This window comes from Geotalea toluenoxydans JCM 15764 (assembly GCF_001311985.1).
Lineage (GTDB): Bacteria > Desulfobacterota > Desulfuromonadia > Geobacterales > Geobacteraceae > Geotalea > Geotalea toluenoxydans.
In genome coordinates this window covers 1-55553 of sequence record NZ_BBCJ01000030.1, presented here as the reverse complement: position 1 = coordinate 55553, position 55553 = coordinate 1, and the positions used below count along the sequence as shown (strand labels likewise).

General features: G+C 48.7%; 51 protein-coding genes, 1 tRNA gene and 11 pseudogenes. 57 read left to right on the top strand and 6 right to left on the bottom strand.

From position 1 onward, the window contains the following. Nucleotides 1-157 precede the first annotated feature (157 nt). From JCM15764_RS17180 to thiD, 3 genes and pseudogenes are all read right to left on the bottom strand, one after another. Nucleotides 158-233: transfer RNA gene (locus tag JCM15764_RS17180), tRNA-Thr, on the bottom strand. A 65-nt stretch (nucleotides 234-298) separates the two neighbouring features. Beyond that, nucleotides 299-1609 carry a phosphomethylpyrimidine synthase ThiC gene (thiC, locus tag JCM15764_RS17175; RefSeq protein WP_054697913.1) on the bottom strand — a complete coding sequence of 437 codons (1311 nt, stop codon included), beginning with the start codon at nucleotides 1607-1609 and terminating at the stop codon, nucleotides 299-301. A 2-nt stretch (nucleotides 1610-1611) separates the two neighbouring features. Then, nucleotides 1612-3103 (bottom strand): annotated as a pseudogene (gene thiD / locus JCM15764_RS17170) (bifunctional hydroxymethylpyrimidine kinase/phosphomethylpyrimidine kinase). 385 nt (nucleotides 3104-3488) lie between these two features. Here thiD and alr point away from each other — a divergent pair. The 22 genes and pseudogenes from alr to JCM15764_RS17070 all read left to right on the top strand — a co-directional run bounded on the left by alr (nucleotide 3489) and on the right by JCM15764_RS17070 (nucleotide 25487). Next, nucleotides 3489-4612, top strand: a pseudogene (alr, locus tag JCM15764_RS17165) (alanine racemase). 22 nt (nucleotides 4613-4634) lie between these two features. Next, nucleotides 4635-5673, top strand: a pseudogene (gene selD, locus JCM15764_RS17160) (selenide, water dikinase SelD). Continuing rightward, nucleotides 5594-6924 (top strand): annotated as a pseudogene (locus JCM15764_RS17155) (ASKHA domain-containing protein). The pseudogenes selD and JCM15764_RS17155 overlap by 80 nt, the downstream one beginning before the upstream one ends. A gap of 109 nt (nucleotides 6925-7033) precedes the next feature. Beyond that, nucleotides 7034-8598 (top strand): annotated as a pseudogene (purH, locus tag JCM15764_RS17150) (bifunctional phosphoribosylaminoimidazolecarboxamide formyltransferase/IMP cyclohydrolase). Nucleotides 8599-8641: 43 nt separating this feature from the next. After that, nucleotides 8642-9911, top strand: a pseudogene (purD, locus tag JCM15764_RS17145) (phosphoribosylamine--glycine ligase). Between the two features lie 505 nt (nucleotides 9912-10416). Further along, nucleotides 10417-10995, top strand: a complete 579-nt coding sequence (locus JCM15764_RS24745) for a hypothetical protein (protein ID WP_243689288.1) — start codon at nucleotides 10417-10419, stop codon at nucleotides 10993-10995. A 330-nt stretch (nucleotides 10996-11325) separates the two neighbouring features. After that, nucleotides 11326-12279 (top strand): hypothetical protein, encoded by a 954-nt coding sequence (locus JCM15764_RS17135; RefSeq protein WP_054697907.1) that lies wholly within the window; start codon nucleotides 11326-11328, stop codon nucleotides 12277-12279. A gap of 59 nt (nucleotides 12280-12338) precedes the next feature. Then, nucleotides 12339-12835: pseudogene (gene purE / locus JCM15764_RS17130) on the top strand (5-(carboxyamino)imidazole ribonucleotide mutase). Between the two features lie 110 nt (nucleotides 12836-12945). Beyond that, the gene (locus JCM15764_RS17125) at nucleotides 12946-13218 is read left to right on the top strand and encodes a cytochrome c7 (protein ID WP_054697904.1); all 273 of its coding nucleotides are present in this window, start codon (nucleotides 12946-12948) and stop codon (nucleotides 13216-13218) included. 179 nt (nucleotides 13219-13397) lie between these two features. Continuing rightward, the gene (resB, locus tag JCM15764_RS17120) at nucleotides 13398-14765 is read left to right on the top strand and encodes a cytochrome c biogenesis protein ResB (protein WP_054697902.1); all 1368 of its coding nucleotides are present in this window, start codon (nucleotides 13398-13400) and stop codon (nucleotides 14763-14765) included. A 54-nt stretch (nucleotides 14766-14819) separates the two neighbouring features. Then, a pseudogene (gene ccsB, locus JCM15764_RS17115) lies at nucleotides 14820-15667 on the top strand (c-type cytochrome biogenesis protein CcsB). A gap of 104 nt (nucleotides 15668-15771) precedes the next feature. Next, the gene (locus JCM15764_RS17110) at nucleotides 15772-16452 is read left to right on the top strand and encodes a cytochrome c3 family protein (RefSeq protein ID WP_243689287.1); all 681 of its coding nucleotides are present in this window, start codon (nucleotides 15772-15774) and stop codon (nucleotides 16450-16452) included. After that, the gene (locus tag JCM15764_RS24740) at nucleotides 16449-16592 is read left to right on the top strand and encodes a hypothetical protein (protein ID WP_243689286.1); all 144 of its coding nucleotides are present in this window, start codon (nucleotides 16449-16451) and stop codon (nucleotides 16590-16592) included. The genes JCM15764_RS17110 and JCM15764_RS24740 overlap by 4 nt, the downstream gene beginning before the upstream one ends. Next, nucleotides 16571-16726 (top strand): annotated as a pseudogene (locus JCM15764_RS28735) (cytochrome c3 family protein); the annotation flags it as partial. The gene JCM15764_RS24740 and the pseudogene JCM15764_RS28735, both read left to right, overlap by 22 nt. A 45-nt stretch (nucleotides 16727-16771) precedes the next feature. Beyond that, nucleotides 16772-17758, top strand: a complete 987-nt coding sequence (locus JCM15764_RS17105) for a cytochrome c3 family protein (RefSeq protein WP_054697896.1) — start codon at nucleotides 16772-16774, stop codon at nucleotides 17756-17758. Nucleotides 17759-17788: 30 nt separating this feature from the next. Continuing rightward, a complete protein-coding gene (locus tag JCM15764_RS17100; RefSeq protein WP_054697892.1) occupies nucleotides 17789-18886 on the top strand; it encodes an SMP-30/gluconolactonase/LRE family protein in 1098 nt (365 codons plus the stop codon). Nucleotides 18887-19187: 301 nt separating this feature from the next. Beyond that, a complete protein-coding gene (locus tag JCM15764_RS17095; protein WP_054697889.1) occupies nucleotides 19188-19877 on the top strand; it encodes a cytochrome c3 family protein in 690 nt (229 codons plus the stop codon). A 373-nt stretch (nucleotides 19878-20250) separates the two neighbouring features. After that, nucleotides 20251-21612, top strand: coding sequence for a hypothetical protein (locus tag JCM15764_RS17090; protein WP_243689285.1), 1362 nt, complete (start codon nucleotides 20251-20253; stop codon nucleotides 21610-21612). Between the two features lie 56 nt (nucleotides 21613-21668). Then, nucleotides 21669-22490, top strand: coding sequence for a hypothetical protein (locus JCM15764_RS17085; protein WP_243689284.1), 822 nt, complete (start codon nucleotides 21669-21671; stop codon nucleotides 22488-22490). Between the two features lie 36 nt (nucleotides 22491-22526). Beyond that, entirely contained in the window at nucleotides 22527-23486 is a 960-nt protein-coding gene (locus JCM15764_RS17080; protein ID WP_054697881.1) for a glycosyltransferase, read from the top strand. A 20-nt stretch (nucleotides 23487-23506) separates the two neighbouring features. Next, nucleotides 23507-24451: a glycosyltransferase family 2 protein gene (locus tag JCM15764_RS17075; RefSeq protein WP_054697925.1), complete on the top strand. Its 945-nt coding sequence runs from the start codon at nucleotides 23507-23509 to the stop codon at nucleotides 24449-24451. Between the two features lie 61 nt (nucleotides 24452-24512). Beyond that, on the top strand, nucleotides 24513-25487 hold the full coding sequence (locus JCM15764_RS17070) for a glycosyltransferase (protein WP_369412362.1): 975 nt from the start codon (nucleotides 24513-24515) through the stop codon (nucleotides 25485-25487). Nucleotides 25488-25705: 218 nt separating this feature from the next. Here the strand turns inward: JCM15764_RS17070 and JCM15764_RS17065 are convergent, their stop codons facing one another. Together JCM15764_RS17065 and JCM15764_RS17060 are read right to left on the bottom strand one after the other, a co-directional pair. After that, nucleotides 25706-26980 (bottom strand): YncE family protein, encoded by a 1275-nt coding sequence (locus tag JCM15764_RS17065; protein ID WP_279384520.1) that lies wholly within the window; start codon nucleotides 26978-26980, stop codon nucleotides 25706-25708. Further along, the gene (locus JCM15764_RS17060; RefSeq protein WP_054697876.1) at nucleotides 26980-27606 is read right to left on the bottom strand and encodes a YncE family protein; all 627 of its coding nucleotides are present in this window, start codon (nucleotides 27604-27606) and stop codon (nucleotides 26980-26982) included. Before JCM15764_RS17060 ends, JCM15764_RS17065 begins: the two co-directional genes overlap by 1 nt. 318 nt (nucleotides 27607-27924) lie before the next feature. Between JCM15764_RS17060 and cysC the strand changes: the two genes are divergently transcribed. From cysC to JCM15764_RS24725, 6 genes are all read left to right on the top strand, one after another. Further along, nucleotides 27925-28539, top strand: a complete 615-nt coding sequence (gene cysC / locus JCM15764_RS17055) for an adenylyl-sulfate kinase (RefSeq protein WP_054697874.1) — start codon at nucleotides 27925-27927, stop codon at nucleotides 28537-28539. A 76-nt stretch (nucleotides 28540-28615) separates the two neighbouring features. Continuing rightward, nucleotides 28616-29188: a sulfate adenylyltransferase subunit CysD gene (gene cysD, locus JCM15764_RS17050; RefSeq protein WP_243689282.1), complete on the top strand. Its 573-nt coding sequence runs from the start codon at nucleotides 28616-28618 to the stop codon at nucleotides 29186-29188. Continuing rightward, nucleotides 29095-29412: a phosphoadenosine phosphosulfate reductase domain-containing protein gene (locus tag JCM15764_RS30175; RefSeq protein ID WP_243689281.1), complete on the top strand. Its 318-nt coding sequence runs from the start codon at nucleotides 29095-29097 to the stop codon at nucleotides 29410-29412. Before cysD ends, JCM15764_RS30175 begins: the two co-directional genes overlap by 94 nt. 36 nt (nucleotides 29413-29448) lie before the next feature. After that, a complete protein-coding gene (locus JCM15764_RS17045; protein ID WP_243689291.1) occupies nucleotides 29449-29874 on the top strand; it encodes a four helix bundle protein in 426 nt (141 codons plus the stop codon). Continuing rightward, entirely contained in the window at nucleotides 29864-30664 is an 801-nt protein-coding gene (locus JCM15764_RS24730) for a GTP-binding protein (protein WP_243689280.1), read from the top strand. The genes JCM15764_RS17045 and JCM15764_RS24730 overlap by 11 nt, the downstream gene beginning before the upstream one ends. After that, complete coding sequence (locus JCM15764_RS24725; protein ID WP_243689279.1) at nucleotides 30580-31698, top strand: elongation factor 1-alpha C-terminal domain-related protein; 1119 nt, start codon at nucleotides 30580-30582, stop codon at nucleotides 31696-31698. The genes JCM15764_RS24730 and JCM15764_RS24725 overlap by 85 nt, the downstream gene beginning before the upstream one ends. A gap of 344 nt (nucleotides 31699-32042) precedes the next feature. On the opposite strand, the gene JCM15764_RS30170 is transcribed toward JCM15764_RS24725, so the two are convergent. Further along, the gene (locus JCM15764_RS30170) at nucleotides 32043-32261 is read right to left on the bottom strand and encodes a hypothetical protein (protein ID WP_439645325.1); all 219 of its coding nucleotides are present in this window, start codon (nucleotides 32259-32261) and stop codon (nucleotides 32043-32045) included. Between JCM15764_RS30170 and JCM15764_RS30165 the strand changes: the two genes are divergently transcribed. From JCM15764_RS30165 to JCM15764_RS16920, 29 genes and pseudogenes are all read left to right on the top strand, one after another. Then, nucleotides 32260-32667 carry an ABC transporter permease gene (locus tag JCM15764_RS30165; protein ID WP_305048966.1) on the top strand — a complete coding sequence of 136 codons (408 nt, stop codon included), beginning with the start codon at nucleotides 32260-32262 and terminating at the stop codon, nucleotides 32665-32667. The genes JCM15764_RS30170 and JCM15764_RS30165 overlap by 2 nt on opposite strands. Before the next feature lie 101 nt (nucleotides 32668-32768). Further along, complete coding sequence (locus JCM15764_RS17030) at nucleotides 32769-33026, top strand: CopG family ribbon-helix-helix protein (RefSeq protein WP_054697871.1); 258 nt, start codon at nucleotides 32769-32771, stop codon at nucleotides 33024-33026. Then, nucleotides 33007-33291 carry a type II toxin-antitoxin system RelE/ParE family toxin gene (locus JCM15764_RS24720; RefSeq protein WP_243689278.1) on the top strand — a complete coding sequence of 95 codons (285 nt, stop codon included), beginning with the start codon at nucleotides 33007-33009 and terminating at the stop codon, nucleotides 33289-33291. The genes JCM15764_RS17030 and JCM15764_RS24720 overlap by 20 nt, the downstream gene beginning before the upstream one ends. Before the next feature lie 461 nt (nucleotides 33292-33752). Next, nucleotides 33753-34367, top strand: coding sequence for a hypothetical protein (locus tag JCM15764_RS17025; RefSeq protein ID WP_054697868.1), 615 nt, complete (start codon nucleotides 33753-33755; stop codon nucleotides 34365-34367). 208 nt (nucleotides 34368-34575) lie between these two features. Continuing rightward, nucleotides 34576-34920 (top strand): group II intron maturase-specific domain-containing protein, encoded by a 345-nt coding sequence (locus JCM15764_RS24715; protein WP_369412363.1) that lies wholly within the window; start codon nucleotides 34576-34578, stop codon nucleotides 34918-34920. Between the two features lie 186 nt (nucleotides 34921-35106). Then, nucleotides 35107-37230, top strand: a complete 2124-nt coding sequence (locus JCM15764_RS17015) for an ATP-binding cassette domain-containing protein (RefSeq protein WP_054697862.1) — start codon at nucleotides 35107-35109, stop codon at nucleotides 37228-37230. Further along, nucleotides 37208-37951: a sulfotransferase domain-containing protein gene (locus JCM15764_RS17010; protein ID WP_054697859.1), complete on the top strand. Its 744-nt coding sequence runs from the start codon at nucleotides 37208-37210 to the stop codon at nucleotides 37949-37951. The genes JCM15764_RS17015 and JCM15764_RS17010 overlap by 23 nt, the downstream gene beginning before the upstream one ends. Beyond that, entirely contained in the window at nucleotides 37914-38810 is an 897-nt protein-coding gene (locus JCM15764_RS24710; protein ID WP_243689277.1) for a class I SAM-dependent methyltransferase, read from the top strand. The genes JCM15764_RS17010 and JCM15764_RS24710 overlap by 38 nt, the downstream gene beginning before the upstream one ends. Continuing rightward, on the top strand, nucleotides 38791-39150 hold the full coding sequence (locus tag JCM15764_RS17005) for a hypothetical protein (RefSeq protein ID WP_054697857.1): 360 nt from the start codon (nucleotides 38791-38793) through the stop codon (nucleotides 39148-39150). The genes JCM15764_RS24710 and JCM15764_RS17005 overlap by 20 nt, the downstream gene beginning before the upstream one ends. Further along, the gene (locus JCM15764_RS17000; RefSeq protein ID WP_054697855.1) at nucleotides 39150-39827 is read left to right on the top strand and encodes a class I SAM-dependent methyltransferase; all 678 of its coding nucleotides are present in this window, start codon (nucleotides 39150-39152) and stop codon (nucleotides 39825-39827) included. Before JCM15764_RS17005 ends, JCM15764_RS17000 begins: the two co-directional genes overlap by 1 nt. A 144-nt stretch (nucleotides 39828-39971) precedes the next feature. Beyond that, nucleotides 39972-40727: a class I SAM-dependent methyltransferase gene (locus JCM15764_RS16995; RefSeq protein WP_243689276.1), complete on the top strand. Its 756-nt coding sequence runs from the start codon at nucleotides 39972-39974 to the stop codon at nucleotides 40725-40727. 12 nt (nucleotides 40728-40739) lie between these two features. Then, a complete protein-coding gene (locus JCM15764_RS16990; protein ID WP_243689275.1) occupies nucleotides 40740-41840 on the top strand; it encodes a radical SAM/SPASM domain-containing protein in 1101 nt (366 codons plus the stop codon). Between the two features lie 216 nt (nucleotides 41841-42056). After that, nucleotides 42057-42506 carry a hypothetical protein gene (locus JCM15764_RS16985; RefSeq protein ID WP_054697844.1) on the top strand — a complete coding sequence of 150 codons (450 nt, stop codon included), beginning with the start codon at nucleotides 42057-42059 and terminating at the stop codon, nucleotides 42504-42506. A 97-nt stretch (nucleotides 42507-42603) separates the two neighbouring features. After that, a pseudogene (locus tag JCM15764_RS28725) lies at nucleotides 42604-42831 on the top strand (glycosyltransferase family 9 protein); the annotation flags it as partial. A gap of 54 nt (nucleotides 42832-42885) precedes the next feature. Beyond that, the gene (locus tag JCM15764_RS16980; RefSeq protein ID WP_054697842.1) at nucleotides 42886-43185 is read left to right on the top strand and encodes a hypothetical protein; all 300 of its coding nucleotides are present in this window, start codon (nucleotides 42886-42888) and stop codon (nucleotides 43183-43185) included. Further along, on the top strand, nucleotides 43161-44198 hold the full coding sequence (locus JCM15764_RS16975; protein ID WP_054697839.1) for a hypothetical protein: 1038 nt from the start codon (nucleotides 43161-43163) through the stop codon (nucleotides 44196-44198). Before JCM15764_RS16980 ends, JCM15764_RS16975 begins: the two co-directional genes overlap by 25 nt. Next, a complete protein-coding gene (locus tag JCM15764_RS16970; protein ID WP_243689274.1) occupies nucleotides 44195-47182 on the top strand; it encodes a glycosyltransferase in 2988 nt (995 codons plus the stop codon). The genes JCM15764_RS16975 and JCM15764_RS16970 overlap by 4 nt, the downstream gene beginning before the upstream one ends. 267 nt (nucleotides 47183-47449) lie before the next feature. After that, nucleotides 47450-47956 (top strand): methyltransferase domain-containing protein, encoded by a 507-nt coding sequence (locus JCM15764_RS16965; RefSeq protein ID WP_243689273.1) that lies wholly within the window; start codon nucleotides 47450-47452, stop codon nucleotides 47954-47956. A 124-nt stretch (nucleotides 47957-48080) separates the two neighbouring features. Beyond that, nucleotides 48081-48464, top strand: a complete 384-nt coding sequence (locus JCM15764_RS27150; protein ID WP_279384518.1) for a glycoside hydrolase family 99-like domain-containing protein — start codon at nucleotides 48081-48083, stop codon at nucleotides 48462-48464. After that, nucleotides 48442-49167 (top strand): glycoside hydrolase family 99-like domain-containing protein, encoded by a 726-nt coding sequence (locus JCM15764_RS16960; RefSeq protein ID WP_279384517.1) that lies wholly within the window; start codon nucleotides 48442-48444, stop codon nucleotides 49165-49167. Before JCM15764_RS27150 ends, JCM15764_RS16960 begins: the two co-directional genes overlap by 23 nt. Before the next feature lie 39 nt (nucleotides 49168-49206). Next, entirely contained in the window at nucleotides 49207-49512 is a 306-nt protein-coding gene (locus JCM15764_RS16955) for a hypothetical protein (RefSeq protein ID WP_243689272.1), read from the top strand. 259 nt (nucleotides 49513-49771) lie between these two features. Continuing rightward, nucleotides 49772-50677, top strand: coding sequence for a glycosyltransferase family 2 protein (locus tag JCM15764_RS16950; RefSeq protein WP_054697833.1), 906 nt, complete (start codon nucleotides 49772-49774; stop codon nucleotides 50675-50677). Between the two features lie 49 nt (nucleotides 50678-50726). Further along, nucleotides 50727-51626 (top strand): glycosyltransferase, encoded by a 900-nt coding sequence (locus tag JCM15764_RS16945; RefSeq protein ID WP_243689271.1) that lies wholly within the window; start codon nucleotides 50727-50729, stop codon nucleotides 51624-51626. Beyond that, entirely contained in the window at nucleotides 51605-51937 is a 333-nt protein-coding gene (locus JCM15764_RS16940) for a glycosyltransferase (protein ID WP_054697829.1), read from the top strand. The genes JCM15764_RS16945 and JCM15764_RS16940 overlap by 22 nt, the downstream gene beginning before the upstream one ends. 293 nt (nucleotides 51938-52230) lie before the next feature. Then, nucleotides 52231-53265 carry a glycosyltransferase gene (locus tag JCM15764_RS16935; protein WP_054697826.1) on the top strand — a complete coding sequence of 345 codons (1035 nt, stop codon included), beginning with the start codon at nucleotides 52231-52233 and terminating at the stop codon, nucleotides 53263-53265. Then, nucleotides 53264-53385: pseudogene (locus JCM15764_RS30160) on the top strand (IS5/IS1182 family transposase); the annotation flags it as partial. The gene JCM15764_RS16935 and the pseudogene JCM15764_RS30160, both read left to right, overlap by 2 nt. A gap of 38 nt (nucleotides 53386-53423) precedes the next feature. Beyond that, the gene (locus JCM15764_RS16930) at nucleotides 53424-54308 is read left to right on the top strand and encodes a dTDP-4-dehydrorhamnose reductase family protein (RefSeq protein ID WP_054697823.1); all 885 of its coding nucleotides are present in this window, start codon (nucleotides 53424-53426) and stop codon (nucleotides 54306-54308) included. A 41-nt stretch (nucleotides 54309-54349) separates the two neighbouring features. Beyond that, the gene (locus tag JCM15764_RS16925; protein WP_054697918.1) at nucleotides 54350-55360 is read left to right on the top strand and encodes a polysaccharide biosynthesis protein; all 1011 of its coding nucleotides are present in this window, start codon (nucleotides 54350-54352) and stop codon (nucleotides 55358-55360) included. Further along, nucleotides 55353-55553, top strand: a 201-nt coding sequence (locus JCM15764_RS16920) for a UDP-N-acetylglucosamine 2-epimerase (RefSeq protein WP_369412361.1), incomplete at its 3' end; no start/stop codon positions are given. The genes JCM15764_RS16925 and JCM15764_RS16920, both read left to right, overlap by 8 nt.

The following is a 55553-nucleotide window of genomic DNA, read 5'->3' as shown; positions in this document are numbered from 1 at the left end:
ACTCCTAACGGTGTTGCATAGTGCAGGAGGCGCCATGGAAAAGACCATTATCGACCTGGCAGCACTAAGGAAACTGCTCCCGTGGGAGGCTTAAACTCGGAACCCCGAGCAAACAAAAAGGGTTTACAGCCTACGCTGTAAACCCCTTGTCTTATTCTGGAGCCATCTAACGGAGTCGAACCGTCGACCTACTGATTACGAATCAGTTGCTCTACCAACTGAGCTAAGATGGCCAATCGAGCTATTCTATTATATCAATTCCTGCGTCAAGTCAACCCATTTGCAGGCATACGGTCATTTACTTGGCCTTGGCCGCCTGTTTTTCCATGGCGTCATCCATAACCTTGTAAGCACAAAACTCACCGCACATGGTGCAGGCGCCATGTTCTGCAACCCCTGATTCGGCGCGGAGGCGCCGGGCTTTTTCCGGATCGATGGCCAAGGCAAACTGCCCTTCCCAGTCGAGCTTCTTCCTGCAGCGGGCCATCTGGATATCCTTCTCCATGGCGCCCTTGACCCCTTTGACGATATCCGCGGCATGGCCGGCGATGCGGGAGGCGATGACTCCCTCGCGGACATCGTCGACGGTGGGTAGGCGGAGGTGCTCGCTCGGCGTGACATAGCAGAGGAAGTCGGCGCCGGCGGCAGCGGCGATGGTGCCGCCGATGGCGCTGGTGATGTGGTCGTAGCCGGGGGCGATATCCGTGACCAGCGGGCCAAGCACATAGAACGGTGCGCCGTGGCAGAGCCGCTTCTGCAACTGGATATTTGCCTCGATCTGACTTAGGGGCATGTGGCCGGGGCCTTCGATCATCACCTGGACGCCGAAATCCTGGGCCCGTTGTGTCAGTTCGCCGAGGAGGATCAGCTCATGGATTTGGGCGCGATCGGTGGCATCAGCCAGACAGCCGGGGCGAAAGCCGTCGCCGAGGGAGAGGGTCATGTCATAGGCCTTGGTGATCTCCAGCAGACGATCGAAGTGCTCGAAGAGCGGGTTTTCCTTTTTGTTGTAGGTCATCCACTCGATGGTGAAGGCGCCGCCGCGGGAGACCACGTCCATGATTCTGCCTTCGTTGCGCATCCTTTCCACAGTGCTTCTGGTGACGCCGCAATGCACGGTGATGAAGTCGACGCCATCTTCGGCGTGCTTGATGATTCCTTCGAAAATATCGTCAACCGTCATGTCGACGATGGCCTTGTTCTTTGTCCGGACAGCATCCAGCGCTGCCTGATAGAGAGGCACCGAGCCGATGCAGGCAGTAGTTTCGGCTATGATGGCGCGCCTTATTTCGTCCACAGGTCCGCCGGTGGAAAGATCCATGATGGCGTCGGCACCGTGTTTGACAGCGACCCTGGCCTTTTCCAGTTCCTTGGCGATATCCAGATCGTCGGCCGAACTGCCGATATTGGCGTTGATCTTGGTGCGGAGCCCTTTGCCTACAGCCAGAGGGCGGCCATTGCCATGTTTTATGTTGTGGCAGATGATGATATTTCCAGCAACCAGCCCGTCACGGATGAATTCCGGGGAAACGCCTTCGGCAAGGGCTGCTTCCTTCATTTCCTTGGTAACGATGCCCTGGCGGGCAGATTCCAGTTGTGTCTTTTCCATAGTTACTCCTGACATGGCACGCCTTGTTGACAGCGGACCTTTTGTGCCGCCATATAATGGTTTACCGGTCCGTGTCCTTTACCTAAAGGGTGGGCCAGTTTTATTGCAGCGGTGATGAATTCCTTGGCGCGGGCAACCGCCTGCGGCAGCGGCTCGCCTTGGGCCAGGAAGGTGGAAATGGCCGAGGCCAACGTGCAGCCGGTGCCATGGGTGTTTTTGGTGAGAATGCGCGGCACCGGAAACTGGCTGAAGTTTTTCCGTCAAAAAGGATGTCCACGGCAGTTCCTTCTGCCAGATGGCCTCCTTTTACGAGTACGTTCCTGGCCCCCATCTGGTGCAGGGTTTTTGCAGCCCGTTGCATGTCATCCTCGCAGCTTACGGTGAAGCCTGTCAGTTTCTCAGCTTCCGGAATGTTCGGTGTCAGCAGGTAGGCGCCCGGGAGAAGTCTCTTCTTGAAGACGGCCAATGCTTCCCGGTCGATGAGTTCTGCTCCACCCTTGGCCAGCATCACCGGATCTATGATGATGATCTTCTTGCCATACTGCTGCAGCTTGTCGGCGATGATGCCGATGTTGTCTGCGGAGAAAAGCATGCCTGTCTTTACCACGTCTACGTGGATATCGGACAGAACGGAATCCAGTTGCTGCGCCAGGAATTCTGCAGGCACACCATGGATGGCTGCGACTCCGCGGGTATTCTGGGCTGTGAGGGCAGTCATTGCCGACGCACCATAGGAGCCGAGAAGGGTGATGGTTTTCAGGTCGGCCTGAATGCCGGCCCCGCCGCCGGAGTCGCTGCCGGCGATGGTAAGGACATTGCCGCGGGGGAATTGTGCTCTGCGGTTGAAAAGAAGTGCAAGTTCGGCAGCTGCCAGGCCCGGCTCCCTGTGCCCCAGGATCGCCGAAATAACCGCCAGGGCGTCTGCGCCGTTATCGACTATCTGACTGCCGTTGTCACGATTGATACCCCCTATGGCAACGACAGGCAGTTTCACCCGTTCCTTTATTGCCGGCAATGCTTCAGGGCCGGCCAAATGGCTGATCTCCTTGCTGTCGGTGGGGAACATGGCGCCCAGACCTATGTAATCGGCACCGTCGGACTGAGCCTTGAGGGCTTCTTCCAGGTTGTGGGTGGATACACCGATGATCTTTCGCGGGCCAAGCTCCCGCCGTGCCTCCAGCGAACTGCCGTCCTCCTGGCCAAGATGAAGCCCGTCTGCGTCAAGGGCCTTGGCCAGCGCCAGATCATCATTGACGAGAAAGGTGACGCCTGCTTCGGCACATTGTTTTTTCAGCTGCAGGCCGATGGACAGTTTTTCGCCAGGCTCACCTGTTTTTTTCCGATATTGAACGACGCTGACACCGCTGTTGATGCTGCCTTCACCCGTTCGGCAAGCCGAGTTCCTTCATCGGTAATCAGATACACCCCTCTGATGGGGGAGTTATTAAAGTCCCGATCGACTACAAGACGGAGAAAATCTTTTCTGTTTTCCATGGACATCCTGCTACGAACGTAAAAGCCGGGGCAAAGCAGGAAAAGCCGCGGCAATAAGGTCGCGGCTTTTCAGAGGTAAATCGGTTATGTCTGGCCACTTTTTCTGCGCCTGAAAATCCGGACAGTACAAATGATTTCAGCGTCAGCCAAACTCATTCTATTGTTTGCTATTTCTGGATGTATACAAAAGTCACATAACCTAAAATATATTTGCTGTTTAGTCAATGATTTATTGCGGGTGTAAGATGGATTGTGCAGGTACAAAAAGAGCCGTTTCCGACGAAAAGCAATTCATCTTTACAGTGTCGGAGATACGTGCTAGAAAATCTTCCATCGCCCCATTAGGCAATTAGTCAATTACGGCAGATGGAGTCTGAAACTGATTATCGACAGTCGCCCTACCATAGCCGAGATCGATTTATCCGCTCTCAGGCACAATTTTCTTGAGGTAAAAAAGGTGGCCAGGCCGGGTTGCGGCCTGCTGGCGGTGGTCAAGGCAGATGCCTATGGCCACGGTTTCATGGATATTTCCCTGGAACTGGAATCCCTTGGAGTTACCGCCTTCGGTGTTGCTTTTCTGGCAGAAGGGATCCAGCTGCGCAAAAGCGGCATCGATCGCCCCATCCTGATCCTCGGAGGAATTTATCCGGGCCAGGAAAAGAAATGCGTGGGCTTTAACATTTCCACGGCGGTTTTCAGCCTGGAGCAGGCCAAGGCTTTGGATGAAACAGCCCGAAAACTTTACCGCAAGGCCAAGGTCCATCTTAAGGTCGACACCGGCATGGGGCGCTCGGCGTAACCATTGCCGAGGCCGCGGCTTTCCTTCGGGAATTGCGGGGGCTGAAAAATATCGAGCTGGAGGGTATTTTTTCCCATTTTGCTTCAGCCGACGAACTGGACGAAAGCGGCGGCCGCTATACTGCACAGCAGGCGGAAAGGTTTGCCCAGGTGCTGCAGGAAGCGAAGAAAGTCGGCTTCTCTCCCACCTATGTGCACATTGCCAACAGTGCCGCTGCCTTCAGCCGGGATTTACCCTTTTGCAACCTGATGCGTCCGGGTATTGTCCTTTACGGAGCCTTGCCTTCAGCCGACTTCAAAGGGAAAATAGATGTGAAACCGGTAATGCGGCTTAAAAGCAGGGTTGCCATGCTGAAATGGGTTGAACCGGATACCTCCATAAGCTATGCCCGTCGCTATGTGAGCAAGTAAAACCCTGGTGGCAAGCGTCCCGGTAGGCTATGCCGATGGGTATGACCGCGGCCTGACCAACAAAGGTGAAGCATTGATCCGCGGCCAGCGGGCAAGGGTGGCTGGCACCGTCTGCATGGACTGGATCATGCTCGATGTGACCACATCCAGGGCATTCAGGTGGGGGACGAGGTAATCCTGTTAGGCTGCGACGGCCAGGGCAACTGCATCCATGCGGAAGAGCTGGCGGAGCTGGCGGGCACCATTCCCTACGAGATATTTTGCGGGATCAGCAAGAGGGTGCCGCGCGTATATATCTAGAAGATCACAAAACAGGCAATCAATGACCAAGCAGAAGATAAAATTGACCAATATGGTGAAAGCGGCAGGTTGAGCGGCCAAACTGGGCCCGGCGGGCCTGGAGAAAGCTTTGGCCGGTCTTCTGCATTCGGATGACCCGGCTCTTCTGGTGGGTGCGGAGACTGCGACGATGCCGGCATTTACCGCATTGCTGATGATCTGGCACTGGTGGAGACCACTGACATCATTACACCACTGGTGGACGATCCATTCACCTTTGGCCGCATAGCCGCCGTCAATGCCCTTTCCGACGTCTACGCCATGGGGGGGCGGCCGGTGACGGCAATGAACCTGGCGTTTTTCCCGGCCTGCGACCTGCCGGGCGAGATTCTTGCGCAGATTCTGGCCGGGGGCAAGGATGCCATGGTAGAGGCTGGGGCATGCCTTGTCGGCGGCCACACGGTGGAAGACGATGAGCTGAAATTCGGCCTGGCTGTCACCGGGCTGATCCATCCTGACCGGGTGATCAGGAACTCCACCTCGCAGCCCGGGGACAAGCTGATCCTGACCAAGCCGCTCGGTACCGGTATCATATCCACGGCAATAAAGGCGGGCATGATCTCTGCGGCAGATGCAGAAGAAGCTGCGGACTGGATGTGCAGGCTGAACAAGGTTGCCGCAGAGCTGATGGCGGAATGCGGCGCCCATGCCGCCACCGACGTTACCGGTTTCGGCCTCGTCGGGCACGCTTGCGAAATGGCCCGTGGCGCAGGGGTAACCATCGGCATCCGACTTTCCAGCGTTCCGGTCCTCTCCCCTGTTGGTGCACTGATTGCTGACGGCCTGGTTCCGGCGGGCTGTTACCGTAACCGCGATTACTACCAGCCTTTTGTCGGCAACGGCAGAAATTTGGGAGACAAGCTTCTGCCGCTCTTTGATCCCCAGACCTCTGGCGGCTCCTGATTTCCCTTGCCTCCACAGCTGCGGAGCATTTTCTAGCCCGTGCCGCCCAGAGCGACTGTTTTGCCGTCTGCATCGGCGAGGTGCTGCCGCGCGGAGAATTCCCCATTGAAATCATCTGAACAATTGGTCCTGGCCTTCGACGTGGGGACGACAACCATTGCCGCGTCCCTTTTGAATCGGGTAACCGGGGAGCGGCTGGCCTCAGCGGGCCGCCTGAACCCGCAGCGCGAATTCGGCGCTGATGTGGTGACCCGTCTGGCTGCAGCGCTGAGTTCCGATGAAGAATCACAGGCAATGACCAGGCTCATCAATGGAGAGCTGGAGTCCCTTGCTACGGAGCTGTGCACCAAAGCCGGTGTCAATGCCGCTGATATAGCCAGCATGGCAGCTGCCGGTAATTCAGTTATCGAACACCTCCTCCTGGGCCTTCCCGTCAATTCACTCGCCTTTCCTCCCTACCGGCCCCTCTTCCCCTCGGGAATGAAGCTGCGCACCACACAGCTGGGGTGGGCACTGGATGTCGACTGTCGTATACTCCCCATGCCGGGGGGGTATGTGGGAGGAGATCTGGTCGCGTTTCTTTTCGGTGCATTAACGGAAGGCGAAACCGATGATAATCCCTGTCTTTATCTCGATCTTGGCACTAATGGCGAGATTGCCCTGGCAGCAGGAGAGAAGATATTTGCCACCTCAGCCGCTGCCGGTCCCGCCTTTGAAGCAGGTAATATTGCCTGTGGCATGGTCGCCTTGCCTGGTGCCATCGACCGCGTCAACTTGGACAAAGGCAGACCGGAAATCAACGTTATCGGTGACTGCAGTCCGGTCGGAATCTGCGGATCAGGGGCCATCGCCGCTCTCGCTGCCATGCTTGAGCAGGGGGTAGTTGATGAGACCGGCCGTCTGTTGGCGCCGGAGGAAATTCCCTCCAATCTGGCAAACCATGTTCAGGAACGGCAAGGGGAGAATATTTTCGTTCTCTATCGTGATGCAAACCGCTGCATCTACCTCAGCCAGAACGATATTCGCCAGATCCAGCTGGCAAAAAGTGCCATCAGTGCAGGAATCGAAGTACTGCTGTCCCATGCAGGCTGAATAAAACGGATCTGAAGCAAGTGATTCTGACCGGCTCCTTTGGGGTGGTGCTTTCCTCTCAAGACCTAAAAAATATTGGAATTTTCAGTGAAAACATGGTAAAAAACTGTCGCTTTGTCCATGAAGGGGCATTGCATGGTGTGGAAACTGCAATCCTTGCCGCAGATGATTTTGCCTCTCTTGATAAACTTGCTGAGGCGATCAAAGTTATCCCCTTGTCTGGTACCCCTGCCTTTGAGAAAAATTTTTTTGAGTACATGAATTTCCCGAAGCAATAAAGTGCAGCTTGTCACGGTTGCTTGTATCTAATATTCAGGTGCGACAGACCGAGCCTGCCGCTTTTTCTTTCTATTTTTAACGCTAAAAATTTTAAAAAAGGAGCATGACATGGCAAAAATTTCCCGCGCGCTGATCAGCGTATCGGACAAAACAGGGATTGTAGATTTCTCTAAAGAGCTGGCAGGGTATGGAGTGGAAATACTCTCCACCGGCGGCACCGCCAAACTCCTTCGCGAAGCCGGGCTTGCAGTCAAGGACGTATCTGAGTTTACCGGCTTTCCTGAAATGTTGGACGGCCGGGTGAAGACCCTGCATCCCAAGGTCCATGGCGGTCTCCTCGGCATGCGTGGCAACGCGGAGCATGTGGCTACCATGAAGGCCCATGGCATAGAGCCTATCGACATGGTGGTGGTGAATCTCTACCCCTTTGAGGCGACTGTTGCCAAGCCGGATTGTACCTTGGAGGACGCCATCGAGAATATAGATATCGGCGGACCGACCATGCTCCGCTCTGCGGCAAAAAACAACGCCGATGTGACTGTGCTGGTGGACCATAACGATTATCGCAAAGTGCTGGACGAGATGAAGCAGAGTGGGGGCGCTGTTTCTTCCGCAACCAACTTCGGGCTGGCAGTGAAGGTTTATCAGCATACGGCAGCCTATGACGGGGCCATTTCCGACTGGTTGGGCGCCAGGACCGGGGAAGGTGTTGCAGAATATCCCGATACCCTGACTCTTCAGTTCAAAAAGGCCCAGGGGATGCGCTATGGCGAGAACCCGCACCAGTCGGCTGCTTTTTATGTGGAGCGCGACGTGAAGGAGGCATCCATAGCCACTGCACTACAGTTGCAGGGAAAGGAACTTTCCTACAACAACATCGGCGATACTGACGCGGCTCTGGAATGCATCAAGCAGTTCAACGAGGGGCCGGCCTGCGTCATCGTCAAACATGCCAATCCCTGCGGCGTTGCCATTGGCGCTAATCTGCTCGACGCCTATGACCGTGCCTACAAGACAGACCCCGAATCGGCCTTCGGAGGCATCATCGCCTTCAACGGCGAGTTGGACGAAGCTGCGGCAAAGGCCATTGTCGATCGCCAGTTTGTCGAGGTGATCATTGCTCCCAAGGTTTCGGCCAAGGCCAGCGAAATCATTGCGGCAAAAAAGAATGTGCGCCTTCTCCAGTGCGGACAGTGGCAGGCCGAATCCCTGGCCCGGCTGGATCTGAAAAGGGTCAACGGCGGACTGCTGGTCCAGCAAACCGACCTTTCCCTCCATGGTGAACTGAAAGTGGTAACGAAGCGTCAGCCGACGGAAAAGGAGATGATCGACCTCCTCTTCACCTGGCGGGTGGCGAAATTCGTCAAGTCAAATGCCATAGTCTATGGCAAGGACGGCATGACCATCGGTGTCGGCGCCGGCCAGATGAGCCGGGTCAACTCTGCCCGCATAGCCGCAATCAAGGCGGAACATGCCGGCCTGCAGGTCGCCGGTGCGTGATGGCCTCAGATGCCTTTTTCCCATTCCGCGATGGGATAGATAACGCAGCCCAGGTTGGGATCACTGCCGTAATTCAGCCGGGTGGCAGCATGCGGGATGAAGAAGTTATCGCTGCAGCCGATGAGCACGGCATGGCCATGGTATTTACTTCCATGCGCCATTTCAGGCACTGATTACCTTCTTCACAGTACTTTGGTCAATTGACGGGAGGCTTAATTGAAAATTCTAGTTATCGGAAGTGGCGGACGTGAACATGCCTTGGTTTGGAAGATAGCCCAATCGCCGCTTGTGGAGAAGGTGTATTGTGCCCCTGGGAATCCGGGAATCGGCACCATTGCAGAGAATGTACAGATCAAGGTCGACGACCTGGCGGGACTCCTTGCTTTTGCCAGGAAGGAGGCAATCGATCTGACCGTGGTCGGACCGGAACTGCCACTTTCACTGGGAGTAGTGGATCTTTTCGAAGAGTACGGGCTGAAAATATTCGGGGCGCGTAAGAATGCCGCCATTATCGAGGCAAGTAAAGCGTTCTCCAAGGATCTGATGAAAAAGTATCATGTGCCAACGGCAGCTTACGAGGTTTTTACAGAGGTCGAGCCTGCCATAGCCTTCATCGATAAAGTAGGTGTTCCCATTGTTGTCAAGGCTGACGGACTGGCTGCCGGGAAAGGGGTGATAATTGCCCAGACACGGATGAAGCTGTATCAGCCGTAACGGATATGCTTTCCGGCAACGCCTTTGGTTCAGCGGGCTCACGAGTTGTCATAGAAGAGTTTCTCAGGGGAGAGGAGGCCTCATTTCTTGCCTTCACCGATGGCGAGAATATCATTCCACTAGCCAGCGCCCAGGACCACAAGGCGGTCTACGATGGCGATACCGGTCCCAATACCGGCGGGATGGGGGCTTATTCGCCGGCTCCCGTGGTTACGCCGGCGATCCATGAAAAGGCCATGGAAGAAGTGATGCGGCGCACTGTGGATGGCATGGCGGCCGAGGGGCGGCCATATCGCGGCGTGCTCTACGCCGGTTTGATGATCGATGGCGATAATGTCAAAACCCTGGAGTTCAATGCCAGGTTCGGCGATCCGGAATGCCAGCCATTGCTGATGCGGATGAAATCGGATATCGTACCGGTACTAATGGCAGTTGCCGAAAAAGACATCAGTAATGTGCAGATCGAGTGGCATGATAAAGCTGCTGTATGTGTGGTAATGGCCGCGCAGAACTATCCGGGTGACTATGCAAAGGGTGACGTGATTACGGGTCTTGACGTTGCCAATGCTGACGATCTCTTTGTTTTTCATGCCGGCACGGCCCTGGACAATGGCAGGTTGATTACCAATGGCGGCAGGGTGCTGGGTGTTACTGCCCTGGGTTCTACGGTAAAAGAGGCTATAGAGCGGCTTATTCAGGGGTTTCGACCATTTCCTGGCGTGGGGTTCACTACCGGAAGGATATCGGAAGAAAGGCACTTATCGGCAGGTAGTTGCATAAGTCTGCTGATCTCGGTGGGAAACATCTGCAACTGTTACAGGTTTCGCTAAGGGTGGTACACTGGAACGCAAAGAAAATGACAACCCAGCCGGCACAGCTACAGATGAGCCCGCCGAAAGCAAAAGCAAGGGAAAGCTGTCAAAATGGCTGACTCCGGGCGCTCTGTTTTTTTTCGCCCTGACAGCATTTTTGCTACGTTCCTTGCCCTGGAAGAACTTTGTCGGCCTGGACGGCCAATATCTGTTCTATGGCCCTGACAGTTATGACCATCTACGGCGTATAACCCTGGGTATGACCAGCTTTCCAGCCGTTCCCAGCTTTGATTCGTATTATGGCTATCCCCTCGGTACCGGCCAGATCTGGTCACCGGTCTTTGATTATCTCATTTCTGCTCTTGTGCTGCTGTTCGGGGGGATGTCCATACGGCTCATACGCTGGGATTCTGGCTTCCTCCGGTTCTTTCCTTTTTCACAATTTTTATGGTTTATGCAGCAGGCGTGCGATTTTTCGGCAGCAGAGCGGGTTTTGTTGCTGCAGGCGTTACTGCTTTGCTGCCGGGCCACATCATCTATTCCCTTGTTTCGGAGCTTGATCACCATGTTGCCGAACCGATGGTCTGCCTGGCAATAGTGATCTCCCTCCTCAAAGCATTTGAACATCTTGACGAGGGGAGCCCGACAAGTATCGATTGTTTGGGCACCGGCGGCTTGATGGTGTTTTCCATCCTGATCTGGCGCGGCTCGGTGATTTTCTGGGGAATTTTTTTTTCTGGCCCTCGCTGTGCAGATCATAGCCGAAAGAGTCTCTGGCCGGGACGCAAAAAAACTGTCCCGATATGGGCGCAATGCCTGCCTTTTTGCGACTCTGCTGCTTTTGCCAGTGTGCTCCTTCGACCTGTGGGGAACTGCACAGGGAGTAAGTTTCGGCATCATTTCGTGGTTCCATGTCATTTTGCTGGCTTCATTTGCTGGGTGTCTCCACCTTTTAGGCAACCTGCAGACAACGAAAATAAAGTTTCATGCGGTCACTGTTATCGCGGTCATTGCCGCTTTTTTAGTACTTGCTCCAGGAGGTAAAAAATTTCTTCTTGAGCTGCTGTCGGGGATTTCGGTCATCGGCGGGGAAGATCCCTGGCTGGATTCCATTTCAGAGCTGCGCCCGATGCTTTTCCCTGCCGGGAAATTTGATCTCCGCCATGCCACTGAAACCATGAGTTTTCTCTATTGGCTTGTCCCTGCTGCTTTAATCCTGTCCTTCATTCGGTGGCGCAACAGCAGCTTCAGGGATTTCCGCTACTCGGTATTCATCGTCTGGGGTGGGGTGCTCTGGTTAATTCCCTTTTTTCGCGAGCGATATATTCACCTGGCTGCACTTGCCACTGCGCTGTCAGCAGGGTTACTTTTCCTTTGCTGGACCGAGAGAGCTTCAACATTTTTGAAAAGGTACTACGCCTATGCTTCAGCATGCCTGTTACTATTGTTACTGATCAGCCTTCTGCAGCTTATATCAAGGACCTTCCCAATATCACCCTGCCCGACCGTGAGAAATCGGACCTTATGGCTTCCCTTGCCTGGCTTCGTGAAAATACACCGGCTACCTCCTTTTTCCTTTCAGCGGAAAAGGTTCCGGAATACGGCGTACTATCTGACTGGAGCCTTGGCGCATACATAGACTACGTTGCAAGACGACCGACAGTCTCGACAAATTTTGGCTGGGAGACCCATGGCCTTTTCGAATCGGCATCTTTCCTGACCAGCACCAGGCCGGAGGATGCAGAAAATATCCTGCGTCTGAACAAGGTTCGCTATCTTTTTCTCAATGAAGTCACCGGAAATCTTCCCTGCCTGAAATCAATTGCTGAATTTGGCATCAAGAAGAGCAATTCAACAATTTCCGGGCAGACTTTTAACCCTTTGGCTACGATGTATTACAGGCTTTACATTCAGAATGGCTCGGCTTACCGGGTGGGAGGGAATACGGAACACGCGCTGGGTAAATACCGTCTGGTATTTGAATCGGCAAATGGTTTTGTGGATCCCTATGCCGGATTTGTCAGCCATTACAAAATATTCGAGCTGGTGCCTGGCGCCGTCATGAAGGGCAGAGCCCAGCCCGGTAAAAACATTTCACTAAAATTGCTGCTCGGTAGTCAGGGGGGCAGACCCTTTACCTACCGCGAAGAAACAATAGCCGGAAGCAATGGTGAGTTTACCTTTATCATCCCTTATGCGACAACGGGTAACGCTGCCGCAGGCGTGGCTCCAGTTGGTAAATACAGCATAACAGCAGGAAATGAAAATTTTCTGGTCCATGTCAACGAGGCAGCCATTCAATTCGGAGAAGTGATTCAAATAAATTGAGCTGAAATCCAGATGGGGAACCTGATCTGATACGTCAATCAACGGGGAGTTTACGAATAATGAGCAAATCTCTTGTTTTAATCGTCATGGGAAGTGAATCTGATCTGCCGGTAATGGAGGAAGCAGCCAAAGTATTGAAAGAGTTCGGCGTGTCCCACGAGATGCGCATCTCATCTGCGCACCGTGCTCCCAAGAAAACCGGCTCATGGCTGCAGAGGCAAGGGGGCGTGGTGTCAGGGTCATTATCGCCGGCGCTGGGATGGCTGCCCATCTGGCCGGTGTGGTGGCTGCAGAGACGACTCTGCCTGTCATAGGTGTGCCGATGCCTGGCGGCGCCCTCAATGGCGTTGATGCATTATATTCAACGGTCCAGATGCCCGGAGGGATACCCGTGGCGACCATGGCCATCGGCAAAGCCGGCGCGAAAAATGCCGGCTTGTTCGCCGTGCAGATACTTGCGCTGGCAGACAATGAACTGGCCGGGAAGCTGGCCGTCTTCCGGCAGAGCATGGCCGATGAAGTGGAGGAAAAGGACGCCAGATTGCTGACGGCGTAACTTGTTGAGACATTACTGCTAATTTTAATGAATGATTTGCCTTGACAATAACCGGTTGGTTGTATTATTTTTCGCATGTTTTTTATTTTAATGTGAAGGAGGTGACTCGAATGAAAAAGATTTTTGTTGCGGTTGCACTGACCCTTACTTGTGCAGTTGCTGCCATGGCAGCAGATACCATTTCTCTGCCTGCAAAGAATGGTAATGTAACCTTCGAGCACAAGAAGCACCAGGAGTCCCTGAAAGACTGCAAGGCCTGCCACGAGAAGGGCCCGGGCAAGATTGAAGGCTTCGGCAAGGATGCCGCTCATAAGCTTTGCAAAGGTTGCCACGAAACAAAGAAGGCCGGCCCGACCAAATGCGGGGAGTGCCACAAGAAGTAGTTGCGCGATTTAAACCGGGTGATCGAGAAGGGGTGACATTTGCTTGTCATCCCTTTTTTTAGTTTCGAGGCGGAGCTTAATCAAATTTTATTTTGCCGCGGTTGATGATTTAGTTTATACTGCCCTGTCGGTTATGGTTTTCCCACCGAAGATGATCATAAATAACTCAGGAGACAGCCTTGACAACAAACAATCGCGGATTTGCACAAACGTTGTGGGATTTTTTCTGTTCACTGAAGCTTTCCATCTTCCTCCTTATCGGCCTTGCCTTAACGTCCATTATCGGCACGGTCATTCCCCAGGCGCCGGTCCCCCAGGAATACCTTCAGACCATCACCCCCTTTAAGATGCAGCTCTATGAGAAGCTTGGATTCTTCGACATGTACCACTCCTGGTGGTTCATTCTGCTTCTCTATCTTTTGACGGTCAACCTCATTGCCTGTTCCATCAAAAGGCTGCCGCGGGTATGGAAGATTGTTTCCGAACCGACGTTGGTCATGGATGAGGGATTCGAAAGATCGCTTTCCCATACCCACGAAATCAAAGCTCCAGGCAGCGCTCCAGCCATGAAGGACAAAATGGCGGCATTTCTCAAAGCCGAATTCGCTGAGCCGACTGTGACCGAGGCTGGCGGCGAATATCACTTATTCGCCCAAAAAAGCCCCTATTGCCGTCTTGGCGTATATGTAGTTCATCTGAGCATTATTATTATATTCATTGGCGCGCTTATCGGCTCCTTTTTCGGGTACAAGGCCTATGTCAACATCGCCGAAGGTACCGGCGTAGATTCTGTTGAGAGCCGGTCAGGCAAGAACATCCCACTGGGATTCTCCGTCAGATGTGAAAAATTTGCCGTTTCGTTTTACGATACCGGTGCGCCAAAGGAATTCAAAAGTATCCTCACGGTTTTTGAAAACGGCAAGCCTGTTCCAGACTATGAAAATGTAAAAGTCATCGTCAACGACCCGCTTACCTACAAAGGCATCACATTCTATCAGTCTTCCTACGGGGCTGCCGGCGATACACTTTATCGTTTCTCTGTCAGAAGCCGAAATGGCGGGCAGCCTGTGCCCCTGATCGCCCACGAGGAAGACCGGGTACCGCTACCTGATGGTGGTTTCATGCAGATCATCGGTGTAGCGCCTGAGGTCGGCAGTGACTTCCCCGGTTGTTCAGGGCCCGGGGCCAAACTGGAGATTACCCGCCCCAACGGCAAAAAAGAATACGCCATAGTGCTGCTTAATCCCGCTTGCCGCGATTTCGATGAAAAACGTGGCAGTGACCTCATCTTCACTTTTGACGGCAAAGACGAAAAGTTCTATACCGGACTACAGGTTGCCAAGGATCCAGGGGTATGGGTGGTCTGGCTTGGTTGCTCTCTGATGGTGGTAGGCATTTGCATGGCGTTCTTCATGTCACATAAACGCATCTGGATCAGAGTCGCCAATGGTCGTGTTACGTTAGGGGGGACTGCCAGTAAGAATCCTGCAGGATTTGAGCTTTTATTCCAGGAACTGGCTGCCAAGCTCGACAGTAGTATTAAATAAGTCAATACATTACTCTCTAAAACCCAACTGTAGCCACAGCGGAGGAAAGATCGAATGTCCAGTTCCATGCTCTTTAACGTTACGACAATTTCTTACATGCTCTCAACGTTGCTATTTCTGGCATTTCTTGCCACTAAAAACAAAAGCATAGGGCTTTCCGGTACCATTGCTGCAGGTTTCGGCTTTATAGTCCAGACGACCGCCATCGGTCTCCGCTGGAAGGAATCCTACGACCTGGGACGCGGACATGCTCCATTGTCCAACCTCTTTGAATCGGTAGTGTTCTTCGCTTGGACCATCATCCTTATTTTTCTGATCATCGACTTCAAGTACAAATACAGGCTGTCGGTTTTTTCGTGGTACCCTTTGCTCTGTTAGGCATGGCCTGGGCCCAGCTTGGCCTTGACAGCGGCATAGAGCCATTGGTGCCTGCTCTGCAAAGTAACTGGCTTTTGTATCATGTAGTCACCTGTTTTCTGGGTTATGCTGCATTTGCAGTAGCCTGCGGCCTTTCCATCATGTATCTCATTCGTGAAAAACAGGAGGATTCGTCGGCTTCTTCACCGGCAGGAGGGGTAATCGGAATGTTTCCCTCCGTCAAAGTTCTGGACGACCTGAATTACAAGGCGATCATGATCGGTTTTCCCCTCTTGACCCTCGGCATCGTCACCGGCGCTGCCTGGGCAAACTATGCCTGGGGCACATACTGGAGCTGGGACCCTAAGGAAACCTGGTCACTCATAGTCTGGTTCGTATATGCCGCATTCCTCCACGCACGCATAACCAGAGGCTGGGTCGGCAGAAGGGCAGCCATCCTTTCCATCGTCGGATTTGCCGCTACCATTTTCTGCTATCTCGGCGTCAACCTTTTCCTGTCCGGCCTGCATAGTTACGGCAAGTAAGAAAATTCCGTCCTGAGCCACCTGACTCGCACATGGATTAAATAGCTAAAATGGTGATGACAACACCTATACGTATAAAATACAGGCCTACGTTCCTGTCTGCCTTGACCATACTGTTGTCTTTGCTGGGTACCGGTACCCTGAGAGCTGAACCCCTCGACTGCCGGCGCTGTCACAGTGATTCGGAAAAAGCCAGCGTAAGGCATTCACCATTTGCTGCGGGTGAATGCTCATCCTGTCATCAGCTTGCCCAGGACAAACGGCATCCTGAACAGAAAGAGGCCATTGTTCTTGTCGGCGATGGTTCAAAGCTCTGCAGTCAATGTCACGAAGCATTGGACACCGCCAAAAATGTTCATGGTCCGGTGGCATCAGGCGACTGCATTTTCTGTCATACACCGCATTCATCTCCAAACGACAAGCTACTCAAGGATACAGGCATTGCCCAGTGCCTGAACTGTCATGAGAATAAATTCCAGCAAAAATACATGCATGGACCTGTTGTTGAGGGTAAGTGTTTTATTTGCCATGATCCCCATCAATCCGACAATCCTTTTATTCTGAAGATGGGCCTTCCTGCACTCTGTTTGAGCTGCCACGATGCCTCGGCCATGTCCGGCAAGTCGGTCCACGCCCCGGTCAGGAAAGGTAACTGCCTTGCCTGTCATGATTCCCACGGCTCACCATACCGCAAGCACCTGCGAAAAGATTTCCAGGAAAATTTTTATCTGCCTTCAACCCTGACAATTTTGCCCTTTGTTTTGACTGTCATGCGTCGGAGATGATCCTTGACCGGCGGACCGACAGCCTGACCGACTTCCGTGACGGAGACCGCAATCTGCATTATCTGCATGTCAACAAAACAGATAAAGCCGGTCTTGCAAAACCTGCCATGATGCACATGCAGCAGAACAGGCAAAATTAATCAAAAGAAAGATTCCGGGTTTTGGAAAATGGGAGATACCCATTGAATTCCAGAAGACTTCTACCGGAGGCACATGTATCGTTGGCTGTCACAAGCCCAAATCCTATGACAGAACAAAAACCAATGAATTCTGACATCAAGGTTACGGTTGCAACATATTTGGTAATAGGAGATGTTTTTTGAAAGGGAAACCAGCTTTTTTTGCGGCGTTATTGGTTCTGTTTGCGGGTTTTTCCGCTGACGCGGCAATAACCTTTATCTATCCCTCTCCGAAAACCCTTGTCAAACGTTCTGATTACCTGATCCTTAAAATGAACAACCCGCAGATTTCCGGGATCAAGGTAACTGTTAACGGCCTGGCCAGTGATACGATGCTGATCGGATCCGCCGAGTACAAGAAGGCATTTCAGGACCTGGTAATACTACAGCCGGTATGGGATGGTGGAAAGAACGAGATTATCGTTGAGGGGTATGATGGTGAGAAAAAGATTGAAGCGGCCTCAACGGAAATTTTTTTCATCGACAAGCCTGCCGCAAATGTTCCGTCCCAATATAAGCGGAATGTCATGCACGTACCTGAACTGGAAAAATATTGCAGCCCATGCCATGACATGAATCCTACTACAGCACAGCTGGACACCAACATGGACAAAAAAAATCCATGCTATGGTTGTCACAAGAAAATGGGAAATACCAATTTTGTGCATGGTCCGGCCGGAACCTTTTCTTGTGCTTACTGCCACAACCTCAAGGGAATACCAAAATATGCCGTGATGCTCCGCGATGCCGCGTTATGCAATGAATGCCACGCCGATAAGGCGAGTGAGTTCAAAAAGAAAAAATTCCTCCACGGTCCCATTGAAGCCGGAATGTGCGAAATCTGCCATGACCCCCACGGCAGCAACTTCACCAGCCAATTGCGGCTACCCATCAACGAACTGTGTCTCTCGTGCCATGAATCTGTCGGCAAGGAAACCCATGTGGTGAGGCTGACAGACGGGGCGGGTCACCCGCTAAAAGACAAGCCTGATCCCTCAAAACCAGGCTCGGGCCGTGATCTTTCCTGTATCTCTTGTCATAATCCCCATGGGGGAGAGGCCCGATTCTTTTTCCAGAACAATGTCGAAGACAGGATGCAGCTCTGCCAGGTCTGCCATAATAAATAATCCGATCCTGTAAAGGTAAAAGGAGTTTGTATGAAAAGTGTAAAAGCAGTAGTCGTTGTTTTGCTGTACCTTTCGATTTCAAGCATCATCGCCGGCTGTGCGTCAGCACCCGTCGCGAAAAACCGCGTCTTTTGGCCGCCCCTTCCGGACGATCCAAAAATCGAGTGGCTGGGAGCATATCGTTCGGAGAATGATCTGCCCAAAACGGGCAGCCAAAAGTTTTTTAAAAACATCGTTGGCGAAGAGGAGCCGATCAGGTTTAACCGTGCCATGGGCATAGCGTCCGACAGCTCCGGCACCGTCTACATCACCGACCCATCCGAAATGCAGATCGTCGTCTATGATTTTAACAAGAACAAGGTCCATGTCTTTGCCGAAAAAGATAAGGAACTGCAATCCATGATGAAAGAACCCATGGGCATTGCCGTGGACAACAACGCCAATATCTACGTTTCCGATGCGAGTGCTAAAAAAGTGTTCGTTTTCAACAGGGACGAGAAACTGATCAACACCATCAACCTGACGCAAGACACAAAGCGCCCTTTTGGCATTGCAATCGATAATGATCGTAAAAGGCTCATTGTGGCAGACCCTGTTGTTCACAACCTTGAGGTCTATGATCTCAATGGCAAACACATGAAAACCATCGGCAAACTCGGTTCAGGACCGGGGGAATTTTATGGGCCCACCTGGGTTGCCGTATTGAGAAATGGTAACATTGCCGTTTCCGAGTCCAGGAATTGCCGGCTGCAGCTGCTGGACCCGGAGGGTAAATCGCTTCAGATCATAGGCCAGCGGGGAGACCGTCCAGGCGAACTGCAGATGCCCAAGGGAATAGCTGCGGACTCTGAAAATCATCTTTATTCCGTTGACGGCAGAGCAAATGCGATCAATGTCTTTTCGGAAACCGGGGAATACCTGCTGACTGTCGGGGGAGGCTACTCCGCTGAAAGAAAGGTCGCCCCCGGCGGTTTTTTGCTCCCCATCGGCATATTCATCGATCAGAAAGATACCATCTATGTGGTAGATCAAATGAATCTCCGCTTCCAGATCTTTCAATACATGAATGACAAGTATAAAAAAGAGAACCCTGTTGCAGCGGTTTCCTCTTCTTCTGTTGCCAAGTGATCTTGTCAACCGCTTTTTAGTTTGCAGTTATATGGCTGGGTAAAACGTTATTGAACGATGAGTGCGCCGCGATCGTCAAGTCTTGTTGGATCGAAAATATAGCAATAACAGTCTCTTAGGGGTGGTTGCTCTGCTGGCACGCAAGTTGCTATATGTTAAATCAAATCTAATATTGCTTTTCAAGCATCAGGCGCATTCATTCAATAACGAAAGGAAGGTGAAAGAACTAAGTATCACAGCAGTCGTTTTACCCAGGCATCTAAATCAAGCAACAAAAAAATGAAAGAGGAGGATTATCAAGATGAAAAAAGTTTTATTGACAGCAGCAGCAGTACTGACCATGGCCGGTAGTGCAATGGCCGCATCAGTTGTCGCCAGCAAGCACGACCTCTCGACCGGTGGCCCACAGACTGTGTACAACACCAACACCCAGCAGGTATGTGTTTTCTGTCACACCCCTCACAATTCCAAAGAGACACGGGCTCTGTGGAACAGGAACAGCGCCACTTCAACAAGCTACAAACTGTATACATCCGGTGTCTGGGCCGAGCAGGCCTCCTGGTTTGAGAGTGGCCAAAAAGGAGTGATTAAATCTGACAGCCCCTCACTCATGTGCATGAGCTGCCATGACGGCAGCAGCCTCAAGGCCGTTGTAAACAAACCGAAAGATGTAACTGCTCTTTCAGCAAGCAGTGACACAATTGGAACCAACCCTGCTAACCTTGGTACAGACCTGACCAACGACCATCCTATCAATATCAAGTATCAGGACTACCTTGATAACACCAAGTACAGCGGCACCACTGCTACTCTTTCTGCTGTAGAAGCTGGCGGTGTGGTTGGTGCGACTGCCGGCCTTAAACTCCCGCTGGCCAAAGGCATCACCGTGGAGTGTAACACCTGTCACAACGTACATGACCCTGCAAACGTGCCTTTCCTCCGTGGAAGCATGGGCAAAAGTGCTCTTTGCACTGCATGTCACCTGAAGTAAGTTGAGGTGTTGAGCCAAGAGGAGGAGGGGGTAACCCCTCCTCTTTTTTTGTCTTATGAATTTCCCCTTCAGTTTGCTCGCTTGCGGCACCTTTCTCAGGTTACCTGCCTACTCCCTCAAACTTGCCTGTTTGTTTGGCGAATTGAATCACCATCTCCAGTTTAGGGGTGGCCTGTTTTTTGGCTGCCTGATTTGGGCTAAATGGCTAGTCGAAGTTGCTTCTCTGTGCATTAGTGGGCCATAACTCTTAATCATCTGTAAAATAAGGCTATTACGGTGTTTTTAGTTGCGTCAAAAAAAGCCGGCAAGGTATAGTAATTGCAGAAAATGCTACAGATAAAGATGGCAACTGTTTATAACTCTCAGAGTTGTTATGAAATCAATGTCTTATAAAAATCTGCTCAACAGGGTGAAGTCTTGCCGACTTCGGCTCGTGCTGGGGCTTCTTTTGGCAAGCAGTTACGTGTATTTGCCTGTGGCCCAGGCGGCCTTCGTCGGTGAAGCAGAGCTGGGCTACGTGGACTACAGGGCCGATGTCAATGGAGCCAGGTCTATGGACGCTTCAGCTTTCAGGCAGCGCTATTCGCTGCTGTATTCCAAGGCTGATGTCCTTGCCAATGGCCGGCTGGGCAAATACCGAGTTTCTTTAGGCTATGAATGGGCCGCCGTCGACTCCAAGATCAAGGAATATTCAGGGCTGCAGACCTCGGTGGAATCATCATCGGTCAGCGCCGGCCATATACTTTTCCGCGGCGACGTGATCTTGTCCCCGCAGCAACTGCCGATCAAGTTTAGAGCGTTCAGCCATGATCTGAAGCGGGCAAGCTTTTCAACCATCGGTTATTATGGCGCTTCAAATTTGATTGAGCCGGGGATAACCAATTCGGTTTTTGCAGGAACAAATATCGAAAGTGGGGTTTATGCGGAAATAGGTCTGAAAGAGACCATGAGCCAGGGATCTTCGAGCATTTTTGCCCAGATGCCGCGTCTTTATATCGATTATCGCGATAACATCATCAAGGACCTGGACAGCTTGTCGCCCATTGACAGCAGGATGAAAAAGCTTTCCTTTGTCAGCCTCAACAAAAAAGACAACTGGTTTCATGTCAGAACAATAAACTACATCGATTATCTCCGGTCAACCAATGATTTCAAAGAGACGCAGGTGATTCTTGGCACCATAGACCAGCACATGGACCGCAAGTGGGTCGATTTCTCCAACTGGATAAAGCTTTCTGCTGATGGGCAGTTCATCAAGCATACGGAATACAACGACAATTATGAATCATATGAGCTCAACCTTTTCGGCATTGCATCCAGGAGCCGTTGGGAAGCCAGGTCCTTCAATACCTTCAGACGTACCCTTGACCTAAGTGGGCTTACCTACGATACAAAAATTCCCCTTTACGTGTCTGGATATGCCGGTCCTGATACGGACTGGCGGGTCCGGGTCAGTACCGAACAAAGCAAGGTAAGTCTTATTCAGGACTATGACACCTCAGACACCCTGGTCTCCTATAGAATAAATACCTTCAAACGCGAGGCCTTTACTCTTGCGCATACAGGTGCCATTGAAAGCTACGAGCACACTGACATAGGTAAGACGTTGAGCCTGGATGCACGTGTTGAGGTCGCCAGCTCCAGAAGATTCTCGACCAAGGTGGGAATTATTGGCAGCTACAACATCACCTCGCGAAAAACCAGCCAATTAATGCAAGCGAAAATAGCTCGATGACACAGGTATTCGATTTAAAAGGTGTCTACACCCCTACCAATTCATGGAAATTTGAATTGGAAGAAAATATCACCATAGGAAGTGGCAATAGCTCCGACGACCTGACCACTCAGAGTTACAACACCCAGAGCAGCTCCGTTGGCACTGGTGTCTCATCTTTTAATGTGCCTGACGATAGCTATACACGCTATCGGACCATGGTTAAAGCCGACTGGCAACCAGCAGCACGCTTGAAGGTGGGTTTTACCGTCACTGATGATTTACTGCAGGCAAAGGGCAAAAAGACGGAACATGGTACGGAGTATGCCAATACCATCGATTTCACCGACAAGCGCCTCACTGCAAGATTGACGACACGTTATACCACATCCACCTTATCCAGTGGTTCATTGTCCGGATTCGGCAGTAACGGACATATCTCTTATTCCCCCGACCGTTCTCTGGACAACTCGGTCTCTTATTCTTACGGCAATATTAACGACCGTGACGGATCAAAATACAGCAGCTTCACTTTAAGGCAGAGCACCAACTATTTCCTCTATACCGATTATGGAATAAGCCGCCGTATTCTCGAGCTGAATCAGGGCGTTGAATACGAGGGACAGTCGTACAGTACAGGCCTCAGGAGGACCACCAAAAGCCTGATTGGCGGCTTCAGGTATTACCCTATCAGCAGGCTTTTTCTTGCAGGTAGAGCAAAATATTCACTCCTCACCTATGAGCCAGAGACAAATGCCACCCAAAGCATATATAATGCCACTATAGGCATCAATTTCAACCTGATACAGGCAACCCTCGATTACAGCCTTGGCCGTCAGAATGGTAACGGTAACAGGTTGGAAAGACGTTTTGAAGCCAATCTGAAAAAAGTATTTTAGATATGAACAAAGGATGAAAATCATTCCAAATTCAACATGGAATCTCTGAGAATATCCATAATCATTCCGGTAAAGCCTGCTGGAACCGTCAAGGCTTTACGGAACCTCGCCCGTGTTGAGTATCCTCCCGAACTGTTCGAGATATTTGTCGCAGAAGGCCGCAGACCCAGCACCCAGAGAAATCATGCTGCCGCCAAGGCAACGGGAGACATTTTATACTTCCTTGATGATGACTCGCTGGTTGAACCACATTGTCTGGCCAAACTGGCTTCTCATTACCTGGCGGATCCTGCTGTGGCAGCTGTCGGCGGCCCTTCACTTACCCCTGACGGGGATTCGGCTTTGCAAAAGGCGATCGGTAAAGTATTTATCTCGCTTTTCGGCGGTGGCTGTAATCGCAATCGCTACCGGCAAAACGGAATGATGCGGGAAACTGACGACAGCGAACTTATCCTGTGCAACCTCAGCTTTCGCAGGGACGTATTCATGCAGAGTGGCGGGTTGGACGAAAGGCTTTATCCCAACGAGGAGAACGAATTGCTGCACAGGCTCAAAGAAGCAGGAAAACGGCTGCTCCATGATCCTGACCTTGCAGTTTTTCGCAGTCAGCGAGCTTCTTACCCTGCCTTCATCAAACAGATCTTTGGCTATGGGCGGGGCAGGGGAGAGCAGGTACGCATCAGCAAGGAGATAAAAATCTTTACCTTCGGGCCATCATTGTTTATCTTGTATCTGCTATTTACGCCTTTTTTCTTTGGAACATTATATACAGCTCCATTGGTGGTTTACTTAGTCCTTGACCTGTGGTTTTCATTCCTGGAAGGGCCAAAGAACGAGCACAGATTTGCTTGGCTCAAAGTAATCCTTTTTCCCTCACTGCATTTAAGCTATGGCGCAGGTTTAATCGCAGGTCTGGTTCTGCCACGCTTCCATAAAGCAGCGGCTGATTCCGGTGAAGTGAAAATAACAAGAATGAAGAACATGGATGCAAATTGATCGATGTACGGGAGCATTTCTTGGATTTGAGTGTAGTCATACCAATTTATAACGAAGAAGAAAATATTCCCGAGCTATGCCGCAGGGTGTTCGCCGCTCTTGATCAAAGCGGACTCTCCTATGAACTTATACTTGTGGATGACGGCTCGATAGACGAATCATTTAATCGTTTAAAAGCAGTAGCCGCCCATAAACCTTTTGTGAAAATCATCAGGTTTCGACGCAATTTTGGCCAGACTGCTGCCATGGCTGCAGGCTTCAATGCTGCTAGTGGCAGCGTTGTAATCCCCATGGACGGAGACCTGCAGAATGACCCTTCAGATATCCCTCGCCTTGTAAAGAAGATCGATGAGGGGTTTGACGTTGTCTCGGGTTGGCGTAAAGATCGCCGTGACACCTTCGTCAACCGCAAATTGCCTTCACTTATTGCCAATCGTCTCATCTCCAAGATGACAGGGGTTCATTTGCATGACTACGGTTGCACCCTGAAGGCCTACCGCCGGGAGGTGCTTGATGCGATAAATCTATATGGGGAAATGCATCGATTCGTTCCTGCGCTTGCCTCTCAGGTCGGGGCAAAGGTCGCAGAACTCCCGGTTGCCCATCATCCTCGTCTACATGGCGTCAGTAAATATGGAATATCCAGGACCACCCGCGTCATACTGGACCTGATGACCGTTAAATTCCTTCTTACCTATTCGACCAAACCAATACAGCTTTTTGGCAAGTGGGGGATTTATGCGTTATTTGCCGGGATGATGAGTGGTGCTGCCGTCGTCTATATGAAAATTTTCGAACAGATGAGCATGAACCGGAACCCCTTACTGATTTTGACTGCTTTTCTGCTGTTCATGGGGGTCCAATTCATCGTCCTGGGGCTTTTGGGTGAGTTGAATGCCCGCACCTATTATGAGGCCCAATCCAAGCCCATCTATGTTGTTAAAGAAAAAGTCAACATTGCCTGATAACCCGATCAAAGTCATCATGCTTGCCCCTACACCGTATTTTTCCGACAGGGGTTGTCATGTGCGGATTTACGAAGAGGCAAAAGCCCTGCGACAACTGGGGGTGGATGTCAGAATTGTCACCTACCATCTGGGCCGCGATCTCGGTCAAATACCCACATACAGAGCCTGCAGAATTCCCTGGTACAAGAAAGTCGAAGCCGGCCCTTCCTGGCAAAAGCCTTATCTCGACATCCTCCTGCTGTTCAAGGCCATGCGCATTGCCAGGACTTTTTCTCCCGACCTGATTCATGCACATCTCCATGAGGGTGCGTTGGTAGGCTTTTTTCTCAAAAAATGGCTCCAGGTACCCTTGCTTTTCGATTATCAGGGTAGCCTGACCGCTGAAATATCCGCCCATCGTTTCATCAAAAAAAAATCTCTCCTCCATAAAGTTTTTGCTGGTCTGGAAAGAACAAGCAATAATCTTGCTGATTTCATAGTTACCAGCTCCAGCCCCAGTGCCTCGGCGCTTGTGAATGACTGGCACATGCAGGCCAATCGGGTTCAGGCGCTCATCGATGGCGTGGATACGGATGATTTCCGTCCCTACTCTAAGATGGCCTGTCGGATCGAGCTGAACCTGCCGCAGGATGTGCCGATAGTAGGCTTTCTCGGGCTTCTCAATGAATATCAGGGCATCGATATTCTCCTTGAAGCCATTTCCATACTCAAGGGGCAAAACACCCGGTTATTTTTTCTGGTCATGGGATTTCCTGAAGCGGAATATGTTAAAAAGGCCAAGGATTCAGGCTTGGACAGCATCATTCGCTTTACCGGCAGAATCGATTACAGCCTGGCGCCAAAATACCTGTCAGCATGCGATCTGGCTGTTTCCCCCAAAATTTCGCTCTCCGAGGCCAATGGCAAGCTGTTTAATTACATGGCCTGCGGGCTGCCGACCATTGTTTTCGACACGCCTGTGAATAGGGAGATACTCGGGGAAACCGGTGCTTATGCTCCTACGGCAATGCGTCAGATCTGGCTGTTAAAATAGCCATGCTTGCAACCAACACTCCCATGATTGAGGAGCTGTCGGAAAAAAGCAGGGAAAAGGCAGTCCAGAAACATTCATGGCGGGCGAGGGGGGAGACTCTTTTAGAATTGTATCGCGGGCTATTGAAAAAGAGTAAAGCATAGATCACTGCTAATGGTGAAACAAAAAGGGCAGCCATTTTTAATGGCTGCCCTTTTTGAGTCCTGCAATAATAGTGATTATTTAATGGCAATGTTGTCTACGGTTAAAGTGCCCTGGGTAACGGTAAGGGTCCCGGTGATGGTGGAGGGCGTTGGCCCTTGCGCCGTGAAAGTTTTGTCTGCGTTCCACCCGCCGCTCAATTTGAATGCTGCACCGCTCACATTAAGATTCGGGCTTTCGGTGAAATCTGCCAAGGCAAGCTGTATATCTGTTGTCGGTGCTGTGACAGCGTTAAAGGCGCCTTGAATAGTGGGATAAAAGGAGGTCCCCGGTGACAGCATACGAACAACGTCATTAACCGGCGTGTCGGAGAAGACAGCGGTGAAGTGGGCGTAGGTGGTCATGGGAAATGCGCATGCTGGAGTAGTAAGGCCATCGCAGAGTGCGCCGTTGTTGATCAGCAATCCGTTTTTATCTCTGTCCCCGACCCATTTGACAAAGTATTTACTTGGATTGGGTGTTGCCACGATTGTTACAATGGTTCCTTCCTGGAACAGCACACTACAGAGGCTGGGAGAAGTCGAGGCGCTGCAGTTTATGCCTGCAGGGGTGCTGGTGATCGCACCATTCGCTGTGACTGTATCTGCAGGCCTCGTGACTGAGACGTAGTCGAAGTCCTTGATGAAGGTAACATCGATCGAGGGGTCGGAATTGACAGGGCTGAAGGTATAGGTGGAGGTTGTTTGATTGTAGTTGGTATCGGTCCTGAAATCGATAATATTGCCATTGATGGCGATGTTATTCACCCGGTAATATTGTTTTGGCGCAAGAACATACGCCGGTCTGTCGCCAGGGCTGACTATCTGGGTAAATGTATTTCCATTGGCTTCGCTGGTGATTTTGCTGCCATCGGTTGAAGCGACGGTGCCGTTGGTGTCGGATGTGGCAGTAACGGTGTAGAGTTGGGGGCCGATGAAGTTACCCAGAGCTTCCGGGGAGTTGAAAAAATAAGGGTTTCCTAAGGTATTGGGGAGGTTGGTGATTGCATTGCTGAACAAATTGATGGATGAAAGGCTTCCCAGGCTATTAAAGCCTGGAGCAGGAGCCGCTGTGTTATTTACAGCATACAGAGTTGTCCCATCAGGAGTTATGGCGAGACCCATTGGCGAATATCCCAAGGGAAGCTGATATGGAGTGGTGACACTGTTGTCGGCTGTGTTGATGACCGAGATGCTGTCACCAAAGGTGTTGGTGACATAAGCTTTGCTTCCGTCCGGTGCAACTGCGACCGTGTATGGGAATGCCCCAACCGGGACTGGGACAGTGGCAACAGCCCTTGTCGCAGCATCGATTATAGAAACGCTATCGGAACCTTGATTGACAACAAAAATCTTGACAGTGCTGCCGACAGTGCCACCGCGATGCCCGTGGGATTTAAGCCGACCGTTATGGGAAGGCCGGAAACCTGGTTGTTTGCCGTATCGATTACCGAAACGGTATTTGAGCCGGAGTTGGCAACATAGACGAAGGTGCCGGCGGGGTCCATGGCAACACCGACAGGAGCATTGCCTACTGCAGGGGAGGCAAGCACTGTCGGTACTACGGTACCGGGTGCCAGTGCCGATATATCAAGAACGGTAAGGGAAGTGGCATCATAATTTGCAACATAAAGCCGCGTTCCCGCGGGATTGATCGCTATACCGCTGGGGGTGTTAGCAAGCGGGCTGATGGTAGTGACGACCGTTGGATTATTTACATCGGTGAGTGCATCAATTACCGATATGCTTTTGCTTATTTTATTTGAGATATAGACACGCTTTCCATTGGCACTGACAGCTACGCCAAATGGGGACTGGCCAGTGCCGAGGGATATTTTCGGGGCAAGAAAATTGTTTCCACTGGTATCAACAACGGATACTGTGTTTTCACTGGGGTTGGGGATGTAGCAAATGGATATGCCACGGCGTAACCCGCACACATCAGCATGCCTGCTAGGGCTGTAAGAAGTCTGAAATACATGGTTTCCTCCTCGTCTGGTACGATATTTCTATGGTAATTGTGTATGGAATTGTAAGCTAAAATTAGAGCGATCAGTGTGAAGTATGCAAACTTTAAACCAAAAACCTGAGAGTGATGGCGGGTTCAAAATTATTAAATTCCTTTTTGCTTGGGCTGTTTTTATATATCATCTGTCACCGGGTTGCCAATAAACAACCACAAAGCCGGAAATTTTTTAACTTTTTGTGTTTTACCTTTTTCTGATAGGATTTAACCACATTCAAAGCAGGAGATTTGCATGGGGGCAAACAAGCTGAATATCACCTGGCATGACAGGGTACTGACCAAGAGTGACTATCTTAAACGCAATGGGCACCAGCCTTTGGTGTTGTGGTTTACCGGACTTTCAGGGTCAGGCAAATCTACGCTTGCCCATGCCGTTGAAGAAGAACTGTTCAGGAAAGGCTGCTATACGTATATACTGGATGGCGACAATATACGCCACGGACTCAACAGCGACCTTGGATTTTCCGAGGCTGACCGGAGGGAGAACATCAGGCGTATCGGGGAGGTTGCCAAGCTTTTTGTCGATGCCGGCATTATTGTTCTGGCAGCATTTATTTCTCCTTACCGGGAAGACCGGGAGAGGGTTCGGGCACTTTTCGAACCTGCCGAGTTTATCGAAGTATTTGTCAATTGCGACCTTGCCGTATGTGAAAGCCGCGATCCGAAGGGGCTTTATCGCAAGGCACGGTCAGGAGAACTTAAGCAGTTCACCGGGATCGACAGCCCATATGAAGTGCCTTTTAGGCCCGAGTTGGTTGTCAATACTGCATGTTATGGTGTGGAAGACTCTGTCCGGGCCGTGCTTGCATTCGTTACGGAACGGGGGTTTTTAGGCGGTGACTGGTGACGGGTGACTGGTGACTGGTGACTGGTGACTGGTGAACCTCGAACCTCGAACCTCGAATTGTTTACAGGGGTTGAAGATGACGCATCTGGAAGAACTTGAAAATAAATCTATTTACATATTGCGCGAAGCATACAAGAATTTTGACAACCTCTGTATGCTCTGGTCCATTGGCAAAGACTCGACGGTGATGCTCTGGCTGGTGAGAAAGGCATTCTTCGGTCACTGCCCGATACCGCTGGTGCATATCGATACCTCCTATAAGATAAAGGAGATGATTGCCTACCGTGATCAATTGGCAGAGGAATGGGGGCTGACCCTGGTGGTGGGGCAAAACAAGGAAGCTCTGGAAAAGGGTATGAACCCTGCGCTGGGGCGTATGGAATGCTGCACTGCCTTGAAGACTGAGGGGCTACGGCGCACCCTTGCCGATAAAAAGTACAATGGTGTCATTGTCGGCGTACGTTCCGACGAAGAGGGTACCAGGGCAAAGGAACGCTATTTTTCTCCACGTGACAAGAATAACGACTGGGATTTCAGGGAGCAGCCGCCCGAATTATGGGATCAGTCAAGACCAGGTTCGAGCCGGGGACCCATGTCAGAATCCATCCCCTGTTGGATTGGACCGAGATCAATATCTGGGAATATATAAAAAAGGAAAACATTCCGGTGATCCCCCTTTATTTCGACCAGGGTAGCGGCAGCCGCTATCGCAGCCTTGGCTGCGCCCCCTGCACCGGCGCAATTGAATCGACAGCGAAAAATGTCGATCAAATCATCGAAGAGCTGCGCAATACCAAAGTTGCAGAGCGTTCCGGGCGCGCCCAGGACGCCGATCGCGGCATGGAAAAATTGCGCAAGGACGGGTACATGTAGAGGCGGTGATTGGTGATTGGTGACAAGCGGTGATTGGTGATTGGTTTGGCGAGGGTGGAAGTGATTGGTGAGGGTGGAAGTATGTCTGGGGACTCGCTTAAAGCTAAAAGTCATAAAGATCTTCAGGTGTGGCAGCGAGCAATGTCTTTGGTGGTGTCTCTTTATGGATTGCTCAGGTCTTTTCCTGCCGATGAACGCTTCGGCTTGGTTGATCAGATCAAGCGTTCGGCTATCTCCATCCCTTCGAATATTGCTGAAGGGGCTGCGCGACAGACCTCAAGAGAATACATTCAATTTCTGTATATCGCTGCCGGGTCAGCGGCAGAGCTTGACACGCAGCTTATACTTGCCCAGAGGTTTGGTTTTTCCACAGAGATAGAAACTCAACTGGAAGAATTGCAGATTGTCCGCAAGCAGCTGAACGTAATGATCACAAAACTGCGAGCAAATCATGAAAAGTGAAAAATCACCGATCACCAATCACCAGCCACCAATCACCGATCACCAATCACCAGCCACCAATCACCAATTTTTACAAGTGGTTTTCGTCGGCCATGTGGACCATGGCAAGTCTACCCTGCTCGGCCGCATTTACGCCGATACCGATTCTCTTCCTGTCGGCCAATTGGACAAGGTACGGGCAATTTGCGAGCAGCAGGGAAAGACATTCGAATATGCCTTTCTTTTCGATGCCTTTCTCGAAGAGCAAGAGCAGGGAATTACCATTGACACTGCCCGCACCTTTTTCAACTGGGGCAACAGGCACTACATAATCATCGATGCCCCCGGCCACAAAGAATTCCTCAAGAACATGATATCCGGTGCAGCAAGGGCGGAGGCCGCAGTTCTTATCATCGATGCAGCCGAAGGGGTAGCGGAGCAGTCGAAACGTCACGGCTACATGCTGAGCTTGCTGGGGATCCGGCAGATAGCCGTAGTCGTAAACAAAATGGACCTGGTTGCTTATGACCAAAAAGTTTTTGCATCAATTGTCGCCGAATATTCTGCTTTCCTTAAAGAACTTAATGTCATACCGTGTCAGTTCATTCCTGCCAGCGCCAGAAACGGGGATAATGTGGTTACGGGCAGTGATGCCATGCATGGTATGACGGCCCCACCGTTTTGGAATCTCTCGGCCGTTTCGAAAAACTGCCCGGTGGAGAAGAGTTGCCGTTGCGTTTTCCGGTGCAGGACGTCTATAAATTCGATGCCCGCCGGATCATTGCCGGCCGGGTTGCTGCCGGAATGTTGAAAGTCGGCGACAGTCTGGTCTTTTCCCCTTCCAACAAGACGGCGGTGGTCAAAACCATCGAGGCATTCAATGTTCCCCATCTGCCTCTTTCTGCCGGAGTCGGCAAGTCTACCGGCTTCACTTTGGACGAACAGATTTTTGTCGAGCGTGGCGAGGTAGCCTCGCTGAAGGAATCCTTGCCCGAGGTAACCGACCTCTTCCGTGCCAATGTTTTCTGGATGGGCAAAAATCCCATGGTCGGCAATCGCCCCTATTTGCTTCGCCTGGCAACAAAGGAAGTGGAAATGGAGCTGGCCGAAATCCATCGTATCATCGATGCCGGCAGCCTTGACCCGGTAATGGCCAAGGAGCAGATAGAAAAGAATGATGTCGCCGAAGTCACCATAAGAACTAAAAAACCTCTGGCGCTGGATTGCTTTTGCGACTGCGACATCACCGGGCGTTTCGTCGTCGTGGATGGCTATGATGTCTGTGGTGGGGGCATCGTCACCCAGGTACTGGACAACGACCAGGAGACATTCCGCCGGGAGGCCAGGCAGCGCGACATTGCCTGGCGCCGCGGAGAAGTGCAACTTGGCGAGCGGGTGCAACGGAACGGGCATAACCCGGGCATTATCCTCTTTACGGGAGAAAGCGGCACCGGCAAGGCCCGCCTTGCCCGCCACCTGGAGCGCCGGCTTTTCGATGGCGGGCGTCAAGTGTATCTCCTTGACGGGAAGAACCTGCTTCTCGGTCTTGGCTCCGACGTCACCGAACAAGACAAGGAGGAGATGGTCCGGCGATTCGGCGAAGTTGCCCAGATTCTGCTGCGAGCCGGGCAGATTGTAGTATCGACCACCAATACCTTTGCCCAGGCAGATCACCAGATCATCAGCACCCTTGTCTACCCCCACCAGGTAATTTCCGTGCACATGTCCTTTGCCGGGGGAGTCACACCGGAAAAAACCGATCTCCGCTTTCTCGAATCGGACGACCTGAAGAAGGCCGCCAAGCAGATTGTGGAGAAGATGGAGGAAGTGGGGGTACTGCTGTAAAGGCGGTGATGGGTGATGGGTGATGGGTGATGGGTGATGGGTGATGGGTGATGGGTGACGACCTCTAACTTGGAACCTCGAACCTCGAACTCGAACATCGAACCTCGAACCTCGAACCTCGAACATCGAACATCGAACATGAATTAGGGAGAAATATGCAAGCATTGAAGATGTTTAGTAATTTTATTTCCGAATTATGGTCGCGTCGGCACATGATCATCGAGCTGGCAAAGCGGGACTTCAAAACCAAGTACCTCGGCTCTTACCTGGGGATGCTCTGGGCTTTTGTTCACCCGACAGTGTATATAATTATTCTCTGGTTCGTTTTTCAGGTGGGCTTCAAGTCACAGCCCCAGGCCAATTATCCGTTCGTCCTCTGGATGATGTGCGGCATCGTTCCCTGGTTCTTCTTCAGTGAATGCTTGCAGAGCGCTACCATGTCCATCATCGACAACAGCTTTCTTCTTAAAAAGATGGCTTTCAGCATCGGCATGCTTCCCATAGTCAAAATTCTCTCCGCGCTGGTAATCCACTTTTTTCTTTATCCTGGTCGTTTTTATCATGATCCTTCTCTATGGCCTGCCAATTTCCCTTCACAGCCTGCAGGTTTTTTACTACCTTTTCGCCGCCATAATACTGCTTCTTGGCCTGTCCTGGCTTACATCCTCACTGGTGGTTTTCCTCAGGGATGTGGGGCAACTGGTAGCCATGGCTTTGCAATTCGCCTTCTGGGTCACCCCCATATTCTGGTCGGCAAAGATCCTCCCCGATAAGTACTCTAACCTGGTCAAGCTCAACCCTGTCTATTACCTGGTGGAAGGATACCGGGAGAGTTTCATCTACAAGACCTGGTTTTGGGAGAGCCACTATGTGCTGACCCTCTATTTTTGGGCTGTGACCGGCATTATTTTTGTGCTGGGGGCGGTTGTGTTCAGGAGGCTGCGGCCGCACTTTGCGGATGTTTTGTAGAGGCGGTGAATGGTGAATGGTGAATGGTGAATGCGCGCTTGACTGATGTCTTACAACAGAATACAGTGTAAGCACATGTCTTACATATTCTGGAGGTAGCCATGCTGAAAGCAGCTAATATAACTGTTCGTATCAAGCCAACAACCAAGATGCGCATCGACGCCTTGGCGCAGGCTACCAAACGCTCTAAGTCATACGTCGTCGAGGAGGCGTTGGAACAGTACCTGGAGGTAAACGAGTGGCAGGTTAAAGGCATTGAGGCCGCCTTACATGAGGCCGATAGTTCCGATGCCGAATGGGTTGATCATAAAGATGTCCTGGCAAAGTGGGAGGCCAAGCTTGCGGATAAAGTGGTTTAGACAGGCGCTTCTTGATCTTGACGAAGTAGAAAGTTATATTGCCGCGGACAATCCAGTTGCAGCTATAGGTGTGGTAACTAAAATAGTCAAAATGGTTTCTGTTCTTGAGGAACAGCCGGGACTTGGTCGTCCTGGTCGCATCCCGGGCTCCAAGGAACTTGTTATTCCCGATACCCCTTTCATTGTTCCTTACCGGGTGAAGGATGGCTTGGTGCAGGTGTTACGGGTCTATCATACATCAAGAAGGTGGCCGGATAACATTTAGTCTGTTGCAGTGGGTTTTATTGTTGAACCATGGCTCCCGTCTACCTTCCGGTTAATGGGCAAAAGGCAACCTGCTATTTAACGGATGAACTTTTATTTTCGCGATATCCAATATTGATGAAGTTCCAATTGCTGTCCTTGAAACAACCGTCTTCCGTCTTCCGCCTTCCGTTTGATTTTTTGGTCCTTATCTTGCATCAATACCCTCGTCTTATGTATATTCGCTACTTTAATGTGAATACATATTTTAAAAAATCTTTACTTTCTTTAATGCTTGCTTTATTTATAGCGGCATAGCTTCTCATTCTTGATGCAACGCAAGGTGTGCGCGAGGAAAATGATCCTGAAAAAAGGGAAAAATGATCCCCGCCAAATAGAGAAATAACTGGTTAAATAGCACGCAGCATATTCGAATCAGAGACATACCATAAGTCAAAGACCCATAAACAGGAGGCAAAGAACATGAAAAGTTTACGGCAGAAAATGTTGGCAATGGCTGCAGTGGTTGCAGTTTCGGGGCTGATGATGGCTTCAGTGGCAGGAGCGACGGATAAGCTGATAGTTAAACCATTGAGTGGAACTACTAATGTCTTAGTTACGACGGACAGCGGACCTACTGGATTTAATTATAACACTCCTAAGTACTCTGCTGATGTTGCTAATCAGGGCGGTGCAAATACATCCCAGCTGCATTTTTCTATGACGGGTGCGGATAATGGTGGTTACATTACTTCAGTTGCAGAGAACAATTTTTATATCTCATCTGGTGCAGTTTTTCAGGCAGGTGCATGGATTCAGAAGTCCACTGATGGTAAATCTGTATTCTTCGGTTCGGGTGCAGCTGGTTTTACAGCGTATCTGAATCAAGGAGCAACTGTCGGTGGTGCTGTTACCGCTTCTCCTAAACTCAGGATTACCTACGACGGGAAAATGGGTCTCGGTACATTGACTCCGACCTCTGCACTGCAGGTTGTCGGACTTCCTACCTATGCTGACAACGCTGCTGCTACAGCTGGGGGGTTGACAGCTGGCGCATTTTACAGGACTGCGACTGGTGTTCTGATGGTTGTGTACTAAGATAACCTTCATGTATGCGCGAAAGGGCGGTTGAAGCTAATTCAACCGCCCTTTTGTTGTTGTGCGCCAGGCATGGCGCGTGGCGCGAAAGCGCCATTCAATCAGTCGTGGCTGATTGTTGACTTGGAGGTGCAAGTCCTCTACGGACTGATGGTGGGAACCGTTAGCCGGACGTCAAGGGTGTCCGTCGCGAGGCGGAATTTGAAACATCCAAACCACCATCGAGGAGACGAACCCCAAAGTAAGGGACTGGCTGAACTACTTCAGGTACTCCGAAGTAAAAGGCATCTTTGAAGAATTTGACGGATGGCTAAGGCGAAAGCTGCGGCGGATTCTCTGGAAGCAGTGGAAGCGACCTTATACAAGAGCAAAGAACCTGATGCGGCGAGGGTTATCGGAGGGAAACGCCTGGAAATCTGCCACAAACGGCCGCGGCCCCTGGTGGAATGCAGGGGCCGTGCACATGCGTTTAGCTATTCCGAAATCCTACTTTGAAAAACTGGGGCTGGTATCCCTAATGAACCAGTTTCGTCGAATTCAACACGCTTCATGAATCGCCGTGTACGGAACCGTACGCACGGTGATGTGCGAGGACGGCGGGGGCGACCCCGCTCCTACCCCATCCAACCCATATATACTCTGATGTTCAAGTGCTTCAGAAAGTTGTTGTAACATTTTTTACTGCGCCTATAATGCTAGATGCTCGGGAATTTTATAGTAGTCTGATCAGGGGATTAGATTGATAGAAGATGAAATCGCAATAAGTACCGAAAATTTGTCCAAGGCATACAAGCTTTACAATTCACCCTTAGATCGCCTAAAAGAGGCATTACACCCTCTTCGGAAAAAGTACCATCACGACTTCCGTGCTCTTCACGATATAACTTTTCACATAAAAAAAGGAGAAACATTCGGCATTATAGGTAAAAATGGTTCAGGGAAGTCCACTCTGTTGAAGATATTGACCGGAGTGCTGACACCTACGTCAGGCAGTGTCATGGTAAAAGGAAAGGTTTCTGCATTGCTTGAATTAGGTGCTGGGTTCAGCCCTGAAATGACTGGAATAGAGAATGTCTACTTCAACGGCACGCTCATGGGCTATAGCAGCCAGGAGCTGAGTGAAAGGCTAGATGAGATTCTTGCTTTTGCTGATATCGGTGAATATGTCACTCAACCAGTTAAAACATACTCTAGTGGAATGTTTGTTAGACTTGCATTTTCCATCGCTATCAATTTTGAACCCGATGTCCTCATTGTCGATGAGGCTCTAGCTGTTGGCGATGTTTTTTTTCAGCAGAAATGTTACAAAAGATTACAAGAGCTTAAACAACATGGTGTCACCATTCTTTTTGTTACGCATGGCATGGCGGATGTGGTGCAATTCTGTCAGAGAGCCTTGCTGCTTAACAATAACACCATTGAATTCATAGGTGGGGCAGCGGAAGCTGCAAAACGATATTTGCTAATTCAGCAGCAGGAACGATTGGTTCAGTATAAGAAGGCTGCTGCTCATATTGATGTAGCTGATGATGAGTTTAGTCCTGAAGAACATGAGTATCTCTGGCCAGCTTCTGAACAATTCCTAGATGTTTCTGCTGTCGATTCAGTTGGAGACTGCAGTTATAAATGCACACGCCTTGCATTGTGTAACAACAATGGCTCGGCATCCCGATTCTTTTATTCCGGTGACACTTTAATTATTTATTGTGAATTTGAAATAAACTCAACCTTAGAGGTCCCTATTGGCGGCTTTCTTATTAAAAACGATCAGAACATCATGGTACATGGCAAGAACACGCTACACTATGATACAATCCAACTTCCAAAACAGGTGCCTGCCAGTAGCTTGATCAGGTTTAAATTTGAGGTTTGTTTAGATATAGCACCAGGAGAATATACAATAGACGTTGGACTAGCCACAATCAGTAACCGTGACTATGAACAGAGAATGTATGAGGATCCTCAGTTCATACAATCCAAAAGTCTCCGACTCTGCAATCTTTCGAACGCAACGAGTTTTTCAGTAGTTCATGGTCCAAAGCGCGGAGCAAGTTTCAGTACCTTGCACGCGGGTATATGCAATCTAAAGGGTACAGGTTTTATATCAATGGTAAAGAAAGGAACATTAACGCACTCGGAGACGGAGATGCCAACTATTTTTCACGTAACACATTGGAAAGCTGGGTCTCAATGGGTAAAAAAGATTCTTCGCGACATTTCTCCTGAGAGATACATTGATTCAAAAGTCAATGTAGCGCATTTTCTGAATGACAATATAATACCCGGAAAAATCTACCCGACAGTATACGTCACCAGAGAACAGTTCGAAAAAGTTTCGCTCCCGAAGCAATGGTATCGTTTTATAGTGATAAGAGACCTGCGGGATACCTTAATTTCAGGGTACTTTAGCTTGAAGATAAGTCATTCAGTAATTTCATCGGGGATCTTATCCTATCGCAAAGTACTTGAAGAAATGAATCTTGAGAATGGCCTACTATTCCTGATCGAAAATTGGTTACATCTGAGTGCAGCGATCCAACATTCATGGTTGGGATTGGGAGAGCCCTTGATCAGATACGAGGATTTGCTCACTAATGATGTGGAGATATTCAGTGACATTTTGTTACATAAGTGTGGACTTGATGTTTCACATGACCTGTTAGAAAAGGTTGTGCTAGGAAGTCGCTTTGAGCAAATCACTGGGGGAAGGGCGAGTGGTTGCGAAGATATTGATGCCCATGCAAGAAAGGGAGTAGCTGGTGACTGGTCTAATTACTTTACTGAAAGAATTAAAATCAGGTTTAAAGAGAGGTATGGAGATTTGCTCATCGCCACAGGATATGAAAAAAACCACAGCTGGTAAGACTTCAATGGATAAAATTGTGGTGGTAGAATTCCCCAAATCTGGTGCATCCTGGTTTGTGTCAATGATAGGACATGCATTGTCAATCCCTATCCGCGATATATATGTTCAGAATGAACAATATTCGTCTGCTTTTGAGATTAGGAAGCACCCTTGGTATAACTCTTTGGAAGAACTAGGCATTACAAAAACTTGCGTCATCAAAAGTCATGAATTACCTGGTTCTGCTCTTCATCCTTTTGAAGCTAATTATATCCACATGCTCCGAGATGGTCGAGATGTTGTAGTTTCAAAATATTTTTTTGAAAAGGACTTCTGTGTCAATAACGGAATAATCTCAAATTTTAAATTTTCTCTGGATGAGTATGTGGAAAAAACTGCAAAGGAGTGGGCAACTTATGTAGAAAGTTGGCTAGAGCAGAATGTGTTGAAGTGTCGCTACGAAGAATTGCTCAGTAGTCCAGAGGAAGTAACTAGAGCGCTTCTTGCTGCGCTGGGATATTCTTGTAGTGAACAATCTGTACGCGATGCAGTTGCAGCCAACAACAAGGAGGCTTTTAAAAAGAGCTTGGATAAAGCTTTTGTTCATAATACTTTTGTTCGAAAGGGCGTATCAGGCGATTGGGCTAACCATTTTACTGAAAAAAACAAGAACTCCTTTAAATCAATAGCAGGTGATCTACTTGTTAGGCTTGGTTATGAAACTAATAACGATTGGTAATTTACGGTCTTTAATAAGCAGAGAACATCCAAAAATGACACCACTTTCGATTGACGAAGTGATGAATGCATACCACGATGTTTCCACTTTATATCCATTTGCACCTTCTATGAGCATTTGGAGAGCATGGGAATTAGCGGCTTACAGGCGTTATAAATTACCAGGCCCTATTCTCGATTTAGGATGTGGCGATGGGCAATATTTTAAGCTAGTATGGCCATCAATAAAAGATGTCGTGGGAATAGACATAGACTCATCAATAATTGATAGTGCGGTTGCCTCAGGTGTTTACACATCAGTACTAGAAACGTCAGCGGCAAATATGTCAATTGCTGACAGTTCGTTCAACTCTGTTTTTGCAAACTGTTCACTTGAGCACATGGACGACCTAGATAGTGTTCTAGCAAATGTTAGACGTGTTTTGAGACCAAACGGCGCTTTCCTTTTGAGCGTTGTCACAGACAAGTTCTTAGAATGGGTTACACTGGCAGATATTGCATCGCTGCTAGATGGCCCTGCTAGAGGGTCATCTATAATAAATCATTATTCGTCATACCATCACTTAGTTACAGCGCTTCCTCCAGAAAGATGGGTATCTCGAATTGAAAGTGCTGGGTTTAATGTTTTGGAGCATACCCCCATAATGCCAGAGCTAGTAAGCAGGCTCGACCTTTTTGTGGATTGTTTATGGCATCAACCAGACACAGGAAAAGAATTTGGCGCAAAACTGCATGAGTCTTTTAAGTCAATACCTCACTTTCCCGAAGTCCTCGGTGACATCGTCAAGGCATTACTAGTGGCTGAAAAAAGTGCTACAGTTGGCTCAGGAGCTGTTTTCTATGCAAAAAGAAAAAGTTAAAAAACCTGTTTTCATTGCTTCACAAATATGCTGGTGCGGGAATGCATCTTTGGTACCTTTTTCAGAAAAATATCTTGCCTGCCCTGCGTGTTCCACCTTAATTAGCACAGGGAGAATGGAAGATGAGTATTATGAAGGTACTGATGAGGGGCAGACTTTATATGGCAAGGATTATTGGCTTAAGCATGTGGTTCAGCTAGGAACTCCTGATATCATAGCGCGCGCGCGCCTTGATTTAGTTGAACGTGATATATACTGGCTTCGCGATATACTTCACTACAAGCTACCCCCCGGCAATTCCCTTGAACTCGGGTGTTGTCATGGCGATCAGTCTTCCTAATGCAGGAGGCTGGTTTCAATGCTATTGGAACGGAGATGAGTCCTTGGCTTTGCGAGTTAGCAGATAAAACATTCGGTATTCCTATGGAATGTGGTGCTTTTGAATCTTTAAAATTTAAGGAAAGTTCTTTCGATGTCGTGAGTATATTTGATGTTTTAGAGCACCTATTAGATCCTGTTGCTGCAGTTACGAAGATTGCTCGAATCCTCAAGGACGATGGGGTGTTAGCACTCCAAACGCCACTGTGTTGGGGGCTTGAGCAGGGCTATGAGAGGTTAAAGAATCAAAATGCGAATTTCTTGGTCCACCTAAAGGAAAATGAGCATTTGTTTTTGTTTACCAAAGAATCTGTACAAAAATTACTTCTACAGGCTGGGTTCAAATATTTTCAGTTTGAGAAACAAATTTTTGAGTACGACATGTGGCTATTTGCCAGTAAATCACCTTTAAACAGAATAGAGACTGCTTCAGTTGAAAGGCATCTGCTTTCGTCTCCAAAAGGTAGGATCGTGCTTGGTCTCCTCGACTTATATCGATCTTTGGAAACCCCACAGCAATTTGACAGGAATGATCAATATAAACATGAGAAAGAGGACTCCGGAATTACCAGACCTAGCTTGACTTTAAGACTTAAGAATTTTATTCATAAACATGTGAACCTTCGTTTTCGCCGATAAAAAGAAATGCCAGTCGTTCGAGGTAGCAAATTGCCGACGTGCCCCATTTGCGGAAAAAGCAACATAACCAATTACTCTGACTGGTCCCAGGAGATTTGGGAGGTTTCGTATTGTCTTAAAGAATGTAAGGCATGTGGTACAGTGATGACTTTCCCCATTCCAAGTGATGATTGCATATCGCGCTTTTACAACGACTGTTATGACTTTCGCTGGTTTGCAGATCATTTATGGGCCAAGATGCGTGATGCACGCATAAGGATTGAAGAATATCGCCCATTCCTTGGGGAAAGAGTTTTAGACTATGGTGGGGGATTTGGATATTTCGCAAAAGCAGCCACAGAAGCTGGTTTTTATTCTACTACTTTTGACCCATACCTGAATGATCACTGTGTTGAGCAGACGGCGTGGGATGCCGTGGTGGCCATTCATGTTCTCGAGCACGTGTCCAATCCCTTAAACGTTTTGACAAAGGTAAAAGAATTTTTAAAACCACAGGGACATTTGATTCTGGCTGTTCCTAATTTTAGTTCAGCAGGATATCTGAAACTAGGTATGCAGTGGGTATGGGCGCAACCACCAATAGCTCACCTATACCATCTTACTCCCGCTGGCATGGCTGCTCTTTTGCAGCGAGCCGGGTACACAGTGGTTAAAATGTCGACATGCGAGCGGTGGGACGCAAACTCTTATACTGATATTCAAGCTAGGGACAAATATTATAAATTTGAGCTACAGTGGTTTTCCAAACCTTTTGCAAAATATCGCTGGTCCCAAAAACTTATCGCTCTCCGTAACTCTCTTCTGCGCTTTTGGGCATTGAGGCATGCATGTGCTGATGATGGGGCTAACATGACATTGTCGGAATTATATGTAATTGCAAAGATTACAAAGAAGGAATAAAGCAGTCAGCGGTTGCCTACATCTAAGATACCTATGCTCTTATCAAAGCTAAAAAATTGGTTCCGAACCGGACTACATACCTCTGGGGCATTTGAAGCCAACGAGCCTTCTGCTCAAGCCCCTGTAATTCGTCATGATCAGCCAACGGAATCCCAATTTCCTTGTCACTTTGATTCACTTTTCATTAAACACAATGGAGATGTATTCCCCTGTTGTGCTGTTTGGGGCAATCCACGATGGCGGATTGGATCTCTGCACGATAAGGAAATAATCCAGAAAATTATTAACTTCGATGGCGACGGGTGTCGGTGTTTCTGGAAAGCTAATCGTCGTGCCTACGAAGGTGAACTGCCCTTAATAAAGCACCTCCATCTAGAGCTATCATTAAAGTGCCAAGCTAAGTGTGCGATGTGCTGTGTGAATGCTCCAGATTGGAATGGTGATTATGATTTTTATGAGGAATTAACAGCGCTGGTGGATCTCCTACGGCCAAAATATATTTCCGTGCAAGGTGGAGAAATTCTGGTTCAGCCGCGATCAATTTCATGGCTTGAGAAAGTCAAAAGCATGCATCAAGATACTGTCCTGAGATTGGTTACAAATGGAGGTGCACCCACCGGGAAGAATCTAGACACGATAGAACGATTGTTTAAACTTGTCTCCATATCATTTGTCGGGTTTCAGCCCGAGACCTACAAAACCATAATGGGACTGGATGTTTCCTACACTCGCGACCTGGCAAGAAGAATAGATAAGACCAAAGTAATCCTTCGACTAAAATTTCTGGTGACTCCTCTTAACTTGCATGAAGCAGCAGCTTTTTTTTCCTGGGCAGTGACAATTTGTCCTAGCGCAATTGTTTTTCATGATTCCGGCTTTCATAACTATGTTCAATTAGATACAGAAGATAACTTCTGGAGCAAGATCCAATCTCGTGCGGCGAAGGCTTTGCAACGAGCCATCATTTCAAATGTTTCTAATTTAATTGCATCTGGAACAAAACTGCATCTACAAGAGAATGTGAGGAAGTTCTACGATATTTCGCCAGAATTTATTTCAGAAAATAATCTATCCACTGTTTTCATCACTTCTCTGAATGAAAACATGGAATAGATTTCAGCCAAATAAAATGCCAACTAATTCTATTGCCGCCAAAGATCAACCTCGAAGCATTCTTCTTCCACGTTTTGATACTTTTGGGGACATCATTCTTTTTGCAGGATTTATCACTGAGCTTCGCCAGTTATTTCCAGCCACAGAAATATACTTGCTTGTGCGAAGCAGTTATCTTGAAATTTCCCATTTATTTCCTAATACCCTGAATCTGAAATGCTTCATGTTGATGAACCCGCCTATATAGAACCTACCAAAAAACAAAAACAGAAGTTCTTTGAGTTTTTGCGTCAGCTAAAAAACTACTCCTTCGACCTCATTATAGCTGGCGCCTTAAATCGGACATGGTTGGATAATTCGTTGCTTTCTCATTTTGAAGCCACAAGACAAATTGTTTTCGGCGCGCCTAATGTGAAGCCCTTGTCTTTTTCTTCCTGTCGTGATGTTGTGGTTGTCGATGAATTTTGTCACGAGACATTTAAATATCAAGTCCTGTTGAAGCATCTGGATTCTGATCGAGAAATTCACCCACCAAAACTTAATATCAGGCCCACTGATGCATTAGCAGGCTCGACAATACTTGCTGATCTGGACTTGGCGAAAAGCCTTTTGCTGTTTGCATGCCAGCCGGAACATTCAATCAAAAAAACAAAGTCTGGCCCTTAGCGAATTATGCGTTGGTCATTGAGGAAATCTTCAAAAAATGGCAGGTTCCGACAGTTGTTACTGCTCATGACAATGAAACGATAGCCGTGACTACATTGTGTACACTGGTTGCGCAACGAGGTATCCGGTATACCATTGGCTGGGTAGAGATGGTGAGTTAGGCATTCTTGCTGCTCTGGTGGCCCGATCAGCAATTTATTTTGGGAATGACAGTGGCCCTATGCACCTAGCTTCAGCTTTAGGGGTACCAGTAGTTGCTGTGTTTGGCGGGGGGACATATCCTCGTTTTCTCCCAACTGGTACAAGATCAATATCTGTAACTGCTGAATTGCCATGTTTTGGGTGTTACTGGAATTGCCTTTTTGGAACTGCTCCGTGTATGCGCTTTGTGCCTGCAACCGAAGTTATGCAAGCAGTTAATGCGGTTCTTAGCGGAAGTCACATCGGCAATGAAGTTCTTAATACAGCACCTTCCATATTGCCCGATATTATTGAAATAATTAAATGCGCCTGTAATGAGAGAACTAATGCGGAATTTGCTAGTAAAGAAGTGCGGAAATTAAAAGAGATTGTAAAGGAACGTGGCCCCGCCACTTTTCGGTTCAAGCAGAAGCTGAGCGATTTTTCAAAAGATTCCAAGCAAATCATCGCTAGATGGGTAAGCAAATGGCTCAGATAACAATTGCTACTAGTATATGCCCATCAAATATTGAGATGCAGCAATCCGCGGTATCAAGTTGGCAAGCTCTGGGATTTTCTGTCATTTCCGTTAACAATGCTAAAGAAAAAGCTTACCTGCAAGAGCAGTTCCAAAATGTTAGATTTATTGTTGCTGACAGGGATGCGTCTTCTATTGTAGGAAAACCGCTAGTTTTTATAGATGACGTACTTGAAGCTTTAAATCGGTCTGGGGCACAGATCTGTGGCATTGTCAATTCTGACATTCACTTAGTTGGTACTGATGATTTTCATTCGTTCATCACCAGCGCCTTAAATGGCAACTTACTATTTGGTCCCAGGACTGACATCAGCTGTATGCAAGACCTGAGCGGCGAAGAATATTTTGGTGGTTTTGACTTCTTTTTCTTCGATCGCTCCCTTATCAAATTGATACCTAAGACTGATTTCTGTCTGGGGGCGCCCTGGTGGGACTATTGGCTACCTGTCATCTTGTTCACTAGAGGGGTGCAGATCGTACAGCTCATTACCCCTTTTGCCTTCCATGTCAATCATCCTGCTAAATGGTCTGAAAACACATTTGAAAAGATGGGACGTCTTTTCGCTGGATACTTGAATGAGGCAGGATTCTCTGACTCCATCGATAAAGATCTTCTTTCTGCAGTTCGAAACTCGATGTCACAAAGAGACCTTGGGCCTTTGAGCATTTTCAGCCTCTATTTTATCAAATCCAGAAGTAAAAAAATTAGCCATTTCTCTTCTCCAGCGAATGTGAACAAGTACGCAACGCCCGCTAAGGATCATTATCACCAGGCTGAGTTGCTAAAATTTTATACAACTCAATTCAATCAGCTGGTTGACCTTCTGTATCAAAGGGAGAATCTAAGCGTGGCAAGGCAGAACAAGCTGCAGACGATTGAAGAGCAACAAAGGCATTTTGCAATTCCTCGCAGATTCAAAGAAGCTATAAAAACTATTCGCAAAATGTCAAGAAAATTCAGGGTGAAGAAGTGAGACCAAAAATTTCAGTTGTCACACCTTCATTTAACCAAGGACAATTTCTAGAAACAACAATATTGTCTGTTTTGGAACAGAAGTATCCCAAACTCGAGTACATCATTATTGACGGTGGCAGTACTGATAACAGCGTCGAGTTAATCAGGAAATATGAAAAACACCTGAAGTACTGGGTAAGTGAAAAAGACCGCGGGCAGAGCCACGCCATCAATAAGGGCTTTGAGCACGCAACAGGAGATCTGTTTGGGTGGTTGAACTCAGATGACTACTACACGACAGGCTCCTTGCAAGCAGTTGCCGAGATGTATATCAATAATCCGGATGCAGGAGCCATTGTTGGCGCTGGTGAATATGTAGATGCAAATGGCACAATTTACAACTGTTCCAGCCCAAAAGAAGTATCATCGGAAACATTATACTGCTGGTTCGATAAGTTTTTCTGGCAGCCGTCGTGCTTTTTTAAGAAATATGTCTGGGAGCAGTGCGGGCCACTTGATGAAAAACTGCAACTGGCAATGGACCTGGACCTGTGGCTTAAAATCGCTAAAAAGTATGCATTTGCTACGACAGAAAAGTTGCTCTCCATTAATATTAAACACCCGGAAGCTAAAACCACAATTCAATCGCATTTATCAGACATCGAGGCCATAAAGCTGATTCTAAAACATGGTGGCGCAGAAGCGGTTCCGCATGTACTCAATAGCTATGCGACAAGACTCCTGAATTTCGATTGCCATGTCCGAAACCAGCTAGAAGAGAAAGACCGGCAGCTTGTGGAATGGGCCTGGCAACTTATGGAGCGGGACCGGCAACTTATGGAGCGGGACCGGCAGATTGCGTCCATGAAGCACCATCTGGCGAGGGTGGAGACGCAACTTGCTGATCAGCAAAACGTAATCCAGTCACTGTTATCGTCGCTGAGTTGGAAGGTGACGGCTCCTTTGCGAAAGGTACTGGATACTGTCTACCGACTACGGTCCGGTTTAATGCCGCTAGCTCAACATGAGCTACTGGCCCAACCGCCCTTGCCCCTAAAGTTTTATTATGGCAATATCAACGTTCGTTTTGCGATTCCCGTCTCAGCAGATCCTCTTGTTTCTATTATAATTCCAGTCCACAACCAGTGGGACTATACGCAGTCCTGCCTTTATTCAATAACCGAAAATGTTTTAGATATTGAATATGAAGTTATAGTTGCAGACGATGCGTCTGATGATGAAACGGCGAATGTATCTGATCACGTCCCTAACGTCATTGTTCATAGGAATGAGCGAAATATTGGTTTTTTGCTTAATTGCAACGCAGCTGCACGAATTGCCAGAGGCAAATATATTGTTTTCTTGAACAACGATACCAATGTTCAGCAGGATTGGTTACGGCATCTGTTGTCGCAAATGGAGTCTGATAGCACCATTGGGTTGGTTGGGTCTAAACTTGTATATCCAGATGGCAAACTCCAGGAAGCAGGGGGGATTGTCTGGTATGATGCATCGGCAATGAACTATGGGAGAATGGACGATCCTCAGAAGCCTGAGTATCAGTACGTCAAGGACGTGGATTATGTTTCCGGTGCCAGCATGATGATCAGGCGTGATCTGTGGGAACGTATTGGCGGCTTTGATCCTCGGTTTGCGCCTGCATATTACGAAGATACAGATCTTGCATTTAGTGTTCGGAAAGCAGGTTACCGGGTTGTCTATCAGCCAGAATCTCTTGTCGTACATTTTGAGGGAATTTCACACGGGACCGATATTAGCCAAGGTATAAAACAGAACCAGGTGAAGAATAGGGAACTTTTCCGCCAAAAGTGGGCGGATGTGCTGGTTAACGGGCATGGCACTGGCATATCGGATTTGTTCTGGGCTCGCGATAGGAGTAGAGACAAAAAAACTGTTGTTTTCATTGATTATGAAGTGCCTCACTTTGATATGTTTGCCGGATCTCGAACCAACTTCATGTACCTCAAACTGCTCGTTAGCATGGGATATAATGTAAAATTTATTGGTGCAGACTTTAGAAGATGTGACCAATATACTGCCGCGCTGAACAGAGTTGGCATTGAGACGCTAGATGGCGATTGGTATAAGGAGAATTGGGGGCAGTGGTTTACCGAACATACGGGCAGAATAGATTATGTATTCTTTAACAAGCCTGATCCGACTCTAGTTTTTATTGATTACGTTCGCGAAAATACGCGAGCGAAAATCATCTACCAAATGCACGATTTGCACTATCTGCGACTACAAAGAAGATTCGAACTGGAAAAGGATGATTCGGTTCTGCAGGAGGCAAAAAAATACAAACAGATGGAGCATGAAATATTCGTAAATTCAGATGTTATTTTGACCTTCAGCAACGTGGAAAGAGAAATTGTTGCCAAAGATTTTCCCTATAAGCACGTTGTGACAGTGCCATTGTTCTTTTATGATAATGTTCCCGCTGGTCAGGCTGATTTCAACTCGCGAAAAGGCATAATGTTTGTTGGAGGATTTGGCCATGCACCGAATGTTGATGCAGTTACCTGGTTTGCGGCAAACGTATTCCCCAAGATATTGACAGTAGTCCCTGACCTCAATTTTTATGTGGTTGGTGCAGCCCCGCCACCGGAAATACTTCGCCTTGCCTCAGAATCTATTAAAATTTGCGGCCAAGTGAGTGAGGATGAATTAGAGCAGTTGTATCAACAAATAAGAATGATAGTAGTACCTTTAAGATTCGGTGCTGGAGTTAAAGGGAAAACTATTGAGGCCATGCAGCGAGGAATACCGCTTGTCTCAACCAGCATCGGCATTGAGGGAATCCAAGGGATTGATGTTTTCTTACGCCCTAAGGATAGTGACGTCGATTTTGCTGATGAAGTAATATCCTTATATTCTGATGTGAACAAGTGGTGTGATATAAGTAAAGAATCGCTTAGATATATCAGGAGTAACTTCAGTACCGAAAAAGCTGCTACAGTTTTAAGCACATTTCTCAACTAAAGGCAACACTGAAGGAAGAGCAATGTTTTTTGATAGGAAATACGTATTCAAGAATAAAGGGTTCTGCCCTACATGTACCTCCAGTGTGACCTTTGTGGCCAATGGGAACTGGTTTAGAGACCAATATCTATGTGCCAATTGTAATAGCATACCTCGGGAACGGGCTTTGATGGCTGTCATCGACGATTTCTTCCCGAATTGGAAAGACCTTGCTATACATGAGTCTTCTCCTGTAAATCGTGGGGCCAGTGCAAGGTTATCCCGAGAATGCAAAGGATACATATCAACCAGTTTTTTCCGGGGAAGCCGCTGGGCCAAATCATCAATGGGGTGAGATGCGAAAGCCTTGAAGAACTGACGTTTGATGATGAAAGCATTGATCTTCATGTAACTCAGGATGTAATGGAGCACATGTTCACGCCTTCAAAAGCTTTTGCAGAGATAGCCAGGACACTTAAGCCTGGCGGTGCTCACGTTTTTACTGTCCCCCTTGTAAACAAAAACCGTCCATCAGAGCTCCGTGCCACTTTTGGGAAGAATGGTGAAGCCATCTTTACTAAGCCACCACAGTACCACGGGAATCCTGTAAGCGAAGAAGGTTCTCTTGTGACAGTTGATTGGGGATATGATATTTGCAAACATATTTTCGACGCATGTGGCTTGTTTACTCACATCGTTAGAATGGACAATTTATATCTGGGAATAAGAGCAGATCTTATAGAAGTTTTGATGACGATAAAGCCCGCTGAAAGTGGTGATGGCAGCATCCAATAGATTCACCGTAAAAGAATTACATGCTGCTGGTTAGTTGCCGTCGAGGCAGCTTATTATTTCTCGGCCGCTGGCGTAATTTAAAATATTGCGATATGACCTCTCGTAGATTAAACGGTGAAGCTAATTGAAGAGAATTGATAAAAATACAGATACCCGCTTAATAGCCTTATACCTCCCCCAGTACCATCCCATCCCGGAGAATGATGCCTGGTGGGGGGAAGGTTTCACCGAGTGGACAAACGTCCGTAAGGCTGGGCCACGTTTTCCCGGGCATTACCAGCCCCATGTGCCAGGTCAACTGGGCTATTATGATCTTAGAGACCCTGAAGCACGAATAGCCCAGGCTGAACTGGCAAGGGAACATGGTATACATGGTTTCTGCTACTACCACTACTGGTTCAATGGTAAACGTCTGTTGGAAAGGCCCTTTAATGAAGTAATGAACTCTGGTGAGCCGGATTTCCCCTTTTGCCTCTGCTGGGCCAATGAAAACTGGACCCGGCGCTGATGGTAGAGATCAGGACCTGTTGATGGCGCAGCACTATAGCGATCAAGACAGCCTTGACTTCATCAATGATCTGATTCCTGCTTTCTCCGATAAACGCTATATCCGCGTCAACGGAAAGCCGCTGTTGCTGGTTTATCGTACGTCGCTGCTCCCTGACCCGAAAAAGACGGCCAGTATCTGGCGAGAGGCCATGGTTCGAGCAGGTATTGGCGAGCTTTATCTGGTAAGGGTGGAGCACGGTCTCGATGGTTCCGAACCTGACCCTGCTGACATCGGCTTTGACGCGGCGATGGAATTCGCACCTAACTGGAAGAACTGTGGTAATAGAATTGTTGACCTGGGGCAAATAAGCCAGCCGCAACATCCGATTGATGAGAACCTTCTTGTTTTCAACTACGATGAGTGCATGGCTAACATGTTGAGCAGACCCAAACCAGCATATAAAAGGTTTCGCGGGGTGTTTCCTGCCTGGGATAACTCTGCCAGGAAGCAAGATTCACTTATTTTTGTGAACTCGAGCCCTGAAAAATATGCACATTGGCTGAACGCAACGGTCCACTACACCAGAAATAATTTTGACATTGGAGAGCAGCTGGTTTTTATTAATGCATGGAATGAGTGGGGTGAGGGATGCCATTTGGAACCTGACCAAAGATATGGCTGGGTTATCTGGAGGCAACTCGCCAAGTGCTTCTTTCAGTGATGGATTATCGTCCTCTGGTTGCAGAGGGAAGAAGATTCATTGCTGCAGATGACGTCGAATGGGCTGTGGCTGGAACGTGTTTCGGCTCTATTGGCGGCGAAAGAGGAGTTTTTAGTCGATAAATACCTTGATCCACGGCATCCCTTGCTTAAAGAGCTGGAATTGAAGGACCTGCAATTGGTTGGCAAAGACAAAGAACTGGCAGACAAAGATCGGGTCTTGAGGGCGCTGTATGCATCCCTGTCATGGCGTATTACTGCCCCACTTAGGTGGCTTTATGATAAAATGCTGCCGAAAAGCAGTAAGAAAGCTTCGAGAGAAACCAATGCCCACACAAGGACCTGATCTCTCCATGTAATCAGGACAAAAAAACGGCTTCAGTCGTCACTTAGAAGGCAGATCACCCCAGAGAGGCTTTGACGTTCCCCGCATTTATCTTGACGTCTCCCGTGCCAGGAGCGAACTGAATTGGATACCTGCTACGTCATTAGAAGTGGGAATAAAAAAAACCTGGAATTTACTAAATCTCTGCAAGAGAGCGCCGCTTGAATTGAGCTGGGTGCAGGAATTCCATAATAAGGCACAGGATAGAGAAACTCACTGAATGGCCACTCCTCTTATTTCCATAGTCATGCCTGCCTATAATCACGAGGCATATATCGGCGAAGCAATTGCCAGTGTGATTACACAAACGTATTCAAACTATGAACTGATTGTTGTCAATGATGGTTCGACCGATGGTACGGAAGGTGTAATCAGAGGATTCTCAGATGACAGGATTCGATATTATTCCCAAAAAAATGCCGACGCCTACAATGCCATAAACCGCGGCATTGCCCTCGCCACAGGGAAATACATCAGCATTCTTAATTCTGACGATATTTATCATCCCGACCGCCTTGCAAAGCTCTTAGATGTGGCAGAATGCTCACAGGCCCGTTTTTTTTTCACCCTCCTGCGACTGGTGGATGAACATGGCAACGAGGTAACACACAGGAACTCACCGGCACTCCGTTGGTATAATAGCTTGCTCAACGTGTACAAGCAAACCGTGTCGCTTACTGAGACACTGCGCCTGGGAAATGTTACGGTTACCACCTCAAATTTCTTTTTTAAAAAGGAGCTGGTGGAAGAGATGGAAGGTTTTCGTCCATTCCGCTATGCCCATGATTATGATTTTGTCCTTCGTTCGTTTTTTTCTTCGCCGACAGATATTTGTTTCCTTGCTGATAGCACACTGCTTGACTACAGAGTGCATTCGGCTAACACCATTCATAATGCACTGGAACAGACCTACCGGGAGCGTTTCCGCATTTTGCTCGACTTGATGGAAAAAGCTGCGGGTCAGGAGCAGAAGGCTGTGATAGCAAGTTTTCTGCAAACTCTCTACGAGGAAATGGTTACAAACTGGCAAAGCAGTAGCCAAACAGTATCTGCACTCCACGACTCGCTAAGCTGGAGGCTGACCGGCATCCTTCGCTCTATTGCGGGAATCTTGAGAAGAGGATAGGCTGATGCGGACTTTTCTCCATAGGTGGTGGCCTTGGAGTACCAAGCATTTGGCCGTCGCTGGCCGTTCACAGCACATGGCGAAGGTGCTGGATAGACCTCTCCGCTTGGCTATCCTTGTGGATTCCCTCGATAAAGGTGGGTTGGAGCAGGTAGTTTACAATTTGGTGCGTTCACTCAGTGGCTCGCACTTCATAGTAACGCTAATCATTTGCAGCGGGGATTTCGGATACCTGGGGAACAAACTTGTTAGTGACGGACATGATGTTGTGGCAGTGGGGAATGACAAGGGCCGCTTGCAGGCGATTCTCCAAGAGCGGAAAATAGATGTTGCCAATTTGCACTACAGCACCTGCTACTATGAGACTTTTTGCAGACTTCGTATTCCAATAGTCTATACAGTACATAATAGTTACACCTGGTTGACTAATCAAGAATTCAAGGCGCGGAAAAAGGCATATAAAAACATGTCTGCTTTTATTGCAGTGTCGAGCCAGGTTAAAGAGTATTTTCGGCAACGCTTTTCAATTGCTGCGGAATCTATTGAAGTGATCCCGAACGGAATAGATGTGAGCGATCTGGCCGATGCCAAGCTTCCGATGCGACAGAAATACGGTTTTTTGGAAAGCGACTTTATCTTCGTCAACGTTTCATCGTTTACTCCGACAAAATTCCAAGGCGGGATGCTTTCGGCTCTAAAGGAATTGATAACGATAAAGCCAAATGCCAGACTGCTGCTGGTTGGGAATGTGCTGGACCTGGAGTATCATGCATTCGTTATGGAGCGTATAAGGGATGAGGGTCTAGCAGCTTGTTTGCGTATCATAGATTTTGTTCCACGCCAGGAATTGGCGCGGCTGCTTGGTATGGCAGATTGTTTCCTGCTGCCTTCTTTGCAGGAGGGCTGGAGCAATGCGATCATGGAGCAATGTATTTTGGTTTGCCACTAATACTTTCTGATACTGGTTCTGCGAGGGACCTAATCAAGGAGAATGACATCGGCATCATTGTGCCAAATCCTTATCCTAGTATCAATACCCTTAACAGCCAGCGCATTAAAATGATAGCATATGACAAACGTCCAGCTAACCTTGAGAGCATGGTGAAAGCAATGATGGAAATGATTGAAAACCCCGAGCAATGGCGGAGGAAATGTTCAAACACCAGGAATAAGATTATTGGTGATCTTAATGTAGAGCAGATGGCACACCGTTATGGGCAGCTTTTTTCTAAGGTGCTCAGTATGCACGAGTGTAAGTAGTTTTGGCATTCGTGGTTGGGAGAATAGCACAAGTAGTTAACCAGCTGCCGGTATTACGGCAGCTTTTTACCTTTTTGCATCTAGTGAGAAAAGAAGGCGGAAAAGCGGCGTGGTCCGCTTCCCTCAGCTGGTTACGAATTCTTAACTGCCAGATTCCGAGATTGAATGAACGGCAATATGTACAGCATCTTTTTGCTGGAGACAGTAGGCCGATAATTATTTTTCCTCCCCTTGTCAACTGGCACATCCCTTTATATCAACGTCCACAACACGTTGCCCTGCAATTGGCTCAAATGAGCTTTTTATATTTCTTTTGCACAGATAACAGGCAATATGATGATGTCAAGGGCTTTGAACGCATCAGTGACAGCCTCTATCTTACCAATAGGTTCAAAAAGCTGTGTAAGACGCGCCCACGACGCATTGTTCATCTGTATTCCAGCGACAATCGAACCACCTGGGATTTTGTCGACCAAGAGCTCAACCGCGGGAATCTTGTTCTCTATGAATTCATCGACGAAATCAGCCATAAGGTCTCAGGATTTACCATCCCAGCACACACTCTTGAGAAACACAACAACATCCTGCGTGATGAGCGATGCATGGTCATCGCTACGGCTGACAAGCTCTATCAGGAAGTTCTGCGCTATCGGTCAAATAATTGCGCCCTGGTAACGAATGGTGTTGATTTCGACCACTTTTCACGTGAATTTCAACATGATGCATTGCCTGGGATTCTTAAGGAACTTGTTGCCGTCGGCCGTCCCATCATTGGCTATTTTGGTGCGTTGGCCAGCTGGTTTGACTATGACCTGTTGCTGCGGGTTGCCAGGCAGAGGCCGGACTACCAGATACTATTAATTGGTTGGGATTATGACACATCCCTGGGACAATATGACCTTCAACAGTGTTCCAATATCACAGTGATCGGTCCAGTTCCATACGAGGATTTGCCCCGCTATGCTTGCTGGTTTGACGTTGCAGTCATACCTTTCAAAATCAACGAAATTACAGAATCCACTTCACCCATCAAAGTGTTCGAATACATGGCCTTGGGCAAACCGATTGTGACGACCGGCATGCCGGAATGCAGGAAATACCGCTCTGTGCTGATTGGCGAAGACGATGATGATTTCATTGCCAAGCTTGACTTGGCATTGACCTTGCGCAATGATGAGGCGTACCTGACACTGTTGAAAATGGAAGCGAAAGAGAATACCTGGGAAAAGAAGGCAGGTGTCATTGCCGATCTGATCCGGCAGAATCTGGCCGGCTTGACCGAAAGATTAACATCACAAGCCCAAGGGCGGGCCACTGTCAACAGATGATACTGAGAACTTTGTCAAGAGCTGAGCCGCTCAAGGTCACACCACATGTGGCTCAGAACGACCAGTCACCCAAACTACGCCGTAAGCCAAAGGATCAGGAAACGGATTGAAGAAGGCTTCATTGGCATAACAGTTTTGAATTACAGCAGAGGCGGACAATGAAACGTACCATTATATTGATCCTTGGCGCTACCGGCATGCTCGGCCACACTCTCCTTGAGCAATTGTCCAAAAGGAAAGAACTGGATGTTCGTGCCACAATACGCGCACATGGTTGTCTTGATGGTGTCGCCGCACATTTGAGGGAGAAGATCATCGGTAACGTGGATGCCGATAATCCTGATTCTATTCTGAAAGCATTGGCTGACGTGAAGCCGGATGTCGTCATTAACTGTATCGGCATTATCAAGCAGTTAGCAGCGGCCAAGGATCCCATAACCGCACTTACAATCAATGCACTGTTCCCTCACCGGCTTGCACTTGTCTGCAAGGCCGCCGGCAGCAGGCTGATACACATCAGCACGGACTGTGTTTTTTCCGGCGCCAAGGGCAACTATACGGAGAGTGATACATCCGACGCCACTGATCTGTATGGCCGGACCAAATTCCTTGGTGAGGTTGATGATTCCCATTGTCTTACCCTTCGCACCTCCATCATTGGCCATGAACTCAAGGGATGCTACAGTCTCATTGACTGGTTTTTAGCCCGGGAGGGGCGTGTAAACGGCTACACGAAGGCGATCTATACCGGCTTTCCCACAATTGAGATGGCACGTATTATCGCCGAGTTCGTTATTCCCAACCCACAATTGAACGGACTTTACCAAGTCTCATCCGAACCGGTCTCCAAATATGAATTGTTGCAGCTGGTGGCAAAGCAATATAAAAAGGATGTGGAAATCGAACCTTTTCATGAATTCCGCTGCGACCGTTCCCTTGATTCACAACGATTCAGGAATGCTACCGGCTATGTTCCCCCTTCCTGGACTGAAATGGTGTCTGCAATGTGGCGGAATTGGGCCGACTATGCCAGGAGACAATGAGGCGCCACACCTATGGTGTTGAACCAGCAAAAGGAGTGCTCATGTTCAAAGACAAAATCTTACTGATTACCGGTGGTACCGGTTCTTTCGGCAATGCCGTCTTGCATCGGTTCCTGAATACAGAAATTGGCGAGATCCGTATCTTCAGCAGGGATGAGAAAAAGCAGGAGGATATGCGGATCTCCCTCAACAGTCCGAAGGTAAAGTTCTATATCGGCGATGTGAGGAATTTTGACAGCATCGACTCTGCCATGAAAGGTGTGGATTTTGTCTTTCACGCTGCAGCCCTGAAGCAGGTCCCTTCATGTGAATTCTATCCGATGGAGGCCGTACGGACCAATATACTCGGGGCCGAAAATGTCCTGAACGCAGCAATTGCCAACAAGGTACGCAATCTGGTAGTCCTCAGTACGGACAAGGCTGTCTATCCCATAAATGCCATGGGCCTTTCCAAGGCGATGATGGAAAAACTGATGGTGGCGAAATCCCGGTCAACGGATGGCACGGGCACCGTTTTGTGCGCCACCCGTTATGGCAACGTCATGGCGTCCCGTGGTTCTGTCATCCCGCTCTTTGTCAAGCAGATCAAGGAGGGGAAACCTTTAACCATAACAGATCCCAATATGACCAGATTTCTCATGTCGCTGGAGGATTCGGTCGATCTTGTGCTCTATGCCTATATGCATGCGGTATCAGGGGATATTTTCATCCAGAAAGCCCCCGCATCTACCATAATGGATCTTGCCATTGCTCTGAAGGAGATTTTCAATGCAGACAATGAGATCAGGGTTATCGGCACCCGCCATGGGGAAAAACTCTATGAGTCGCTGGTAAACCGGGAGGAGATGGCGAGAGCTGTGGATTTGGGGGGATTCTACCGAATTCCCGCCGACTCCAGGGATCTCAATTACAACAAATATTTTGTGGAAGGGGAAGTATGCATTTCCAAGGAGGAGGATTACACCTCCCATAACACCCGGCGACTTGATGTCCAGGAGGTGAAAGAGCTGATGCTGAGCCTTGAGTATATCCAGGGAGAACTCCATGCTTAAAGTGATCACCCTGTTGGGGACCAGGCCGGAGATTGTCAAGCTGTCACGTGTAATTGCCGAACTGGACCGGCACTTGGACCATGTGTTGGTTCATACCGGACAAAACTACGACTATGAGCTGAACGAAATCTTCTTTCAGCAGTTGGATGTGCGCAAGCCTGATTTTTTTCTTGATGCTGCGGCTGAGACTGCC

Coding starts and splice junctions, on each gene's coding strand:
- thiC (WP_054697913.1), bottom strand. CDS start 1,609: ATGGAAAAGACACAACTGGAATCTGCCCGCCAGGGCATCGTTACCAAG.
- JCM15764_RS17125 (WP_054697904.1), top strand. CDS start 12,946: ATGAAAAAGATTTTTGTTGCGGTTGCACTGACCCTTACTTGTGCAGTT.
- JCM15764_RS24740 (WP_243689286.1), top strand. CDS start 16,449: ATGATCCTTGACCGGCGGACCGACAGCCTGACCGACTTCCGTGACGGA.
- JCM15764_RS17100 (WP_054697892.1), top strand. CDS start 17,789: ATGAAAAGTGTAAAAGCAGTAGTCGTTGTTTTGCTGTACCTTTCGATT.
- JCM15764_RS17095 (WP_054697889.1), top strand. CDS start 19,188: ATGAAAAAAGTTTTATTGACAGCAGCAGCAGTACTGACCATGGCCGGT.
- JCM15764_RS17090 (WP_243689285.1), top strand. CDS start 20,251: ATGAAATCAATGTCTTATAAAAATCTGCTCAACAGGGTGAAGTCTTGC.
- JCM15764_RS17080 (WP_054697881.1), top strand. CDS start 22,527: ATGGAATCTCTGAGAATATCCATAATCATTCCGGTAAAGCCTGCTGGA.
- cysC (WP_054697874.1), top strand. CDS start 27,925: ATGGGGGCAAACAAGCTGAATATCACCTGGCATGACAGGGTACTGACC.
- cysD (WP_243689282.1), top strand. CDS start 28,616: ATGACGCATCTGGAAGAACTTGAAAATAAATCTATTTACATATTGCGC.
- JCM15764_RS30175 (WP_243689281.1), top strand. CDS start 29,095: ATGGGATCAGTCAAGACCAGGTTCGAGCCGGGGACCCATGTCAGAATC.
- JCM15764_RS24730 (WP_243689280.1), top strand. CDS start 29,864: ATGAAAAGTGAAAAATCACCGATCACCAATCACCAGCCACCAATCACC.
- JCM15764_RS30165 (WP_305048966.1), top strand. CDS start 32,260: ATGATCCTTCTCTATGGCCTGCCAATTTCCCTTCACAGCCTGCAGGTT.
- JCM15764_RS30170 (WP_439645325.1), bottom strand. CDS start 32,261: ATGATAAAAACGACCAGGATAAAGAAAAAAGTGGATTACCAGCGCGGA.
- JCM15764_RS17030 (WP_054697871.1), top strand. CDS start 32,769: ATGCTGAAAGCAGCTAATATAACTGTTCGTATCAAGCCAACAACCAAG.
- JCM15764_RS17025 (WP_054697868.1), top strand. CDS start 33,753: ATGAAAAGTTTACGGCAGAAAATGTTGGCAATGGCTGCAGTGGTTGCA.
- JCM15764_RS17010 (WP_054697859.1), top strand. CDS start 37,208: ATGAAAAAAACCACAGCTGGTAAGACTTCAATGGATAAAATTGTGGTG.
- JCM15764_RS17005 (WP_054697857.1), top strand. CDS start 38,791: ATGCAAAAAGAAAAAGTTAAAAAACCTGTTTTCATTGCTTCACAAATA.
- JCM15764_RS17000 (WP_054697855.1), top strand. CDS start 39,150: ATGCAGGAGGCTGGTTTCAATGCTATTGGAACGGAGATGAGTCCTTGG.
- JCM15764_RS16995 (WP_243689276.1), top strand. CDS start 39,972: ATGACTTTCCCCATTCCAAGTGATGATTGCATATCGCGCTTTTACAAC.
- JCM15764_RS16985 (WP_054697844.1), top strand. CDS start 42,057: ATGCTTCATGTTGATGAACCCGCCTATATAGAACCTACCAAAAAACAA.
- JCM15764_RS16980 (WP_054697842.1), top strand. CDS start 42,886: ATGCGCTTTGTGCCTGCAACCGAAGTTATGCAAGCAGTTAATGCGGTT.
- JCM15764_RS16975 (WP_054697839.1), top strand. CDS start 43,161: ATGGGTAAGCAAATGGCTCAGATAACAATTGCTACTAGTATATGCCCA.
- JCM15764_RS16965 (WP_243689273.1), top strand. CDS start 47,450: ATGCAAAGGATACATATCAACCAGTTTTTTCCGGGGAAGCCGCTGGGC.
- JCM15764_RS16960 (WP_279384517.1), top strand. CDS start 48,442: ATGAAAACTGGACCCGGCGCTGATGGTAGAGATCAGGACCTGTTGATG.
- JCM15764_RS16950 (WP_054697833.1), top strand. CDS start 49,772: ATGGCCACTCCTCTTATTTCCATAGTCATGCCTGCCTATAATCACGAG.
- JCM15764_RS16940 (WP_054697829.1), top strand. CDS start 51,605: ATGTATTTTGGTTTGCCACTAATACTTTCTGATACTGGTTCTGCGAGG.
- JCM15764_RS16935 (WP_054697826.1), top strand. CDS start 52,231: ATGAGCTTTTTATATTTCTTTTGCACAGATAACAGGCAATATGATGAT.
- JCM15764_RS16930 (WP_054697823.1), top strand. CDS start 53,424: ATGAAACGTACCATTATATTGATCCTTGGCGCTACCGGCATGCTCGGC.
- JCM15764_RS16925 (WP_054697918.1), top strand. CDS start 54,350: ATGTTCAAAGACAAAATCTTACTGATTACCGGTGGTACCGGTTCTTTC.